General features: G+C 67.5%; 48 protein-coding genes (2 of these 48 cut by a window edge). 31 read left to right on the forward strand and 17 right to left on the reverse strand.

The genetic code is table 11. From position 1 onward, the window contains the following. On the reverse strand, positions 1-754 hold the 5' portion of the coding sequence (locus OJF58_RS21445) for a transcription antitermination factor NusB (protein WP_300779798.1). The gene continues 542 nt to the left of window position 1, outside the view; only the first 754 of its 1,296 coding nucleotides appear in the window; the start codon lies at positions 752-754; the stop codon falls past the left edge of the window. An 81-nt stretch (positions 755-835) separates the two neighbouring features. Between OJF58_RS21445 and OJF58_RS21450 the strand changes: the two genes are divergently transcribed. The 3 genes from OJF58_RS21450 (at position 836) to OJF58_RS21460 (ending at position 3,803) form a co-directional block, all read left to right on the forward strand. Then, positions 836-1,855, forward strand: coding sequence for a TRAP transporter substrate-binding protein (locus OJF58_RS21450; RefSeq protein ID WP_300779799.1), 1,020 nt, complete (start codon positions 836-838; stop codon positions 1,853-1,855). 146 nt (positions 1,856-2,001) lie between these two features. Beyond that, on the forward strand, positions 2,002-2,508 hold the full coding sequence (locus tag OJF58_RS21455) for a TRAP transporter small permease (protein ID WP_300779800.1): 507 nt from the start codon (positions 2,002-2,004) through the stop codon (positions 2,506-2,508). After that, the gene (locus OJF58_RS21460; protein WP_300779801.1) at positions 2,505-3,803 is read left to right on the forward strand and encodes a TRAP transporter large permease; all 1,299 of its coding nucleotides are present in this window, start codon (positions 2,505-2,507) and stop codon (positions 3,801-3,803) included. Before OJF58_RS21455 ends, OJF58_RS21460 begins: the two co-directional genes overlap by 4 nt. Positions 3,804-3,810: 7 nt before the next feature. Here OJF58_RS21460 and OJF58_RS21465 read toward each other — a convergent pair whose 3' ends face one another. Further along, the gene (locus OJF58_RS21465; protein WP_300779802.1) at positions 3,811-5,295 is read right to left on the reverse strand and encodes a flippase; all 1,485 of its coding nucleotides are present in this window, start codon (positions 5,293-5,295) and stop codon (positions 3,811-3,813) included. Positions 5,296-5,416: 121 nt separating this feature from the next. On the opposite strand from OJF58_RS21465, the gene OJF58_RS21470 reads away from it, so the two are divergent. The 6 genes from OJF58_RS21470 to OJF58_RS21495 all read left to right on the forward strand — a co-directional run bounded on the left by OJF58_RS21470 (position 5,417) and on the right by OJF58_RS21495 (position 12,248). After that, the gene (locus OJF58_RS21470; protein WP_300779803.1) at positions 5,417-6,751 is read left to right on the forward strand and encodes an SAF domain-containing protein; all 1,335 of its coding nucleotides are present in this window, start codon (positions 5,417-5,419) and stop codon (positions 6,749-6,751) included. A gap of 256 nt (positions 6,752-7,007) precedes the next feature. Further along, a complete protein-coding gene (locus OJF58_RS21475; protein ID WP_300785347.1) occupies positions 7,008-7,916 on the forward strand; it encodes a glycosyltransferase in 909 nt (302 codons plus the stop codon). 46 nt (positions 7,917-7,962) lie between these two features. Continuing rightward, positions 7,963-8,736 (forward strand): glucose-1-phosphate cytidylyltransferase, encoded by a 774-nt coding sequence (gene rfbF / locus OJF58_RS21480; protein ID WP_300779804.1) that lies wholly within the window; start codon positions 7,963-7,965, stop codon positions 8,734-8,736. Then, on the forward strand, positions 8,733-9,824 hold the full coding sequence (locus OJF58_RS21485) for an SDR family oxidoreductase (RefSeq protein WP_300779805.1): 1,092 nt from the start codon (positions 8,733-8,735) through the stop codon (positions 9,822-9,824). The genes rfbF and OJF58_RS21485 overlap by 4 nt, the downstream gene beginning before the upstream one ends. Before the next feature lie 148 nt (positions 9,825-9,972). Then, positions 9,973-11,691, forward strand: coding sequence for an ABC transporter ATP-binding protein/permease (locus OJF58_RS21490; RefSeq protein ID WP_300779806.1), 1,719 nt, complete (start codon positions 9,973-9,975; stop codon positions 11,689-11,691). A 71-nt stretch (positions 11,692-11,762) separates the two neighbouring features. Next, positions 11,763-12,248: a hypothetical protein gene (locus tag OJF58_RS21495; RefSeq protein WP_300779807.1), complete on the forward strand. Its 486-nt coding sequence runs from the start codon at positions 11,763-11,765 to the stop codon at positions 12,246-12,248. Between the two features lie 75 nt (positions 12,249-12,323). On the opposite strand, the gene OJF58_RS21500 is transcribed toward OJF58_RS21495, so the two are convergent. From OJF58_RS21500 to OJF58_RS21515, 4 genes are all read right to left on the reverse strand, one after another. Next, entirely contained in the window at positions 12,324-13,379 is a 1,056-nt protein-coding gene (locus tag OJF58_RS21500; protein WP_300779808.1) for a 2-oxoacid:ferredoxin oxidoreductase subunit beta, read from the reverse strand. Further along, a complete protein-coding gene (locus OJF58_RS21505) occupies positions 13,376-15,220 on the reverse strand; it encodes a 2-oxoacid:acceptor oxidoreductase subunit alpha (protein ID WP_300779809.1) in 1,845 nt (614 codons plus the stop codon). The genes OJF58_RS21500 and OJF58_RS21505 overlap by 4 nt, the downstream gene beginning before the upstream one ends. Then, positions 15,205-17,016 (reverse strand): FAD-dependent oxidoreductase, encoded by a 1,812-nt coding sequence (locus tag OJF58_RS21510; RefSeq protein ID WP_366526839.1) that lies wholly within the window; start codon positions 17,014-17,016, stop codon positions 15,205-15,207. Before OJF58_RS21510 ends, OJF58_RS21505 begins: the two co-directional genes overlap by 16 nt. A gap of 169 nt (positions 17,017-17,185) precedes the next feature. Further along, a complete protein-coding gene (locus OJF58_RS21515) occupies positions 17,186-17,914 on the reverse strand; it encodes a helix-turn-helix transcriptional regulator (RefSeq protein ID WP_300779811.1) in 729 nt (242 codons plus the stop codon). A 146-nt stretch (positions 17,915-18,060) separates the two neighbouring features. Here OJF58_RS21515 and OJF58_RS21520 point away from each other — a divergent pair, with 146 nt between their 5' ends. The 7 genes from OJF58_RS21520 to OJF58_RS21550 all read left to right on the forward strand — a co-directional run bounded on the left by OJF58_RS21520 (position 18,061) and on the right by OJF58_RS21550 (position 26,203). Next, on the forward strand, positions 18,061-19,248 hold the full coding sequence (locus OJF58_RS21520; RefSeq protein WP_300779812.1) for an MFS transporter: 1,188 nt from the start codon (positions 18,061-18,063) through the stop codon (positions 19,246-19,248). Positions 19,249-19,342: 94 nt separating this feature from the next. Then, on the forward strand, positions 19,343-21,295 hold the full coding sequence (locus tag OJF58_RS21525) for an alkyl sulfatase dimerization domain-containing protein (protein ID WP_300779813.1): 1,953 nt from the start codon (positions 19,343-19,345) through the stop codon (positions 21,293-21,295). Positions 21,296-21,384: 89 nt separating this feature from the next. Then, positions 21,385-22,695: an ABC transporter substrate-binding protein gene (locus tag OJF58_RS21530; RefSeq protein WP_300779814.1), complete on the forward strand. Its 1,311-nt coding sequence runs from the start codon at positions 21,385-21,387 to the stop codon at positions 22,693-22,695. Between the two features lie 30 nt (positions 22,696-22,725). Further along, positions 22,726-23,481: an ABC transporter ATP-binding protein gene (locus tag OJF58_RS21535; RefSeq protein WP_300779815.1), complete on the forward strand. Its 756-nt coding sequence runs from the start codon at positions 22,726-22,728 to the stop codon at positions 23,479-23,481. Positions 23,482-23,492: 11 nt separating this feature from the next. Further along, complete coding sequence (locus OJF58_RS21540) at positions 23,493-24,197, forward strand: ABC transporter ATP-binding protein (RefSeq protein ID WP_300785348.1); 705 nt, start codon at positions 23,493-23,495, stop codon at positions 24,195-24,197. Between the two features lie 117 nt (positions 24,198-24,314). Beyond that, positions 24,315-25,196, forward strand: coding sequence for a branched-chain amino acid ABC transporter permease (locus OJF58_RS21545; protein ID WP_300785349.1), 882 nt, complete (start codon positions 24,315-24,317; stop codon positions 25,194-25,196). 86 nt (positions 25,197-25,282) lie between these two features. Further along, positions 25,283-26,203 (forward strand): branched-chain amino acid ABC transporter permease, encoded by a 921-nt coding sequence (locus tag OJF58_RS21550; protein ID WP_300785350.1) that lies wholly within the window; start codon positions 25,283-25,285, stop codon positions 26,201-26,203. On the opposite strand, the gene OJF58_RS21555 is transcribed toward OJF58_RS21550, so the two are convergent. From OJF58_RS21555 to OJF58_RS21565, 3 genes are read right to left on the reverse strand one after another with little or no spacing between them, the layout of a single operon-like run. Next, positions 26,136-27,161 (reverse strand): adenylate/guanylate cyclase domain-containing protein, encoded by a 1,026-nt coding sequence (locus OJF58_RS21555; protein WP_300779816.1) that lies wholly within the window; start codon positions 27,159-27,161, stop codon positions 26,136-26,138. The genes OJF58_RS21550 and OJF58_RS21555 overlap by 68 nt on opposite strands. Beyond that, on the reverse strand, positions 27,158-28,147 hold the full coding sequence (locus OJF58_RS21560) for a threonine/serine dehydratase (protein WP_300779817.1): 990 nt from the start codon (positions 28,145-28,147) through the stop codon (positions 27,158-27,160). Before OJF58_RS21560 ends, OJF58_RS21555 begins: the two co-directional genes overlap by 4 nt. After that, complete coding sequence (locus tag OJF58_RS21565; RefSeq protein WP_300779818.1) at positions 28,147-28,833, reverse strand: haloacid dehalogenase type II; 687 nt, start codon at positions 28,831-28,833, stop codon at positions 28,147-28,149. The genes OJF58_RS21560 and OJF58_RS21565 overlap by 1 nt, the downstream gene beginning before the upstream one ends. Before the next feature lie 39 nt (positions 28,834-28,872). Here OJF58_RS21565 and OJF58_RS21570 point away from each other — a divergent pair, with 39 nt between their 5' ends. Next, positions 28,873-29,190, forward strand: coding sequence for a monooxygenase (locus OJF58_RS21570; RefSeq protein WP_300779819.1), 318 nt, complete (start codon positions 28,873-28,875; stop codon positions 29,188-29,190). Beyond that, on the forward strand, positions 29,190-30,155 hold the full coding sequence (locus tag OJF58_RS21575; protein ID WP_300779820.1) for an aldo/keto reductase: 966 nt from the start codon (positions 29,190-29,192) through the stop codon (positions 30,153-30,155). Before OJF58_RS21570 ends, OJF58_RS21575 begins: the two co-directional genes overlap by 1 nt. Positions 30,156-30,259: 104 nt before the next feature. On the opposite strand, the gene OJF58_RS21580 is transcribed toward OJF58_RS21575, so the two are convergent. Next, positions 30,260-32,425: a lytic transglycosylase domain-containing protein gene (locus OJF58_RS21580; RefSeq protein ID WP_300779821.1), complete on the reverse strand. Its 2,166-nt coding sequence runs from the start codon at positions 32,423-32,425 to the stop codon at positions 30,260-30,262. 111 nt (positions 32,426-32,536) lie between these two features. Here OJF58_RS21580 and dapA point away from each other — a divergent pair, with 111 nt between their 5' ends. The 8 genes from dapA (at position 32,537) to OJF58_RS21620 (ending at position 41,475) form a co-directional block, all read left to right on the forward strand. Further along, the gene (gene dapA, locus OJF58_RS21585) at positions 32,537-33,415 is read left to right on the forward strand and encodes a 4-hydroxy-tetrahydrodipicolinate synthase (RefSeq protein ID WP_300779822.1); all 879 of its coding nucleotides are present in this window, start codon (positions 32,537-32,539) and stop codon (positions 33,413-33,415) included. 31 nt (positions 33,416-33,446) lie between these two features. Continuing rightward, positions 33,447-33,917 carry an SsrA-binding protein SmpB gene (gene smpB, locus OJF58_RS21590; RefSeq protein WP_300779823.1) on the forward strand — a complete coding sequence of 157 codons (471 nt, stop codon included), beginning with the start codon at positions 33,447-33,449 and terminating at the stop codon, positions 33,915-33,917. Between the two features lie 10 nt (positions 33,918-33,927). Then, positions 33,928-34,608: an SDR family oxidoreductase gene (locus OJF58_RS21595; protein WP_300779825.1), complete on the forward strand. Its 681-nt coding sequence runs from the start codon at positions 33,928-33,930 to the stop codon at positions 34,606-34,608. 93 nt (positions 34,609-34,701) lie between these two features. Next, on the forward strand, positions 34,702-35,838 hold the full coding sequence (locus tag OJF58_RS21600; protein WP_300779826.1) for an acyl-CoA dehydrogenase family protein: 1,137 nt from the start codon (positions 34,702-34,704) through the stop codon (positions 35,836-35,838). Positions 35,839-35,991: 153 nt separating this feature from the next. Further along, on the forward strand, positions 35,992-37,011 hold the full coding sequence (gene dctP / locus OJF58_RS21605; RefSeq protein ID WP_300779827.1) for a TRAP transporter substrate-binding protein DctP: 1,020 nt from the start codon (positions 35,992-35,994) through the stop codon (positions 37,009-37,011). A gap of 57 nt (positions 37,012-37,068) precedes the next feature. Further along, positions 37,069-38,676 carry a carboxyl transferase domain-containing protein gene (locus OJF58_RS21610; protein WP_300779828.1) on the forward strand — a complete coding sequence of 536 codons (1,608 nt, stop codon included), beginning with the start codon at positions 37,069-37,071 and terminating at the stop codon, positions 38,674-38,676. Positions 38,677-38,683: 7 nt separating this feature from the next. Continuing rightward, a complete protein-coding gene (locus tag OJF58_RS21615) occupies positions 38,684-39,463 on the forward strand; it encodes an enoyl-CoA hydratase-related protein (RefSeq protein ID WP_300779829.1) in 780 nt (259 codons plus the stop codon). Further along, the gene (locus OJF58_RS21620) at positions 39,463-41,475 is read left to right on the forward strand and encodes an acetyl/propionyl/methylcrotonyl-CoA carboxylase subunit alpha (RefSeq protein ID WP_300779831.1); all 2,013 of its coding nucleotides are present in this window, start codon (positions 39,463-39,465) and stop codon (positions 41,473-41,475) included. The genes OJF58_RS21615 and OJF58_RS21620 overlap by 1 nt, the downstream gene beginning before the upstream one ends. A gap of 196 nt (positions 41,476-41,671) precedes the next feature. Here the strand turns inward: OJF58_RS21620 and OJF58_RS21625 are convergent, their stop codons facing one another. Continuing rightward, a complete protein-coding gene (locus OJF58_RS21625; RefSeq protein ID WP_300779832.1) occupies positions 41,672-42,601 on the reverse strand; it encodes a LysR family transcriptional regulator in 930 nt (309 codons plus the stop codon). A gap of 88 nt (positions 42,602-42,689) precedes the next feature. Between OJF58_RS21625 and OJF58_RS21630 the strand changes: the two genes are divergently transcribed. Then, positions 42,690-43,568, forward strand: a complete 879-nt coding sequence (locus OJF58_RS21630; RefSeq protein WP_300779833.1) for a hypothetical protein — start codon at positions 42,690-42,692, stop codon at positions 43,566-43,568. Positions 43,569-43,664: 96 nt separating this feature from the next. On the opposite strand, the gene OJF58_RS21635 is transcribed toward OJF58_RS21630, so the two are convergent. Next, complete coding sequence (locus OJF58_RS21635; protein WP_300779834.1) at positions 43,665-44,594, reverse strand: aminotransferase class IV; 930 nt, start codon at positions 44,592-44,594, stop codon at positions 43,665-43,667. 23 nt (positions 44,595-44,617) lie between these two features. Next, positions 44,618-45,550 (reverse strand): LysR family transcriptional regulator, encoded by a 933-nt coding sequence (locus tag OJF58_RS21640; protein ID WP_300779835.1) that lies wholly within the window; start codon positions 45,548-45,550, stop codon positions 44,618-44,620. A gap of 106 nt (positions 45,551-45,656) precedes the next feature. Between OJF58_RS21640 and OJF58_RS21645 the strand changes: the two genes are divergently transcribed. From OJF58_RS21645 to OJF58_RS21655, 3 genes are all read left to right on the forward strand, one after another. Continuing rightward, positions 45,657-46,397: a sulfite exporter TauE/SafE family protein gene (locus OJF58_RS21645; RefSeq protein ID WP_300779836.1), complete on the forward strand. Its 741-nt coding sequence runs from the start codon at positions 45,657-45,659 to the stop codon at positions 46,395-46,397. A gap of 26 nt (positions 46,398-46,423) precedes the next feature. Continuing rightward, positions 46,424-47,332, forward strand: a complete 909-nt coding sequence (locus OJF58_RS21650) for a hydroxymethylglutaryl-CoA lyase (protein WP_300779837.1) — start codon at positions 46,424-46,426, stop codon at positions 47,330-47,332. A gap of 368 nt (positions 47,333-47,700) precedes the next feature. Further along, a complete protein-coding gene (locus OJF58_RS21655; RefSeq protein ID WP_300779838.1) occupies positions 47,701-48,294 on the forward strand; it encodes a LysE family transporter in 594 nt (197 codons plus the stop codon). A gap of 1 nt (position 48,295) precedes the next feature. Here the strand turns inward: OJF58_RS21655 and pbpC are convergent, their stop codons facing one another. Together pbpC and OJF58_RS21665 are read right to left on the reverse strand one after the other, a co-directional pair. Then, positions 48,296-50,293, reverse strand: a complete 1,998-nt coding sequence (pbpC, locus tag OJF58_RS21660; protein ID WP_300779839.1) for a penicillin-binding protein 1C — start codon at positions 50,291-50,293, stop codon at positions 48,296-48,298. A gap of 152 nt (positions 50,294-50,445) precedes the next feature. Beyond that, positions 50,446-55,404 (reverse strand): alpha-2-macroglobulin, encoded by a 4,959-nt coding sequence (locus tag OJF58_RS21665; protein ID WP_300779840.1) that lies wholly within the window; start codon positions 55,402-55,404, stop codon positions 50,446-50,448. Positions 55,405-55,533: 129 nt separating this feature from the next. On the opposite strand from OJF58_RS21665, the gene OJF58_RS21670 reads away from it, so the two are divergent. Further along, on the forward strand, positions 55,534-55,965 hold the full coding sequence (locus OJF58_RS21670; protein WP_300779841.1) for a DUF1489 domain-containing protein: 432 nt from the start codon (positions 55,534-55,536) through the stop codon (positions 55,963-55,965). Positions 55,966-56,186: 221 nt separating this feature from the next. Here the strand turns inward: OJF58_RS21670 and OJF58_RS21675 are convergent, their stop codons facing one another. Next, positions 56,187-57,287: a peptidoglycan -binding protein gene (locus OJF58_RS21675; protein ID WP_300779842.1), complete on the reverse strand. Its 1,101-nt coding sequence runs from the start codon at positions 57,285-57,287 to the stop codon at positions 56,187-56,189. 6 nt (positions 57,288-57,293) lie between these two features. Further along, on the reverse strand, positions 57,294-57,399 hold the end of the coding sequence (locus tag OJF58_RS21680) for a hypothetical protein (RefSeq protein WP_300779844.1). It continues 1,256 nt past the right edge of the window; only the last 106 of its 1,362 coding nucleotides appear in the window; its start codon lies off the right edge, out of view — the gene reads right to left on this strand; the stop codon is at positions 57,294-57,296.

A 57,399-nucleotide genomic window follows, 5' to 3' on the forward strand; every position in this document is an offset into this window, starting at 1 on the left:
TCTTGCCGCCCGGCGCGGCGCAAAGATCGGCGACCCGCTTGCCTGCAATGTCGCCCAGCAGCCGCGCGGGCAGGGCGGCCGCCGCGTCCTGGACCCACCACGCGCCTTCGGCGAAGCCCGGCAAATCGGTAACGATCCCGCCGGCCGCGCGCCGGATCGTCCCCGTGGGCAGCACCTCCGCATCGAGGCGGCCGGCCCAGAAAGCGGCGTCGGCCCTTGCCGTGAGATCGAGCGGTGCTTCGATCAGGTGGGCGGCGGCGATGGCACGGGTCGTTTGCTCGCCGTAACTCGCCGACCAGCTCTCCCACAGCCAGCGCGGCGTGTTGAGACGCGCCGGATCGCGGTCGCCCAGCAACGCCACGCCCTCGCGCGCCACGCGGCGCAGCACGGCGTTGGTCAGTCCCTTGAGATGCGCCAGGCGCAGGCTTTCGACCAGCCGGACCGAGGTATCGACCGCGGCGTGCGCGGGTGTGCCGAGGAAAAGGAGCTGGGCCGCGCCGAGTCGCAGGACGTGACGGGCCGGCGCATTCGCGCCTCCCAGCGGCCGCTCGATCAGGCTGCCCAGGACCTCGTCGACCTCGCCCAGCCGCCTGAGCGTGGTGGCGAGCAGCAGGCGCACGAAGGCCCGGTCGCGAGGATCGAGCGCGGTGAACCCCTCGTGTCGGGCGAGCGCATCGTCGAGCGGCTGGGCCTTGTCCAGGCAGGCGATCAGGACCTCGAGCGTGACGCGCCGGGAGGCGAGGGCGGCATCCATCGCCCCGCGCTATAAACGCGGTTGGCGCACTTGTCATGGCCCGGTATGTTGGCGGTACAAACAAATAGGAGGAAACGGCCAATGAGAAAAGCAACCGTCGCCTTGGCCCTCGGCCTGGTCGCGGCTGCCGGCTTGCCGGCCGCCGCCCAGGACAAGACGGTGAACCTCAAGATCTCGATCTGGCTGCCGCCGGCCCATCCGCTGGTGCCGGCGACGAAGGCCTGGGCCGACGACATCGAGAAGCAGTCGGGCGGCACCATCAAGAGCACGATCTTTCCATCGCAGCAGCTCGGCAAGGCGTTCGACCATTACGACATGGCGCGCGACGGCATCGCCGACATCACCTACGTCAACCCGGGCTACCAGCCGGGCCGCTTCCCGGTGATCGCGGCCGGCCAGCTTCCCTTCATGTTCGCCGACGCCAAGAAGGGGACGGCGGCGCTCGACGCCTGGTATCGCAAGTACGCGCCGCAGGAGATGAAGGACACACATCTATGCTTCGCCTTCATCCACGACCCGGGCGCCTATCACGGCCGCAAGAAGGTGGTGCTGCCCGAGGACATCAAGGGCATGAAGATCCGCCCGCCCCAGAGCACGATCGCGCAGATGGTGACCATGCTGGGCGGCACCAACGTGCAGGCCTCGGCGCCCGAGGCGCGCGACGTGCTGGAGCGCGGCGTGGCCGACGCGATCTTCTTCCCGTGGGGCTCCATGTTCCTGTTCGGCCTGGACAAGGTCACCAAGTACCACATGGACGTGCCGCTCTACACGACGACCTTCACTTACTCGATGAACAAGGCGAAGTACGATTCCCTGTCGCCGGCGCAGAAGAAGGTGATCGACGACCACTGCACCACCGAGTGGGCGGTGAAGCTCTCCTCGCCCTGGCACGACTTCGAGGCGGCGGGCCGCGATAAGATGAAGAAGGCGGCAGGCCACGAGGTCTACGAGCTCACGCCCGACCAGCTCAAGGCCTGGAAGACGGCCGTCCAGCCGCTGCAGAAGCAGTGGGCCGACGCCGTCACCAAGGCCGGCGGCGACGCCAACGCGATCTACAAATCACTCGAGGATTCGATCGCGCAGTACAAGGCGGGATTCTGACCAGACCCGAACGGCCATTCGTGTCGTCCGAGCGTAGCGAAGGATCCTTTGCGGTGCCGATCGAAGATCCCTCACTGCGTTCGGGATGACACCGCTCATGCGATAGCCTTGTCCGGAGGAAAAAGGGCAAGGGAAGGGAGTACGCCGTGAAGCGCAGCGTGATGGACCGCATCATCGACACGATCGAGGCGATCGCGGCGGTGTTCGTGGGGCTGGTCGCGGCCGACATCTTCATCTCGGTGATGCTGCGCCGCTTCTTCAGCGCGCAGATCCCCGATTCCTACGACTTCGGCCGCATGCTGCTCGGCATCCTGATCTTCTGGGGCATCGCCGCCACGTCCTACCGCGGCACGCACATCACGGTCGATCTCGTGTGGGCGCAGGCCAATCCGCGCTGGAAGCGCATCATCGACGTCTTCGCGACCCTGGTGCTGCTGTTCGTGGTGACGGTGCAGACCTACACGCTGTTCGACAAGGTGCATGCGACCTACGTCGACCACGTGCTGACCTTCGATCTGCGCCTGCCGACCTGGCCGTTCTTCGCCGTCGCCTGGATCGGCGACGTCTCGGCCGTGGTTCTGATTGCCATCCGCACCTTCCAGCTGGTGTTCCATCCCGAAGACATCCACGACACCCGCTCGGCCGTCGAATGAGCGCCGACGCCGTCGCCATCGTGGGCTTCGTCGTCCTGTTCGCGCTGATGCTGCTGCGCGTGCCGGTCGGCATGGCGATGGGGCTGGTGGGCGTGAGCGGCTACGCCTATCTCAGCGGCGGCGGGCCGGCGCTGAAGCTGGTCGGGCTCACCTCGATGCGCACCGTCACCGACTACCAGTTCGGCGTCATCCCCATGTTCCTGCTGATGGGGGCGTTCGTGTCGCACTCCGGCGTGAGCCGCGAGCTGTTCCGCGCCGCCAACACCTTCATCGGCCATCGGCGCGGCGGCCTGGGGCTTGCGACCATTCTCTCGTGCGGCGGCTTCGCGGCGATCTCGGGCTCGTCGGTCGCGACGGCGGCGACCTTCTCGACCGTCGCCTATCCCGAAATGCGGCGCTACGGCTACCCGCAGAGCTTCGCGACCGGCGTGATCGCCGCGGGCGGCACGCTCGGCGCCATGCTGCCGCCCTCGACGGTGCTCGCCGTCTACGGGCTCATCACCCAGCAGGATATCGGCAAGCTCTTCATGGCCGGAATACTGCCCGGCATGCTGGCCATGTCGATGTATCTCCTCACCATCGGCACGATCTGTCGCGTGAGGCCCGACTTCCTGCCGATCGCGCCGCGCTCGTCGTGGAAGGAGAGGATGGCGGGCCTGCGCGACGTCTGGGCGCCGCTCGTGCTGTTCGTGTTCGTGATCGGCGGCCTCTATGGCGGCGTCTTCACGCCGACCGAGGCCGGCGGCGTGGGAGCCGGCGGCGCGTTTCTGCTCGGCGTGCTGCGCCGGCGCCTGGGGCGGACGGAGATCCGCGCCTCGCTGCTGCAGGCGACACGCACCGCCGCGGCCGTCTTCACCGTGCTGATCGGCGCGCTGCTGTTCGGCTACTTCCTCACCATCACCCAGGTGCCGCAGAAGGTGACGGAGTTCCTGACCAGCCTCGGCATCGGCAGCTACGGCGTGCTGGTCCTGATCATGCTGATGTATCTGCTGCTGGGCTGCCTGATGGACGCCATGGCCATGATCATCCTGACCGTGCCCATCATCTTCCCCGTGGTGACGCATCTCGGCTTCGACCCGATCTGGTTCGGCGTCATCATCGTCATGACCGTCGAGCTGGGGCTGATCCATCCTCCGGTGGGCATGAACGTGTTCGTGATCAAGAGCGTGATCCAGGACGTCACGTTCTCGTCGATCTTCAAGGGCGTGCTGCCCTTCATCGCCACCGACATCCTGCGACTCGTCATCCTGATCGTGTTTCCAGTCATCGCCCTCTGGCTGCCCGGTCACATGTAGGACCGCATCATCGACGGCTCAGCTTCGTCAGCAGCGTGGCCAGGGCCTTGCGCTCGAACGCCCACAAGCAGCCGGCAAGGACCATGCTGCCGACGAGCAGCTCGAGCCACCAATATCGGTCGAGTGCTGCCGGCAGGGCGGCGATCGCCAGCGCCACGACGCTCGAGCTCAGGATAGGCGGCAGCACGATCGGCAGCACCGGATGCCAGAAGATGGCGGCCTTTTTCCTGGCGATCAGCCCGAGGACCAGGATGAGGGCCTCGGTCGCCAGGGTGATCGCCACGGCGCCCCATGGACCAAATCGCGGAATCGCGATGGCGTTGAGCGCCAGATTGGCGATGGCCCCTGCGGCGACGATCTTGAACTGGAGCTTCCCATAGCCCCACGGCACGAAGTTCGCGGAAATGCCGTAGTTCAGGAACTGGAAGCCGATGCCGACGCAGAGCCACTCGAACAGCGGACCGGCTTCGTCGAACGACGGTCCGTACATGAGGGACACGACATGCCGGCCGACCGCCCAGCCAAGGGCCGCGATGGGCAGCCCCATCCAGGCCAGCAGGCCGAGATACTCGCGCGACAGCTTGCGTGACTCTTCGGCGGACGTGCGGCTGCGTGAGAAGACCGGAAAGTAGGCGTTCCACAGCGCGGCGGTCACGACCGACGAGACCATCATCAGCCGGTAGGCGGTGGCATATTGGCCGACCGTCTCGTCACCGTGCGTGACGCCCAGGATAAGGGTGCTGCTGTTGAAGTAGATCAGCACCGCTCCCTGCGCCAGAGCGAGCGGCCAGGCCTCTCGAAGCAGCGACCGCATACCAGCGAGGCGCGGACGCGGGCGCATCGGCATGAGGCCGCGGCGCGCGGCGTACCAGAAATTGAACGCGGCGCCGAGCAGTGGCGCGGGCAGGCAGAGTGCCGCGTAGAGATAGACGTCGCCCGGGCGGTGGATGAACAGCAGGAGAGCGGGGAGCTGCAGGGCATTGAAGACGAGGTTGGCGATGCTCGGGGCCACCATCCTTTCGTGCGCCTGCAGGACCCAGCCGACATTCCACGCGGTCACGAAGAGGCTGACGCCCTGGATGACCAGCAGAAGGTCGATCTCGGGCCCTCTGAAATCGAGCGCGGCGATGACCAACACCAAGCCATACACCGCGACCGCGAGGATCGTCTGCAATGTCAGGATCAGGGAAAGCAGGTCCTGCGCCTGGGCCGGCGATCTCGCGAGCTCGCGCTGGCCGACGGTCGTCAGACCCGGATTGACCAGGATGCCGAGATAGCTCAGGGCCGCGAGCGTCCAGCTCACCTGGCCGATCGGCGTCGGCCCGAGCACCCGGCGGACGTAGATGTTGACCAGGATGGTGATGAGCAGGCCGAGGACGCTCGTTCCGGCCAGAGTCAGGAAGTTCGTCGCTATGCGCCGCCGATCGGGCGCGACGTGAGGGGAGGCCTCCGCTTCGACCGTCGCGTCAATCTCTTCGCTGATCGCGTTCATCTTCCATCTGCGCAAGGGGCGGGCATCGTTGCAGGCGACGAATTTGAGACAAGTGTTCAAGCTGTGGCTGGATCACCAATAGGTCACGCCCGCCAAATCCATCGACGGCCACTATGGCGACATGATTATCGTGGACTCGGCGCTGCAGGAACGCGCGCGCTCTGGCCGGCCAATTCGGGTCGGCATGGTCGGAGCGGGATTTATGGGCCGCGGCGTGGCTCTGCAAATCCACACGGCGGTGCCGGGCATGACGCTTGTCGCGATCGCCAATCGACGGCTCGAACCGGCGAGGCGCGCCTATGTGGAAGCAGGTCAAGACGCGCCTCGAACCGTCGAGACCGGCAAGGCGTTGAGCGAGGCCATTGCCGCGGGCCAGCCCGCGATCACCGAGGACTGGCGCCTTCTTTGCGCGGCCGACGAGATCGACGCCGTTCTCGAGGTCACGGGCTCGATCGAGCATGCCGCCCACGTCGTGACCGGGACGATATCCAACGGCAAGCACGCGATCCTGATGAATGCCGAGCTCGACGGCACGGTCGGACCGCTGCTCAAGCGCCGGGCCGATGCCGCCGGCGTGATCTACACCAATGTCGACGGCGATCAGCCCGGCGTGACGCTCAATCTCTTTCGCTTCGTGCGCGGGATCGGCGTCCGGCCCGTCCTCTGCGGCAACATCAAGGGGCTGCAGGATCCCTATCGGACACCCATCACCCAGGAAGGCTTCGCGCGCAAGTGGGGGCAAAAAGCCCATATGGTTACCTCGTTTGCCGATGGATCGAAGATTTCCTTCGAGCAGGCGATCATCGCCAATGCCACCGGGATGACCGTGGGCCGGCGCGGCATGTACGGCCCAACTGTCCCGGACGGCACGCCACTCGAGGAGGCGGTCCGCCAGTTCCACGCCGAGCGCTTCATCGACGGACCGGGCATCGTGGACTATGTCGTCGGCGCCTCACCCGGTCCGGGAGTCTTCGTGCTGGGCACCATCGAAAATCCGCTCCAGCGCCATTACCTCAACCTCTACAAGCTGGGCGAGGGGCCGCTCTACTGCTTCTACACGCCCTATCATCTCTGCCACTTCGAGGTTCCGACAACCGTCGCGCGAGCGGTGCTGTTCCGGGATGCGACGATCGCGCCGGCGGGCCCGCCTCGCGTCGACGTCGTGGCGACGGCCAAGACCGACCTGAGAGCGGGCGACGTGCTGGACGATATCGGTCATTTCATGACTTATGGCCAGTGCGAGAAGGCGGACATCGCGCGGAGCGAGCAGCTATTGCCGCTCGGTATCGCCGTCGGCTGCAGGCTGCTGCGAGACGTCGCGAAAGACGAAGTCCTGGGCTATCGAGACGTGGAATTGCCGCGAGACCGTCTTGTCGACCGGCTGCGAGCCGAGCAGGACGCCCTGTTCGCGCCGGCGGGTAAAAGCCTTGGACGACACGATTCAGTCACAGCTTAGTCACCGTCGTTCGTGCAGTCAAACTGCGACCAATAAGATATGACATTGGCTCGCGATGACTAGTCGGTCCGAAGAGCTGGACGCCACGACATCGGGCGCGCAACTCTTGATTGAGACACCGATCGCGGGCGGGCGCCGGATCGGCGCGGGCGTCATTCCGCCGGAATCGGTCGAGGCGAAGCGTTCCTGCACGGCGGGCGGTGCGCCGCCGCGCATCTTACCGGTGGATGACGGGCCCCGCCCGTTCTGGTCGGTAATGATCCCCGTCTATAATTGTCCGGACCGCTACCTGCGGGCGACCCTGCTCAGCGTGCTGTCGCAGGACCCCGGCCCATCCGAGATGCAGATCGAGGTCATCGACAATTGCTCGACGGAGGGCGATGTCGAGAAGCTCGTGCAGGAGATCGGCGGCGGCCGCATCGCCTTCTTCCGCCAACCCATGAACCTGGGGATCGTCGGAAACTTCAATTCGTGCGTGCAGCGCAGCCGCGGCCAGTGGGTTCAGATCCTGCATGGCGACGACGTCGTCCGTCCGGGTTTCTACGCGCGCACGCGGGAGGGCATCGAGCAACATCCGGAGGTCGCCGCCGCCTTCTGTCGGCTGATCTACATCGATCAGGACGGCCACTGGCTCGGAATCTCCGACCTCGAGATTCCGGCGCGAGGCGTGCTCGACCCCGGCTTCGCCGACCGGGAGCTCATCGATCAGCGCATCCAGTTCGTGAGCATCGTCGTGCGCCGCTCGACCTACGAGGAGCTCGGCGGGTTTCGGGCGTCGCTCGCGCATTGCCTCGATTGGGACATGTGGAAACGGATAGCCGTACGCAAGCCGATCTTTTTCGACCCCGAGCCATTGGCCTGCTTTCGTCTGCACGCCGGTGCCGACACGAGCCAACTGGTGACCTCGGGAGAGAACGTGGCCGACGAGCGGCGTTCGATCGACATATCCTGCGCGTGCGACGTGCCGGCCACGCGGCGCAGCCAGATCAAGCGCGTCGCGCGGCGGGCGGCCGGTGTCCGGGCCGCGCGTCTCGCGCGCCGCCTGTGGAAGGCCGGGCATGCGGCCGCGAGTCTTCGCCAGGCCATCGAGGCGGTCCGCTGCAGCCGCTCGCCGGCTGTGCTCGCCCGGGTCGCGTACTTCATGGCATCGGCGATCGTCCACTAGTCGAGTTGAGGGGCAGGGTGTTCGGGTACGACTTCGGAGGGGCTCGATGAAGGTCGTCATATTGGCTGGCGGGTATGGGACCCGTATCAGCGAGGAGAGCGCGATACGGCCCAAGCCGCTGGTCGAGATCGGCGGGCAGCCGATCCTTTGGCACATCATGAAGATCTATTCGGCCTACGGCCTCAACGAGTTCGTGATCTGCGGCGGCTACAAGGTCAACCTGATCAAGCAGTATTTTCGGGACTACGCGCTGGCCCGCTCGGACGTCACGTTCGATTTGCACCAGGGCAAGGTCCATACGCATCGCAGCGAAGGCGAGCCCTGGCGGGTGACGGTAGTCGACACGGGCGAGAAGACGATGACCGGCGGGCGCATCAAGCGGATCCGGCCTTATCTGAACGAGGAGACTTTCTGCCTCACCTACGGCGACGGAGTGGCCGATATCGACATCAGGGAGCTGGTCGCGTTCCACCGCAAGGCGGGCGTGCTCGCCACAGTGGCGGCGGTCAAGCAGCCGGGTCGCTTCGGCTCGCTTCACCTGTCGTCGGGAGAGGACCGGGTACGGGGCTTTCGCGAGAAGGCGCACGAGGACGGCGACTTCATCAACGGCGGTTTCTTCGTCCTTGAGCCGCGGGCCATCGACTACATCGAGGGCGACGACAGCGTGTGGGAGCGCGAGCCTCTCGAAACGCTCGTGGCCGAGGGCCAGGTGGCCGCCTACCGTCACCGCGGCTTCTGGCAGAACATGGATACCCTGCGAGACCGCAACGTCCTCGAGGCGTTCTGGGCCAGCGAGAAACCGCAATGGAAAGTCTGGTGAGCACGGCCCCGATGCCGACCCCCGGCCGCGAGCGGCAGGCGGCGCCCGGCAGGATCCTGGTGACCGGCGCGGACGGCTTCATCGGCTCGGTCCTGACGCCGCTTCTGTTGCGCCGAGGGTACGATGTGGTCGGCCTGGACACCGGCTTCTATCGCGCCGGCCTGCTTTACCACGACGGCGAGAACCGGCCGGCCACGCTCAGTCGCGATATCCGGACCCTGACCCCGGCCGACCTGGAAGGCTTTGACGCGGTGGTGCACCTGGCCGAGCTGTCCAACGATCCGCTTTGCCAGCACAATCCGAAGAAGACGTTCGAGATCAATCACCTCGGATCCGTCGCACTGGCCAGGGCGGCCAGGGAGGCCGGCGTTTCCCGCTTCGTCTATGCCTCCTCCTGCAGCATATACGGTGCGGCATCGGAGGACGGCCTGAAGACCGAGGATTCCCCGCCCAATCCGCAGACCGCCTACGCCGAATGCAAGATGCTCGTCGAGCGTGATGTCGGGCGTCTCGCCGACGACCGTTTCAGCCCGACGTTCCTGCGCAACGCGACTGCCTTCGGCGCATCGCCGCGCATTCGCTTCGACATCGTCCTGAACAATCTCGCCGGGCTCGCCTGGACGACGGGGCGCATCACGATGACCAGCGACGGCATGCCCTGGCGCCCGCTCGTCCACGTGCAGGATATCTGCGCCGCCATCGTCGCGACGCTGACGGCCGAGCGTGAAGCGGTATCCGGCCAGATCATCAATGTCGGCGACAACGACCACAACTACCGCGTTCGCGAGATCGCCGAAGCCGTCGGCGAGGCTTTCCCCAACTGCAGGATCGAGTTCGGCGCCAATGGCGGCGACAACCGCAGCTACCGCGTCTCGTTCGACAAGATCGGCCGGCTGCTGCCCGATTTCCGTTGCCGCTGGAACGCACAGCGGGGCGCGCGGCAGATGCGCAAGCTGTTCGAGCACATCGCAATGGAGGCGGCGGTCTTCAAGGCCTCGCCGTTCACCAGGCTCAGCGAGCTGCAGCGGCTGCTCGACACGCGACAGATCGATGCCGACTTCTTCTGGCGGCCTGTCGATCTTTCATGAGAGCCGGACGGGAAAGGGGCCTTCGATCGCGCGGTGCGCGCGAAATCCTTGAAGTGCGCCCCCTCGAATAGTGATGCGGCCGCCCTCCATCTCCGTGGATGAATACGGCCGGTCGTGAGGCTACTGTGCGGCCCGAAAGGATCCCCGCATGAAACGAGTAGGCTCTTTCCTCGGCGACTGGTGGCGCCTCGTCATTCCCTATTTCAAGTCCGAGGAGTGGCCGATCGCGATCACGCTGCTGGTGGGGGCGATCGCGCTCACCTTCGCCGGCGTGGGCCTCGAGGTCCTGTTCAACGACTGGAACCGTCGCTTCTACGACAGCATCCAGAACAAGAACGAGGCGGTGTTCTGGAAGGAGATCATCTTCTTCTCCTGGCTGGCTGCCCTCTACATCATGGTGTTCGTCGCCCGCGCCATCGTGAGTCCCTACCTCAGGCTGCGCTGGCGGAAGTGGCTGACGCGCCATTACCTCGCCCACTGGCTCGACGACCGCGGCTATTACCGAATCGAGCTCATGCGCTCGGTCGACAACGTCGACCAGCGCATCTCGGAGGACCTGAACCAGCTCGGCCAGTACACGATGACGCTGCTGCTCGGGCTGTTGAGTGCGGTCGCGACACTGGTCTCGTTCCTGTTCATCCTCTGGGAGCTGTCGGGGCCGCTGTCGCTGGCGCCGATCGGCATCGACTTCACGATCCCCGGCTACATGGCCTGGGTCTGCCTGATCTATGCCGTGGTGGGCAGCTACCTCGCGAACCTCGTGGGCCGGCGCCTTATCCCGCTCAACTTCATGCGGCAGCGCTATGAAGCCAACTTCCGCTTTTCCCTGGTGCGGGTGCGCGAGAATGCCGAGGGCATCGCCCTCTATCACGGCGAGCAGCGCGAGGACGATGCACTGAACGCGCGGTTCATCGACGTGTTCAACAACGGCTTCCGCGTACTGATGACCCAGGCGCAGCTCGCCTTCTACCAGTCGGGCTATGCCCAGCTCGCGATCGTCTTCCCCTATGTCGTCACCGCACCGCGCTTCTTCGCCGGCGCGATCACCTTTGGTGTGATGACCCAGACGGCCTCCGCCTTCGGACAGGTGCAATCGGCGCTTTCCTTCTTCATCGACAACTACACCTCGCTCGCCGAACTGCGCGCGGTGATGGACCGCCTCAAGGGATTCCAGATCGCGGCGGACGAGAAGCCCGCGACCGCGATCGACGTCACGCCCCAGGCGGGCCGTTCGGACGTGGCGGCCGAGAAGCTGACGCTGGCGCTGCCGACCGGGCAGGCGCTGCTCGAGGACCTCGACCTGCCGCTCAGGAAGGGCCAGTCGGTGCTGGTGCGCGGCGCCAGCGGCACGGGCAAGAGCACGCTCTTCCGCGCGCTCGCCGGCATCTGGCCATTCGGCAGTGGACAGGTGCGCGTGCCCGAGGGAGCGCGCGTGCTCTTCCTGCCGCAGAAGCCCTACATCCCGATCGGGACCTTGCGCGACGCCATAAAATATCCCGACGAGCATTCCCGCGCCTCCGACACGGACATCGCCGAGGCCCTGCGCGCGACCGGGCTCGGCCATCTCGTCGACCGGCTCGACGAGGTGGCCCACTGGAACAACGTCCTGTCGGGCGGCGAGCAGCAGCGCCTGGCCGCCGCCCGGGCGATCGTCTTCAAGCCGGACTGGCTCTTCATGGACGAGGCGACCGCGTCTCTGGACGAGGCGGCCGAAGCAATGGTCTACAGCGAGCTGAAGAGACGGCTGCCCGACACGACCATGGTCTCGATCGGCCACCGCCCGACGCTCAGGAAGTGGCACGACCGCCTGCTCGAGCTGAAGCGTGAGCCGGGCCAGGTCGGCACGCTGGTCGAGGTACCGGCATAGCGAAATGCCCACGACCTTCGTCCTTCGTGGTGGCATCCTTGCCTTTCCACAGCCCAGAAGGAGCCCGGACGATGAGCAAGCATGTTCCCGACACGGCGGCCGCCAATGCCGCGCTCGCGACCACACGCGAGGCCTCGCGCAAGGACCATCTGCCCTATGACATCCGGCACGTCGACGATGTCGAGTGGGAGACGATCCGCTGGCCGGGCGAGACCGGCAAGATGCTGTTCCATCCCAGGCCCGAGCGGCCGACCGAGCCCAATGCCGGCATCCTGCGGCTCGAGCCGGGCGCGTACCATCCCGAGCACTATCACGGCTTCGCGCAGGTCTGGTACGTGCTCGAGGGCGAGTTCACCATCGGCGGCACGCTCTGTCGGCCGGGCTCGATGCTGTTCCATCCCGATCCGCACTTCGAGGGCGAGTTCCGCACCGAGACGGGCGGCGAGATCCTGATCGTGCAGTATCCCGGCCCGACGACCGGGGAACGGCCGATCTATGCCGGCCGCTTCAACATGGCAGAGCGCAAGACGGTCGCGGAGGAACGAGTCGACCTCTGATCATCGATCCTTCTTCCGGACCGCGCGCATCTTGCCCGCTCATGAGCGGGCTGGAAGCCCGCGGTCCAATGATGATCAGCGAAGGCTGGCGTTGATACGGTCCAGCGCCTGCGGGCCAGGGCAGAGGTCGGCGGTCTGCAGCGAGTTCAGCGGGACGTCGACCGTGTTCAGGTTGGCGTGCAGATCGGTCGGGGTCGGGTCGACATAGAGGAGGCCGGTCACGACCTCGCCCGCGGCGAGACCTTCCTGGACGCGCTTCATGGCCGCGATCTTGTCCGAGGGGTCGTAGTCCTCGCCGAGCTTGCGCAGCCGGAGAAGCGAGCCGTCGTGCTGCTGCACGGTGGTCGCGGTGCCGGGCGCATAGTCGGCGATGATCTCCGCCCGCCCCTCGATGAAATCGAGCCGGTTCAGCGCCTCGTTGTGCTCGCGCACGTACTCGTAGCTCTTGGTCGAGCCGGCGTGGTTGTTGAAGGCGACGCAGGGGCTGATGACGTCGAGGAACGCCGCGCCCTTGTGCATCATCGCCGCCTTGATGAGCGGCACGAGCTGGTGCTTGTCGCCGGAGAAGGAACGGCCGACAAAGGTGGCGCCCATCAGGATCGCCATCGACACGAGATCGATCGAGGAGTCGGAGTTGGCCACGCCCTTCTTGCTGATCGAGCCTTTGTCGGCGGTGGCGGAGAACTGGCCCTTGGTGAGGCCATAGACGCCGTTGTTCATGACGATGTAGGTCATGTTCACGCCACGCCGCATGATGTGGGCGAACTGGCCGAGCCCGATCGAGGCCGAATCGCCGTCGCCCGATACGCCCATGTAGATCAGGTCGCGGTTGGCGAGATTGGCGCCCGTCATCACCGATGGCATGCGGCCGTGCACGGTGTTGAAGCCGTGGCTCGCGCCGACGAAGTAGGTCGGCGCCTTGGAAGAGCAGCCGATGCCCGAGAGCTTGGCCACCTGATGCGGCAGGATATCGAGCTCGTAGCAGGCCTGGATGATGGCGGCGCTGATCGAATCATGACCGCAGCCTGCGCACAGCGTCGAGACGGCGCCTTCGTAGTCGCGCCGGGTGAAGCCGGCCTTGTTCTTGACCAGCGAGGGATGATGGAGCCTGGGCTTGGCGATGAAGGTCATGACGCAGCCTTGTCGAACGATACCACCTTGAACTGGCCGAGCTTCTTGGCGATGTCGGCCGCGATGAAGCGCGCCGTGATCGGCGTGCCGTCGTAGTGAAGGACGGAGACGAGCTTGCGCGCATCGAGCGTGAACTCGCTCATCAGCATCGAGCGCAGTTGGCCGTCGCGGTTCTGCTCGACGACGAACACCTTGTCGTGCTCGTGGATGAAGTCCTCGACCGCTTGCGAGAACGGGAAGGAGCGCACGCGCAGCGCATTGACGTGGTGGCCATCGGCCTCGAGATGGTCGAGCGCCTCCGCCATGGCGGGGCTCGTCGAGCCGAAATAGATCACGCCGTAGCGCGTGGCCTTGGGCGAGGAGTAGCGCAGCGGCTGCGGCGCGATCCGGGCGGCCGTCGCGAACTTGCGCTGCAGCCGTTCCATGTTGCGCACATAGACCGGTCCCTCCTCGGAGTAGCGCGCGTACTCGTTCTTGGTCGTGCCGCGGGTGAAGAACGAGCCCTTGGTCGGATGCGTGCCGGGATAGGTGCGGAAGGGAATGCCGTCGCCGTCGACGTCGAGATAGCGGCCGAAGGTCTTGCCGGCTTCCAGCTCCTCGGCCGTCATCACCTTGCCGCGGTCGAACACCCGCTGCTCGTCCCATCGGAAGGGCCGACAGAGCCGGTGGTTCATGCCGATATCGAGGTCGGTCATGACGAAGATCGGCGTCTGCAGCCGGTCGGCGAGATCGAGCGCCTCGGCGGTGAACTCGAAGCACTCCCTCGGATCCTCCGGGAACAGCAGCACGTGCTTGGTGTCGCCGTTGGAGGCATAGGCGCAGGAGAACAGGTCCGACTGCTGCGTGCGTGTCGGCATGCCGGTCGAGGGCCCGCCGCGCTGCACGTTCACGATCACCGCCGGCACTTCGGCAAAATAGGCGAGGCCGATGAACTCGGTCATCAGCGAGATGCCGGGGCCCGAGGTCGCCGTGAAGGCGCGGGCGCCGTTCCAGGCCGCCCCGATCACCATGCCGATCGAGGCGAGCTCGTCCTCGGCCTGCACGATCGCGTACTTCGCCTTGCCGGTCTCCTTGTCGTGCCTGAGCCGCTTGCAATGGTTGCTGAAGGCCTCGGCCAGCGAGGAGGAGGGGGTGATGGGATACCAGGCGCAGACCGTGGCGCCGCCATAGACCGCGCCCAGCGCCGCCGCGTTGTTGCCCTCGACGAAGATGCGATCGCCGACCGCGTCGGCGCGGCGGACCTTGAGCCTCACCGCATCGGCGTCCAGATGCTGCGCCGCCCAGTCGCGGCCGAGCTGCAGCGCCTTGACGTTGGAATCGAGCAGCTTCTCCTTGCCCTTGTACTGCTCGCTGAACAGCCGCTCGATCTCCTTGGGATCGATGTCGAGCAGGACCGAGAGGGCGCCGACATAGATGATGTTCTTGAAGAGCTGGCGCTGACGGGCGTCGGTGTAGGTGGCGTTGCAGATCGCCGTCAGCGGCACGCCGATCACGTTGACGTCGTCGCGGAAGGCGGAGGACGGCATCGGCTTGGTGCTGTCGTAGAACAGGTAGCCGCCGGGCTCGATCTCCTTCACGTCCTCGGCCCAGGTCTGCGGGTTCATCGCCACCATCAGGTCGACGCCGCCGCGTCGGCCGAGATAGCCCTTCTCGGTGATCCGCACCTCGTACCAGGTCGGCAGGCCCTGGATGTTCGAGGGGAAGATGTTGCGCGGGCTGACGGGCACGCCCATGCGCAGGATCGCCCGCGCGAACAGCTCGTTGGCCGAGGCCGATCCGGAGCCGTTGACGTTCGCGAACTTGACGACGAAGTCGTTAACGGCGGTTATTGCCTGCGGCATGCCTGCTCCGCGTGAGTCATCTCGATATAGTACTTGCGCATGTCCCATGCGCCGGTCGGGCAGCGCTCGGCGCACAGCCCGCAATGCAGGCAGACGTCCTCGTCCTTGACCATGACACGGCCGGTCTTGAGGTCGTTGCCGACATAGAGATCCTGGGTCGGGTTCAGCGCCGGCGCGTTGAGCCTCGAGCGCAGGTCCTTTTCGTCACCGTTGTCGGTGAAGGTGATGCAGTCCATCGGACAGATGTCGACGCAGGCGTCGCACTCGATGCAGAGCGTGCCGGTGAAGACGGTCTGCACGTCGCAGTTCAGGCAGCGCTGGGCTTCCTGGAAGGCGAGCTCGGGATCGAAGCCCAGCTCGACCTCGGCCATGATGTTCTTCAGCGCCTCCTGCTTGGCGCGGTGCGGGACCTTGAAGCGACGGTCGATGGTGGGCGCGTTGTCGTAGCTCCACTCGTGGATGCCCATCTTCTGGCTGACGATGTTGACGCCGGGCGGCGGCCGCTCCTCGACCTTCTCGCCCGTAAGCAGCTTGTCGATCGAGATCGCCGCGTCGTGGCCGTGCGCCGCCGCCCAGATGATGTTTTTCGGCCCGAATGCGGCGTCGCCGCCGAAGAACACGTTCTTCACCGTGCTCTGCAGCGTCGCCTCGTCCAGCCTGGGCAAGCCCCACCTGTCGAACTCGATGCCGGCGTCCTTCTCGATCCAGGGGAAGGCGTTCTCCTGGCCGATCGCGACCAGCACGTCGTCGCATTCGAAGAACTGGTCGGGTTCGCCGGTCGGGACGAGGCTGCGGCGGCCCTTGGCGTCGTACTCGGCCTTCACCTTCTCGAACAGAACGCCCTTGATCCTGCCGTTGTCGTGCCGGACCTCCTTGGGGACGAGGAAGTTCAGGATGGGGATGTCCTCGCCCATCGCGTCCTCCTTCTCCCACGGCGAGGCCTTCATCTCCTCGAAGCCGGAGCGGACGATCACCTTCACGTCCTCGCCGCCGAGGCGCCGCGCGGTGCGGCAGCAGTCCATCGCGGTGTTGCCGCCGCCCAGCACGATCACGCGCTTGCCGACGCTGGTCGTGTGGCCGAACGAGACCGAGGACAGCCAGTCGATGCCGATATGGATGTTGGCGGCGGCTTCCCTGCGGCCTGGCACGTCGAGCTCGCGGCCACGCGGCGCACCGCAGCCGACGAATACCGCATCGTAGCCGTCGGCCAGCAGCTTCTTCATCGACTCGACGCGCTGATGGCGGAACTCGATGTTGCCGATGTCGGTGATGTAGCCCACTTCCTCGTCGATCACCGATTCGGGCAGCCGGAAGTGCGGGATCTGCGTGCGGATGAAGCCGCCGAGCTTGGGGTCCTGGTCATAGATCACGATCTCGTAGCCCATCACGGCGAGATCGCGGGCCACGGTGAGCGAGGCCGGCCCGCCGCCGACGCAGGCGATGCGCTTGCCGTTTCGGGCCGGCGCCTTGGGCATCAGCTTGGCGATGTCGTCGTCCTTGTAGTCGGCCGCGACGCGCTTCAGGCGGCAGATCGCGACCGGCTCCTTCTTGCCCTTGACGAGGGTCTCGTCCTCGACCCGGCTACGCCGGCAGGCCGGCTCGCACGGACGGTCGCAGGTACGGCCGAGGATGCCGGGGAAGACGTTCGACTTCCAATTGATCATGTAGGCGTCGGAGTATCGTCCGTGGGCGATCAGTCGGATGTACTCCGGAACCGGCGTATGCGCCGGGCACGCCCACTGGCAGTCCACCACCTTGTGGAAGTAGTCGGGATTCGTGATGTCGGTCGGCTTCAAAACTGAACTCACTTCGGGCTGCCCACGGCAGCGGCCGAGCTTGGATGAACGACGATTTACTCTAACGCAAACAGGGTGGGCATTGGGGAGATTCACACACCGTACGTCAAGAATTCTATATGGGATCCGGTTGTCTGAAAAACGGCAATTCCCCAGAAAGCAAAAGGACTTATGACGTATTCGGTTGGCGGTGGCGGAACCGGCCGGGCGAAGCGCCGGCTGCGCGGCGAAACATCGCGCTGAAGGCGCTGACACTTTCGTAACCGAGGTCGAGAGCGACCCGGGTGACGGGCTCGCCGGCGCCGAGACGGCCCATCGCCTCGAGCACCCGCGCCTGCTGGCGCCACGCACCGAAGCTCATGCCGGTCTCGCTCTGGAAGCGGCGGGCGAGGGTCCGCGGGCTGACATTGGCGACCGGCGCCCAGTCCTCGAGCGGGCGCGAGTCCCCTGGGCTTTCGAGCAGCGCCTGGCAAACGGCGCGCAGGCGCGGATCGCGCGGCATGGGAAGCTGCAGCGGCAGGAACTGCAGGCCGCGCAATTCCTCCAGGATCAGGGCCACGACATGGCCGGCCGGCCCGCTCTCGTCGTACTGAACCGGCAGCTCGGTGGCGCGCACGATCAGCTCGCGCAGGAGCGGCGACACCGGCAGCACGTGGCAGCTCTTCGGCATGGCGACCGCCACGTCGGCGCGCAGGTAGAGCGTGCGCATGGTGACGTCCGCCAACATCTCGATGCCATGCTGGACACCCGCCGGCATCCAGAGCGCGCGCTGCGGCGGCACCATCCATACGCCGTCGTCGGTCGCCACCCGCATCGTGCCCGTGGTCGCGTAGATGAGCTGCGCGCGCTCGTGCCGATGCGGCATGATCCTGAACCCCGCCACGAAATCTTTCGGCATCGCCACGACCGCCCGCGGCACGTGTTGATAGTCGGCGGGGTTGGTGGAGCGGATCGGTCGTGTTTGGCCATCTTTCGACATAAGTTGGCATTTTAGCGCAAGACAGCCACAGGCGCTCTTCCTAATCTCTCGTCGGGAGACCCCTGATGAAGTTCAGCAGTCCGACCTCGCTTCTGCTCAATCTCGGCCATGCCCTGGACCACTGGGTGCTGGTGATCTTTCTCTATACGGTGAGCGTGATCGCCGGCGTCTGGGGAGCCGACTGGCACGAGCTCACGCCCTACGCCTTCGGCGCCTCGTTCATGTTCGGCGCGGGCTCCATCGTCTCGGGCAAGCTCGGCGACCAATGGGGCCGGCGCGCCATGATGATCATCTTCTTCGCCGGCATGGGGCTCTCCTGCCTGCTGATCGCGCTCTGCAACAACAAATGGCAGATCGGGCTCGCCATGACGCTGATGGGCGCGTTCGCCTCGATCTATCACCCGGTCGGCATCCCGATGCTGGTGCAGCGGGCGGAAAAGCCGGGTCTGGTGATCGGCGTAAACGGTCTTGTCGGCAATCTCGGCATCGCGATCGGCTCCAGCCTGTCGGTCATCCTGGCCACCCACTACGGCTGGCAGATGGCCTATATCGTGCCGGGCATCGTCGGGATCGCCGCCGCGGTCCTGTTCGCCGCCTTCGTGCCGCAGGAGCAAGAGGCGCCGGCCAAGCGCAAGTCCAAGATCCTCGACATGCCGCCCAACATGATGGCCCGCGTCTTTTTCATCATGACCTGCGCGGCCGTGTCAGGCAGCATCGTCTTCAACTTCACCACCAACTCGAACGGGGAGATGCTGAAGGCGCGGATTGAGGAGCTGGCGGCCAATCCGTGGCTGCTGAGCATCGTGCTGGTCGGCGTGTTCACCATCGCCTCGATCGCCCAGATCGCTGTCGGCATGCTGATCGACCGCTTCCCCCTGAAGACGGTCTATCTGCCGATCCTGGTGACCCAGATCCCGTTGTTCGTGCTGGCGGCCTACGCCGAGGGCTGGGCGCTGGTCGCCGTGACCACGCTCTTCATGGTGTTCGTGTTCGGGGCCATTCCGTTCACCGACGCCATGATCGTGCGCTACGTCGACGACCGCTTGCGCAGCCGCGTGACGGGCATGCGGCTGGCGATCGGCTTCGGTGTCAGCTCCCTCGTGGTGGCGGCGATCGGTCCGTCGGTGAAAGCGGCGGGCTTCCCGACCCTGCTGATGGCGCTCGCCGCCGTCGCCGCCTGCACCGTGCTCGCGATCTCCTTCCTGCCCGACGAACGGCAGGTCGCCGCCGCCGCGCTCAAGCCGGCGGAATAGGGGCCGCCACTTCCTGCGATGGTTGCGGCTGCACTTGCGTCGCCCCACGGCCGACACGCAGAGTGGCGGTCCTCGGGCAGGGAGGAAAAGCGAAATGACCGCAGGCTCCGCCGTTCCCGTGCCGGCGACGCATCTCGACACGGCGCGCGATGCCGAGGCGGCGACGCGCAAGGCCAACGAGGCGATGGCCGCCCGTCTGCCGTTCGCCGACCAGCGTGACTTCGAGGCGGCGAGGCGGGGGCTGATCGCCGAGGTGCCGGACGGCGTGGTGCAGACACCGAATGGCACCGTGCTCTGGAACCTCAACGAATACGCTTTCATCGACGGCGAGCCGGCGCCTGCGACGGTGAACCCGAGCCTGTGGCGCATGGCACGGCTCAATCTCGGCAATGGCCTTTTCAAGGTGACGGAGCGCGTCTACCAGCTCCGCGGCTTCGACATCTCGAACATGACCGTGCTCGAAGGCGACGACGGCCTGATCCTGATCGACCCGCTGACCACCGCCGAGGTCGCGCGCGCGGCGCTGGCGCTCTATTTCGCCCACCGTCCGAAGCGGGCGGTGGTTGCGGTGATCTACACCCACAGCCACGTCGATCACTATGGCGGCGTGCGCGGCGTGATCGAGGAAGCGGAGGTGAAGGCGGGCCGGGTCGAGGTGATCGCGCCGGCGGGCTTCATGGAGGCGATCTCGGGCGAGAATGTGCTCGCCGGCCTGCCGATGATGCGCCGGGCGCAGTTCCAGTTCGGCCATCTGCTGCCGCGCGGGCCGCGCGGCCAGGTCGATGCCGGTCTCGGCAAGGCGATCGCGCGCGGCACGCCGGGCCTGATCGCGCCCACGCGGACGATCGAGCATGCGGTCGAGGAGCACACGATCGCGGGCCTCCGGATCGTCTTCCAGCTCGCGCCCGAAACCGAGGCGCCGGCCGAGATGCATATGTTCTATCCCGATCTCGGCGTGCTCAACATGGCCGAGAACGCCTGTCCGCTCCTGCACAACTTCATTCCCTTGCGCGGCGCGGTCGCGCGCGACCCGCGCATCTGGGCGAAGTACATCGCCGACGCGATCGAGATGTATGCGCCGCATGCCGACGTGCTGATCGGCCAGCATCACTGGCCGACCTGGGGTCGCGATGCGATCCTCGACCACCTCGAAGCGCAGCGCGACCTCTACAAGCACATCCACGACCAGACGCTGCGCCTGATGAACAGGGGCTGGCGACCGGCCGAGATCGCCGAGGCGATCGACCTGCCGGCGGGCCTCGCCGAACGCTGGTCGGCGCGCGGCTATTACGGCACCGTCAATCACAACGTGAAGGCGGTCTATCAGCGCTATCTCTCCTGGTACGACGGCAATCCGTGCAACCTCCATCCGCTGCCGCCGGCGCCGGCGGCGAGAAAGCTGGTCGAGTACATGGGCGGCGCGGCGGCGGTGATCGCGCGCGCCCGCGAGGACTTCGCCAGGGGCGAGTTCCGATGGGTCGCCCAGGTGATGAAGGAGGTCGTGTATGCCGAGCCCCACAACCGCGAGGCGCGCGCGCTGTGCGCCGACGCGCTGGAGCAGATGGGATACCAGGCCGAGTCGGCGACGTGGCGCAATGCCTTCCTCTATGGTGCGCAGGAACTGCGGCACGATCCGGTGCGCATGCCGCCGCGCGCGCTCCCGGCCGACACGCTGGCCGGCCTCAGCACCGACATCTTCTTCGACATGCTCGCCATCCGGCTCGATCCAGCCAAGGCCGCCGGCCGGACGATGGTCCTGAACTGGCATTTCACCGACCGCGCCGAGCAATTGGCGCTGACGCTTCGCCACGGCACGCTCACCCATCGCCTGGGCTCCAGTGCCAGGAACGCGACGGCCTCGATCACGACGACGCGCGCCACGCTCGACGCGATCATTCTCGGCCGGCTGACGCCGGCGGACGCGCTGGCTTCCGGCGCCTTGCGGGTCGAAGGGGAGGCCGGGCAGGCGGCGGCGCTGCTCGCCATGCTCGATCCGCCGTCGCCGATGATGTTCGACATCCTTACCCCCGGCGAGGGCCGTCCCTAGTTCCGGCCGGCGCTTGACATTCCGGCAGGCGGCCCCTGTGATGCCGGCCAACAAGAAGCGAACAAGCGCTGACTACAGGGAGAAACGCCATGTCCAAGGGCAACGTGGGGCGTCTCGTAAGCGTAGTGGTTGCGGCTCTCGCGGCGTTGGGTCTGGCGGCATCCTCCCAGGCTCAGCAGAAGAAGATCAAGATCGGCGTCGTCTATGACCTGACCGGTCCGTTTGCCGGCGGCGGGTCGGAACTCCAGTACGACGGCGCCAAGATCATGATCGACTACTTCGTCAAGCGGGGTGGCGTCGAGGGCTATCAGATCGAGCCGATCTATGCCGACGCCCAGAGCAAGCCCGACGTGGCGATCAACGAGGCAGTGCGGCTGGTCGAGCAGGAGAAGGTCGACATGCTGCTCGGCTTCTACTCCTCCGCGCAGTGCGTACCGACGGCGGCGAAGGTGGAGCAGCTCAAGAAGTTCATGTGGATCACCACGTGCATCTCGAGCGCCGTGCTGGAGAATCGGCATCTGCACTATGTCTTCCGGCCCCAGGTCAGCGGCAATCTCTACGGCGTGGCCGCGACGGACATGATCGCCCACTACTCGAAATCGAAGCTCGGCAAGGATCCCAAGGATCTGCGCGTGGCGATCGTCCACGAGGACGGCGCCTACGGCGTCGACGTCGGCAAGGGCGATGCCGCCGGTTCCAAGAAGCACGGATTCAAAATCGTGCTGAACGAAGGCTATTCGATCACCGCTCCCGACCTGTCGTCCCTGGTCACCAAGCTCAAGCGGGCCAAGCCGGACGTGATCTTCCATACCGGCTACAACCCCGACATCACGCTGCTGCTGCGCCAGGCGCGGGAGCAGGGGCTGAAGGTCGGTGCCATCGTCGGCCAGGGTGCGGGCTACAGCGTCTACGACAAGCTCAAGGAAGGTCTGGGCAAGGACGCCAACTATCTCTTCACCATCGATCCGATCTCGATCTGGCTCACCAATCCCAAGAGCCTGGACCCGAAGCTGCCGCCGATCATCAAGCTGATCGGCGACGAGTTCGAGAAGATGAAGCCGGGAGCCTCCAAATCCGCTCATATCGGCATGGCCGCCAGCAACACCTATCTCTTCTTCACGGAAGTGCTGCCGCGCGCGATCAAGAAATACGGCGGCATCGACGGCGAGGCGCTGCGCAAGGCGGCGCTCGACGTCGATCTTCCGGAGGGGGGCACGATGCTGGGCTTCGGCGTGAAGTTCGCGCCGCAGGACGATGTCCTGGCCGGCCAGAACATGCGCGCCTTTCCGGTTGTCACCCAGTACATCGACGACAAGGCCTACGTGGTGTGGCCGGAGAGCCAGCAGCAGCGCGAACCGGTGCTGCCGCTGCCGTCCGGCACGACCTACAGCTACAAGTAGGCGGGACGGCATCCTGCGCGCGGGCGGGCCGTGCTCGTCGTCAGCAATCTGGTCAAGCGTTTCGGCGGCTTCACGGCCGTCGGCAACGTCTCGTTCAAGGTCGATCAGGGCGAGATTGTCGGCCTGATCGGCCCGAACGGCTCTGGCAAGAGCACGATCTTCAACATGCTGTCGGGCACCTTTCCGCCGTCGGCGGGCTCGATCCGCTTCGAGGGGCACGAGCTTTCCGGCCTGGCACCGCACACCATCATCAACCGCGGCATCGGACGGACCTTCCAGATCCCGCGGCCCTTTCGCCGGCTGTCGATCTTCGACAATGTCGAGCTGGCCGGCTACTTCGGCCAGAACCGGCACAGCCGGGCCAAGGCGACGGAAGCGGCCGAGCGTGCGCTGGCGCTGGTCGGCCTGCCGACCGACCGTCGCGCCGCCGTCGACGGCCTGGGCGCCGCCGGCCTGAAGAAGCTGGAGCTCGCCAAGGCGCTGGCGACCGGCCCCAAGCTGCTGCTGGCCGACGAAAGCCTGGGCGGTCTCGACGAGAAGGAGATGGACCAGGCGGCCGACATGCTGCGCCGGATCCGCGACGAGCTCGGCATCACCATCATCTGGGTCGAGCACATCATGGGCGTCCTGATGCGCGTAGTCGACCGCGTCATGGTGCTCGATCACGGTGAGAAGATCGCCGAGGGACTGCCGGGCGCGGTGGCGAGCGACCCGCGGGTAATCGAAGTCTATCTCGGCACGGATGCCGAGGCGACCCAGGCCGCGGCGGCCACGAGGCATCGCTGATGGGATCGCCGATGCTCGAGCTGAAGCGGATCGATGCGGGTTACGGCAGCTTCCAGGCGCTGTTCGGGATCGATCTCGAGGTCAAGGCGGGGGAGGCGGTCGGCGTTGTCGGCCCCAACGGCGCCGGCAAGACCACCTTGATGCGGGTGATCTCGGGCCTGATCCGCCCGCGCGGCGGGTCGATCGCCATGCAAGGGGCCGATGTGCTCGCCACCGCGCCGCACCGCATCGTCGGTCTCGGCATCGCCCATGTGCCCGAGAACCGCCGCCTCTTCCCCGGCCTCACCGTCGAGGACAACCTCAGGATGGGCGCCTTCATGCGCGAGGCGCGCGCCAAGCACGACCGGCGGCTGGAGTTCGTGTTCGACCTGTTCCCGCGCATGAAGGAGCGCCGCCATCAGCTCGCCGGCACGATGTCGGGCGGCGAGCAGCAGATGTGTGCCATCGGCCGCGCGTTGATGAGCGACCCCAAGCTCCTGCTGCTCGACGAGCCGTCGGCCGGCCTCGCGCCGGTCGTGGTGCAGCAGGTGTTCGAGCTGGTGAAGCGCATCCGCGCGAGCGGGCTCACCGTGCTGATCGTCGAGCAAAACGTGCAGCAGGTGCTGAAGGTCGTCGACCGGGCCTACCTGCTGGAGGCGGGCACGATCCGGATCTCCGGCAGCGCCGCCGACCTGCTGCGAAGCGACACCATCAAGCAGGCGTATCTCGGTGTGTAGCTCGACCCACATTCCCGCCCGGAATGGGTGTCATCCCGAGCGACAGCGAGGGATCTTTGATCGACGCCACGAAAGATCCCTCACTTCGTTCGGGATGACACGAATGGGTGCCTGGTGATGCAGGACTTCCTCGATATCTTCGACATCTACCTGCTCGAGGCGGTGCTGAACGGCATCCTGCTGGGCGGTGTTCTGGCGCTGCTGGCGCTCGGTCTGAACCTGGTGTTCGGCGTGATCGACGTCATCTGGATCTGCTACGCCGAGCTGATCATGATCGGCATGTACGGCATGTACTATCTCGTCGCCGCTTTCGACGTGTCCTACTGGCTTGCCGCGCCCTTGTGCATCCTGCTGGTCGCCGCGCTGGGGGCAGCCCTGCACCTCCTGGTGATCGAGCCGCTGCTCTCGGCGCCGCCGATCAACCAGTTGCTGGCCACCGGCGGCGTGCTGTTCTTCCTGCAGAGCTTCGCCACCGTCGCCTTCGGCATCGACTTCCGCAACATCGGCATCCAGCTTCCGGTGCTGGGCATCGGCGAGATGCATTTCAGCTACGCCCGGCTGCTCGCCTTCGTCGCCGCCCTGGTCGGCATGGTCGCCGTCTACGTCTTCATGAAGAAGAGCTACGTCGGCACCGCGATCCGCGCCATCGCCCAGGATCGCCAGATCATGATCCTGATGGGCGTGGACACGCGCCGCATCTACCTGATCACCTCGGCGCTCGGCGGCGCGCTGGCCGGCCTCGCGGCCTGTCTCCTGGTTCTACTCTATGACGTGCATCCCTTCATCGGCCTCTCGATCGGGCCGATCACCTTCCTGATCTGCGTCCTGGGCGGCCTCGGCAATTTCATCGGCGGCTTCGTCGCGGCCTTCGTGTTCGCCGAGATCATCTCGCTGGGCGGGCTCTTCTCCGACCTGGAGTGGGGCTACGTGCTGGCCTTCGGCTTCTTCATCCTGATGATGTTCGTCAGGCCGCGCGGCCTGCTGGCGAGGCGGTCGTGAGCGCCCGGTACGGCGCCTGGCCGGCGGCGGCCGTGATCCTCGCGGCCCTGCCGTTCGTCCATCGCGATCCCTATCACCTCCACATCATGGTGCTGATCCTGATCTGGTCGTTCGCCTACACGTCGTGGTCGATGATGGGCCGGTTCGGTCTCACGTCGCTCGGCCACGGCGGCTTCATGGGCGTCGGCGCCTATGTGACGGCCCTGCTGTGGAACCATCTCGGCGTCTCGCCCTGGCTCGGCATTCCGATCGCCCTCGTGTGCGCCGGGGTGCTCGCGCTGGTCGTCGCCTATCCCTGCTTCCGCTTCCGCATCACCGGCCACTATTTCGCACTGGTGACCTTGGCGCTGTCGGGCATCGTCCTGCAGGTGATCACCGCCGCGCGCGACTATACCGGCGGGTCGCTGGGCTACACGCCGCAGGCCGCGACCGGCAGCAAGCTCGTCGCCCTGCAGTCGAGCGACAAGACGGTCTGGTACTTCGCCGCGCTGGCGGTCTGGGCAGCCGGCCTGCTGATCTGGTTCTGGGTCGACCGCAGCATGGCGCGCCACGCCCTGGAGGCGATCTCCGAGGACGAGGACGCCGCCGCCGCCGCGGGCGTCAACGTCACGGCCGAGAAGCTCAAGATCACCGTGCTGAGCGCGCTGATGACGGCGCTCGCCGGCGCCGTCTACTGTCAATATCAGATGTTCATCTCGCCCGACACGGTGAGTGGCATCGCGGTATCGCTGCAGATGGTGTTCGCGGCCGTGGTGGGTGGGCTCTATGTGGCGCTCGGGCCGACGGTCGGCGCCGTCATCACGATCCTGCTGGCGGAGGTGCTGCGGATCGGCTTCGGCACCAAGGCGGTCGGCTGGGACAACCTGATCTACGGCGCCCTGCTGGTGGCGTTCATCATCTTCCTGCCCAAGGGCATCTTGGGGAGCCTCCTCGAGCGGTTCAGGGCGCGGCCGGGCGGCGCCGCAGCGTCGCGATCGCAAGCGGCGCCGCTCGGCCGCGCACCGTGAGCGTCGGCAGCGGCTCGGCCGCGAGATCGGTCGGCACCGTCGCGCGTTCCAGCAGATCGGCCGACGCCAGGACGTCGTGGCCCAGCGCCTTGGTCGCGTCGAGCAGCCGAGCGGCGACATTCAGCGTGTCGCCGACATAGGCGATCTCGCGCCGTACATCGCCGATTTCGCCGGCGACGATCTCGCCCCAATGCAGGGAGGCGCGGAACTGGGGCACGACGCCGAACCGCTTCCTGTACTGCTCGCCGTTGGCGGCAATCATGTCCTGGGCGATGAAAGGGCAGGCCACACAGTCGCCGCCGGCGATGGCGTCGTTGCCCGACCACGTCAGGATCGCCTCGTCGCCGACATACTTGTGGATCTCCGCGCTGCATTCGAGAGCGGCATCCGCGACATCGCGAAAGAAGGCATTGAGCAGTTCATGGAAGCGGATCGGCCCCAACCGTTCGGCCAGGCCGGTGGAATCCTTCATGTCGATCAGGACGAAGGCGCGCTGCTCGCGGCGCGGATGCACGTAGCGACCGGTCAACAGATTCTTGAGCGTGCCGAAGCCCAAAAGGCTGCCCATTTCGAACACGAGATTGGCGAGAATGGCCATTGCGATGGAGAACACCACCGAGGATCGGAAGGTGTCGTTGAAGACCTCGGGTATGTCGTCGACCAGCAGTCGTACGATCACGAGCCCGCCGATGATCACGACGATGTAGAAGAGGACCCTGAAGCCGAAATAGACCAGCAGCGGCTGACGTCGCAGGCGTCGCAGCAGGCGAAGGCGCTGGCCCTTGACCTCGAAAAGCAGGATTGGCGTCGCAATGACCAGCGAGTTGACGACGCCCATGATGGCGGAATGTGGCGTCGGATCGCCGACGGAATAACCGAAATAGGCGCTGATCGCGGCAAATGCGACGCTGAGCCAGAGAATGATCCGCCATTCGCGACGGCTGCGGCCGGATCTCATGCGTCAGGGCGGCGCTCCAGGGCCCGCCGAAAAGTGTCGTGATCGACATTGCCGCCTGAGCAGACAACCGCGACGGCGCGGCCGCTCACCGGCAGCTTCCCGGCAAGCGCGGCCGCCAGCGCCACCGCGCCGCCCGGCTCGACGACGAGCTTGAATTCGCGAAAGGCGACCTCCATGGCGTCGAGCACCTCGTCGTCGGTGACCACCAGGCCCGGTCCCAGCAGCTTCCGCGCCAGGGGGAAGGTGACATCGCCCGGTTCGGGGGCGAGCAGGGCATCGCAGATCGAGCCCGAGAGCCTGGCGTTGCGCTGCTTGCGGCCGACGGCCAGCGAGCGCGCCATGTCGTCGAAGCCCGCCGGCTCGCCCGCATGGACCGTGGTCGAGGGGCTGAGGCCCTTGACGCCGAGCGCCACGCCGGTGGCGAGCCCGCCGCCGGAACAGGGGGCGGCAACGGCGTCGAGCGTGACGCCCAGCTTCTTGGCCTGCTCGGCGAGTTCCAGACCCGCCGTGCCCTGACCGACGAGGATCCAGGGATGATCGTAGGGCGGCACGACCGTGGCGCCGGCTTTCCGGGCGATGCCGAGCCCGATCTCCTCGCGGCTCTCTTTCACGCGGTCGTAGAGCACGATCTCGGCACCGCTCGCGCGGGTGTTCGCGACCTTGAGCGCCGGTGCGTCGGCTGGCATGACGATGGTCGCCTTGACGCCCATCAGCCGCGCCGCCTCGGCCAGGCCCTGCGCGTGGTTACCCGACGACCAGCCGACCACGCCCTTCCTGCGATCGGAGTCGCTCATGCAGGCCAGGAAATTGTAGGCCCCCCTGATCTTGAAGGAGCCGGTCCGCTGCAGGCACTCGGCCTTGACGAACAGCCGCCCTCCCAGTCGTGCATTGACGCGCTGGCTCTCGAGAAGCGGGGTGCGGACGACGATGCCCTCCAGACGCCGCCCGGCGGCCTGGACATCGGCGAAGGTCGGGGACGAGGACATCAGGCGATACCGAGAAGGGAAGGGAGCCGGGAGAGATCCTTGATCTGCGCCGCCAGCCGGCCCGGCAGGCCGTCGTCGGGGGCGTTCATGCGATTCACCCACACCGTGCGGAAGCCGAAGTGGGCGGCGCCATGCGCGTCCCAGCAATTCGACGAAAGGAAGCAGACCTTGTCGGGCGCGACGCCGAGCCGCGCCTCGACCAGTCGATAGACCCGGGGATCGGGCTTGAAGACACCGACGGCGTCCACGCTCAGGACCACCTCGAACCGGTCGGCGAGACCCGATGCCCGCACCATCGGATCGAGCATCTCGGGATTGCCGTTGGACAGGATCGCCAGCCGCCTTCCCGCGCCCTTCAGCCTGTCGAGCGCGGCCGGCACCTCGGGAAAGGGCGCCAGCGCCAGATAGGCCGACAGGAGCTTTTCGCGCACGTCCGATGCAGCGATCCCCTGCGCCACCAGGCAATGATCCAGGGCCTCGCCCGTCACCTGCCAGAACTTGTCGTAGGCGCCCATGCTGTTGCGCAGCCAGGTGTACTGGATCTGCTTGTCGCGCCACATTCCAGTCAGCGCCTCCGCCTTGGCGCCGATCGCAGCGCGGTGACGGGCGACCGCCGAGTTGAAGTCGTAGAGCGTGCCGTAGGCGTCGAATACGCAGAGTTCGATGCCGTTCATATCCGTGCCCATGAATTGCTCCCGGCCGTCGATGCCCGTAGGCTGTCCGGCATGTTCGTCGCCATCGTTCAGATCCCCATGACCAAGCGTTCGCGCGAGGCCGCGGTCGAAGCGGCGCGCAAATCGGCGCCGACCTATAGCGCGCTCGGCGCCAAGGGGCTTCTGCGAAAATACTACATCAATGGCGAGGCCGGCGGCGGCGGGGTCTATCTCTGGGAGTCCGAGGCCGCCGCGCGCGCCTGGTACACGCCGGACTGGGAGAAGCGGATGGAGGCCCGGTTCGGCGCGAAACCCACCGTCACCTACTACGACAGCCATGTCGTGGTGGACAACGAAGCGGGAAAGGTCCGGGTCGAAGGAGAGCGCTGATGCAACGCCGCCGGCTGGGACGCACGAACCTCGACATATCCCTGCTGGGCTTCGGCGCAGGCGCGGTCGGCGGCCTGATGACCAAAGGCGCGGCGCTGGATCAGGAGCGGGCCATCACGCGTGCCGTCGAGCTCGGCATCAACTACGTCGACACCGCACCGCTCTACGGCAACGGCGAGTCCGAGCGCAATCTGGGGCGCGTGCTGAACGCTCTGAAGCCGGACATCGTGCTCGGCACCAAGGTACGGCTGAAGGCGGCGGATCGCACGCGGATCGGCGACTTCATCGTGCAATCCATGGATGAGAGCCTGCAGCGGCTGGGCCGCGACCATGTCGACCTGTTCCAGCTTCACAACCCGCTTGTGGCGGCCGACGGCGACGATCGGCTGGCGGTCGACGTCGCGCTTGCCGAGGTGGTGCCGGCGATGCAGCGCGTGCAGAAGGCGGGCAAGACGCGCTTCATCGGCCTGAGCGGCGTCGGCGAGACGCCTGCGCTGCTGAGGGCCATCGAGTCGGGCGCCTTCGACACGATGCAGGTCGTCTACAATGTCCTCAATCCCAGCGCCGGCGGGCCGATGCCGCGCGGCGCGCCCGGCCAGGACTATGCGCACCTGCTGGATCGCAGCCGTGCGATGGACATGGGAACGATCGTGATCCGCGCCCTGGCGGGTGGGGCGCTGGCGGGAACAACCGAGCGGCATCCGCTCGCCATGCAGGACGTGGCGCCGATCGGGTCGGCGCCGAGCTTCGTCGCCGACGTCGCCCGTGCCAAGGCGCTCGAGCCTCTCGTGAAGCAGGGCGTTGCCAGCAGCCTGACGGAACTCGCGCTCCGCTTCGTGATCGCCAACCCCGACGTGACGACGATGCTGGTCGGCTACTCGACCCTCGATCAGCTCGAGCAGGCCGCCGCCGCGGTGAACAAGGGCCCGCTGCCGGAGGAGACCCTGTTGCGACTCCGGACGTAGCAACGCACTCAATGATCCCTCGCTACGCTCGGGATAGACATGGAATCTCGGGATAGACATGGAATCTGGTGTCCTCCCGAGCCGAAGGCGAGGGATCCCTCGTGTCAGGACCGGCCCATCGCCGGCTCGAGCATCTTGAAGGAGCCGCTCAGCCGGTCGCGATAGACGCCCACGCTCTCCATGATGCGCTGCACGTAGTTGCGGGTCTCGCGCAGCGGGATCATCTCGATCCAGTCGACCATGTCGATCTTGCCGCCGCGCGGATCGCCGATGGTCTGCAGCCAGCGCGCCACGCGGTTGGGCCCGGCATTGTAAGCGGCAAGCGCCAGTTCGTAGGAGCCGCCGAAGCGCTGCAGCATCTCGGCAAGATACTGGCTGCCGAGCGCGACATTGTAGGCCGGATCGGCTGTCAGCTTGGATTGCACGAAGGGCAGGCCGAGGCGGCCGGCGACATCGCGCGCCGTGCCGGGCATGAGCTGCATCAGGCCGAGCGCGCCGGACGGCGAGACCGCGGCCGAATTGAAGGCGCTCTCCTGTCGGGTCACCGCGAGCGCCAGCGCCCGCTCGATCGAACCCGTGGCGCCGAGATCGACGACGGGGAACGAGGTGTCGAACAACGTGACGCCGCTTGCCGTGGCGTGACGCGCGATCGTGAGCGCGACATCCGGCCGCTTCAGCTCGACCGCCAGGTTGGCCAGCAGCAGCGTCTCGCCCGGGCCTCTGACGGCCTGTGCGAGCTTCAGCAGGAAGGGTCGCGTGCGCTCCGAGTAGCCGGACTGCCCGATGTAGCGCGCCACCGTCACCAGCTCGCGCCCGGACAGGGCCTGCAGGTCGGTCTGCGACGCCACGGGGTCGGTCGGCAGGCGCGCGGCGCCGCCGGGCAGCTTGCGGGCGGCGAGCTGGCCGTAGAACGTCTGGCCGTAGTCGGCGGCGCGCGCGTACCACTGGCGCGCCTCCCTGCCGCGGCCGGAGGCCTCGTAGGCCCGGCCGAGCCAGTAGGCGGCGCGGCTCTTGGAGATGTCCGTCGACACGCCGTCGTAAAGCGTCTGGAAATGCTTCAGCGCCTCGGCCGGCTTCCTGAGATGGCGTAGCGCAATCCAGCCGGCGAGGAACTCCGCCTCGGCGAAGGCCACACCCTTCGCCTGGCCGTGCTGACTCGCGATCGCATAGGCATCGGCTGCCCGGCCGGCCGCCAGGAGATCGCGCGCGATCTGCTGACGCTCGTTCCACCAGGCATCGCTCTGGTTCGAGTCCTGGGCCAGCAGCGCCCGAGCCTGGTCGAGCTTGCCGGTGCGTCGCAGCCAGGAGAGCTGCTCGAGGCGGATGGTCGGATCGGCGAGCTTGGCCGCTGGCACGCCGCGCAGGATGGTGACGGCGTCGGCGGCGCGCGTGGCCATCGCCAGCCGAGCCTCCGCCACGGGCCGATAGTCCGGCGGCAGCTTCGACAGGAGATCACGCGCGATCTGCGGCCGGTTCTCGCGCAGGATGCGGTCGAAGCGCGCGATCTGGTCCTCGCCCGACAGATACTGGCCGTAGCGATCGAGGAACTCGGTCTCGTCCGAAGGCTTGAAGGTCGCCGTTCGCCAGCTCTCGCGTGCGAGGCGCGGCACGTCCTGGGGGCTGACGGCGCTCGCTGCCTCGAGCCGACGCAGGGTGCCGGCGCTGGTGAGCGGCGGGAAGGCGGTGAAATAGCGCCAGACGTCGTCGGGCGGCGTCTCGGCCGTGATGCGGTCCTCCGCGCGGCGGCGCAGCACTTCGGGCTCGGGCCAGTCCGGGTGGTCGCGCAGGAAGCGCCAGGTGGAGGCGAAATCGGCCTCGGTCTTGGGCGCGGCCCGCAACACCGACCAGTCGACGATCTCCGCGAGAAGGGCGTTCTTGAAATTGGCGACGGCAGGACGCGCATCGGCATAGCGTCCCTCGTCGATGGCCTTGAAGGCGACGGCCAGCGCGGCCGCCTCGGCTTCGGTGAGCGGCTTGCTGGGAGCGATCGCCTGGGCCATCTCGCTGGATGCTGCCGGCGGCAGGACGCTATGGCCGGCGCCGCCGCTGACAATCGGGATTTCCGCTGTCTTCGGGGCGGTCGGCCGCGCCGGTCGGCTCGCACCGCCGCCAGTCGAGGGAACGTAGCGGACGCCTGTGTCGGACGATCCCGATCCCGTGGAATTCCCGCTCTCGCCGCGCAAGATGGTGACGCCGGCGTGCTGGGCGTAGACGGAACCGCCGGCGAGGCCCGCCAGCACCAGGAGAATGGAAGATCGGGGAACTTTCACGCTAGGAATCGTAGGCAGGTCGTTGCGGCATCACAATGGCAAGTTGCTCACCTTGCCGCGTCCCACAGTGAAGCATAGACTAGAGACTTCCCTGAAATTCGGAGGAAAGCCATGTTCGCCGGATCGCTCGTCGCGTTGATCACCCCGTTCAAGAACGGGTCGGTCGACGAAAAGGGATTCGAGAAGTTCGTGACCTGGCAGATCAAGGAAGGCACGGATGGACTGGTACCGTGCGGCACGACGGGCGAATCGCCGACCCTTTCCTATGACGAGCACAAGCGCGTCATCGACATCTGCATCCAGACCGCCAGGGGCAGCGGCGTGCCGGTGATCGCCGGTACCGGATCGAACTCGACCGAGGAGGCGATCGATCTCACCAGGCATGCCAAGGAGGCCGGCGCCGATGCCGCCATGCTGGTCGTGCCGTACTACAACAAGCCGACCCAGGAGGGCATGTACCAGCACTTCAAGGCGGTGGCTGAGGCGGTCGACATCCCGATCCTCCTCTACAACGTGCCGCCGCGCACCGGCTGCGACCTGCAGGTCGACACGGTCGTGCGCCTGTCGCAGATACGGAACATCGTCGGCATCAAGGATGCGAGCTACGACATGGCCCGCCCGACGCTTACCCGGTTGCGCGCCCGGAAGGGCTTCGTCCAGCTATCCGGAGAGGACGCGAGCGCCATGGGCTTCATGGCCCAGGGTGGCGATGGCTGCATCTCCGTCACGGCGAATGTCGCGCCGCGCCTCTGCGGCGACATGCACGACGCCTGGAAGGCGCGCGACCTCGACAAAGTGTTCGAGATCCAGGACCGGCTGATGCCCCTGCACAAGGCGCTGTTCGTGGAGACGAGCCCGGCTCCGGTGAAATACGCCTGCGAGCTGATCGGCCAGGCCAGCGCCCGGCTTCGGCTGCCGCTGGTCGAATGCACCGACGCCACCAAGAAGCAGGTGCGCGACGCGATGGTGCATGCCGGCCTGATCAACTAGTCGCGCCCAACCAGGCGACGGGCGGGTTCCCTTGGCGAAGAAACCGGAGCTGGGTCACACCGTGGTGGCCCAGAACCGCAAGGCGCGGCACAACTACTTCATCGAGGAGACGATGGAGGCAGGGTTGGCGCTGACCGGGACCGAGGTCAAGTCGCTGCGCGGCGGCCGCTCGAACATCGCCGAGTCCTACGTCACCGAGCGCGGCGGCGAGGCCTGGCTCGTCAACGCCCACATCCCCGAGTACACCGCCGGGAACCGCTTCAATCACGAGCCGCGCCGGCCGCGCAAGCTGTTGCTGCATCGCAAGCAGATCAACCGTCTGATCGGCGCCATCCAGCGCGAGGGCCGGACGGTCGTGCCGCTGCAGGTCTATTTCAACCCGCGCGGCCGGGCCAAGATCGAGATCGCGCTGGTCACCGGCAAGCAGGCGCACGACAAGCGCCAGGCGATCAAGGAGCGCGACTGGAAGCGCCAGCGGGCGCGGCTCTTGAGCCGCGGCTAGGAGGATCATCATGAGCACCGTCCTGATCACCGGCGCCGCGCGCGGCCTCGGCCTCGACTTCACCAGACGATATGCCGCCAAGGGTTGGAAGGTGCTGGCTTGCGCGCGCAAGCCGGAAGCGCTCGAGGCCGTCAAAGGGGATATCCATCATCACCCGCTCGACGTCACGGACTACAAGGCGGTGAAGACCCTGGCGAAGAGGCTGTCGGGCGAGGCGATCGACGTGCTGATCTGCAATGCCGGCATCAGCGGCGAGCGCGGCGATGCCGCCCAGACGCTGGGCTCGCTGGATCCCGAGCTGTGGCGCAAGGTCTTCGAGGTAAACGCGCTCGCGCCGCTGATGATGGCGGAGGCCTTCGCCGACCATGTGGCGCGCTCGCAGCAGCGCAAGCTGATCGCCATCACCAGCATCCTGGGCAGCATCGCGAAGAACGACGGCGGTCGCTACATCTATCGCGCCAGCAAGACGGCCCTGAACATGGAATGGAGCTGCCTCGCCAGGGATCTCGCCGGCAGGGGCGTGATCTGCGTCGCCCTGCATCCCGGCTGGGTGCAGACCGACATGGGCGGGCCGAGCGCGACGCTCACCATCGAGCAGAGCGTGCCCGGCATGATCAAGGTGATCGACGGCCTGAGGCCGGCCGACAACGGCCGCTACCTGCAGTACGACGGCACGGAGCTGCCATGGTGAGAGGATCTCCGTCATCCCGCTTGTCTCGCCGTGTCATCTCGAGCGACAGCGAGGGCTGACACTGGTATTGCGTGAACGGACGGCTGGGGACCAATGCTGCTGACGGAAGAACAGATCCTGATCCGCGACACCGCCCGCGCCTTCGCGCAGGAGCAGGTGCTGCCGCACGTACGCGCATGGGAGACGGCAGGGGAAATCCCGCGCGGCCTCCTCGCCGAGATGGGCCGGCTGGGCTTCATGGGCATGTGTGTGCCGACGGAATGGGGCGGGGCGGGAGCGGGCATGGTCTCCTACGTGCTGGCGCTGGAGGAGATCGCGGCGGCCGACGGCGGTCTTTCCACGGTGATGAGCGTCAACAATTCGCCCGATTGCGCGGCGTTGCTCGCCTATGGGTCGCCCGAGCAGAAGGAGAAGTGGCTGAAGCCCATCGCGCGCGGCGAGATGCTGGGCGCCTTCTGCCTCACCGAGCCGCAGGCGGGCTCGGACGCCTCCAATTTGCGGACTCGCGCCGAGCGTCGCGGCAACGGCTGGGTGTTGAACGGGGTGAAACAGTTCATCACTTCTGGCCGCACCGCCGACGTGGGGCTGGTCTTCGCGGTCACCGATCCGGCCAACACCAAGCGCGGCATCTCCTGCTTCATCGTGCCCACCCGCACGCCGGGCTATCGCGTCGCATCGGTCGAGAAGAAGCTCGGCCAGAAATCGTCCGACACCTGCCAGATCGCGTTCGAGAACTGCGAAGTGGGCGCCGATGCGATGCTGGGAGCGGAAGGCGAGGGTTATCGCATCGCGCTCGCCAATCTCGAGGTCGGCCGCATCGGCATCGCGGCGCAGGCGGTCGGCATGGCGCGGGCCTCGTTCGAGCTTGCGCGTGCCTATGCCGGCGAGCGCGAGGCGTTCGGCACCAGGATCGTGAACCATCAGGCTGTGCAGTTCCGCCTCGCCGACATGGCGACCAAGGTCACGGTCGCCCGCCAGATGGTGCTGCATGCAGCGTCCCTGCGCGAAGCCGGCCGTCCCTGCCTCACCGAAGCCGCAATGGCCAAGCTCTATGCATCGGAGATGGCGGAGGCGGTCTGCTCGGCCGCGATCCAGATCCACGGCGGCTATGGCTATGTCTCCGACTATCTGGTCGAGAAGATCTGGCGCGATGTCCGGGTCTGCCAGATCTACGAAGGCACCAGTGATGTGCAGCGGATGCTCATCGGGCGCGGCTTGGCGGCCATCTGATTGCGCACGGCTTGTGCATTTATCGGTCGCATGCAAAGCTCAGTCCAGGTGAAATAAACGGCAACGGGGTTGGTTGGGAAGGAGAGACGCCGCGGATGATGGGCCGTGCGCATTAATCTTCGGGCAATTGGTTGGACAACGATCGCCGCCGTCATGACGGCAGCGACACTGGCCTGGGCCGACGATGGGAAGCCCGTCGCACCCGGCGGCCGCACGTTGCAGATGCAGACGGCGTTCAATCCCAACCTGCCGGGGGCGGGCGAGGGGGTGCGGGTCTTCGCCCGCACTTTGAAGCACATCTCCGGCGGCGCCCTCGGCATCAAGATCATCGAGCCAGGCCGCGTGGCCCCGACGAAGGACATGCTCGACGCGATCGTGAGCGGCGACCTCGAGGCCGCCTTCACCTGGTCGGGCTATGCCGCCGCCAAGGCGCCGGTGCTGGCGCTGTTCGCCACCGTGCCGTTCGGACCGGGGCCGGAGGAGATGACGACCTGGATCCTGGAAGGCGACGGCGGCCGGCTGCATCACTACGCCTATGACAAGCTGGGTGTGGCCGGCATCCCCTGCGGCATGCAGGGTCCAAAGGGCGGCGGCTGGTTTCGCGGCGACCTCGACACCGCGCAGGACTTCAAGGGGGAGCGTCTGCGCTATGGCCACATCGCCGCATCGGTGATCGAGCGCATGGGGGCGACGGTGGTTCCGGTTCCGGCTGGGGACTTCTTCTATCAGCTCCAGCAGGGCCACGTGGACGGCGGCGAGATGTCGACGCCCGCCATGGATGCAGCGCTCGGCTTCGACAAGCTCGGCTTGCCCTACTACCTGCCGGGCTGGCAGCAGCCCTCCGCGGTGCTCGACTTCCTGATGCGCAAGGACAAGTGGGATGCGCTGCCCAAGGCCGAGCGCGCCCAGATCGAGACTTCATGCCGGGCCAACATCACCTGGATGCTGAGCCGCTCCGCCCACACCCAGGCGCTGGCGCTGGAGAAGCTGCGCGCGTCGGGCGTGACCATCAAGCAATGGTCGCCGGAACTGCTCGACGCCTTCCGCAGGAACACCGAGGCCGTGCTGAAGGAGAAAGCCGCCGCCGATCCCGAGTTCGCGGCCGCCTGGGAGAACCAGAAGAAGTTCGTCGCGCGCGGCGCCGACTGGCGCAACCTGTCGCGCCTGCCATAGCCGCTGGCGCGGGCGGCCTTGCACCGGACGTTGCGTCCGGGCAGGTTGGCTTTTGCCATGACCGTCCTTTCGTCCGGGGTCGATCCCCGTTCCGACAGCTTCAAACGCAATGCCGATGCGATGGGAGCGCTCGTCGCCGACCTCAGGAGCCGCACGGGGAAGGTGCAACTGGGCGGCGGCGAGGCCTCGCGCAAGCGTCATGTGGCCCGCGGCAAGCTCCTGCCGCGCGAGCGGGTGCGGGCGCTGCTCGATCCGGGCTCGCCATTTCTCGAACTGTCGCCGCTTGCCGCCCTGGACATGTACGGCAACGAGGCGCCGGGCGCGGGCGTCATCACCGGCATCGGCCGGGTGAGCGGCGTCGAGTGCGTGATCGTCTGCAACGACGCCACGGTGAAGGGCGGCACCTACTATCCGATGACGGTGAAGAAGCACCTGCGGGCGCAGGAAGTGGCGATGGAGAACCGCCTGCCGTGCCTCTACCTCGTCGATTCGGGCGGCGCCAACCTGCCGCAATGGCCGGAAGTGTTTCCCGACAAGTCGCACTTCGGCCGGATCTTCTACAACCAGGCCAACATGTCGGCGCAGGGCATTCCGCAGATCGCCATCGTCATGGGCTCCTGCACCGCCGGCGGCGCGTACGTGCCGGCGATGAGCGACGACACCATCATCGTACGCAGGCAGGGCACGATCTTTCTCGCCGGGCCGCCGCTCGTGAAGGCGGCGATCGGCGAGATCGTGAGCGCGGAGGATCTGGGCGGCGCCGATGTTCATGCCCGCACCTCCGGCGTCGCCGATCACTATGCCCACAACGACAGCCATGCGCTCGGCATGGCGCGGCGCATCGTGGCCAACCTCAACTGGAAGAAGCAGCCCTCGGTCGCGCTGCTGCCGCCGGTCGAGCCGCGCTTCGCCGCCGAGGAGCTCTACGGCGTGGTGCCGCCCGACGGGCGCACGCCGTTCGACATGCGCGAGGTGATCGCGCGCCTGGTCGACGGCAGCGAGCTCGACGAGTTCAAGCATCTGTACGGGACAACCATCGTCACCGGGTTCGCCCGCATCTGGGGCTATCCCGTGGGCATCGTCGCCAACAACGGCATCCTGTTCAACGAATCGGCGCTGAAGGCCGCGCATTTCATCGAGCTCTGCGGCCAGCGCGGCATTCCGCTGCTCTTCCTGCAGAACATCACCGGCTTCATGGTCGGCCGCAAGTACGAGGCCGGCGGCATCGCCCGCGACGGCGCCAAGATGGTGACCGCCGTCTCGACCGTGGCGGTGCCGAAGTTCACGGTGATCGTGGGCGGCAGCTACGGCGCCGGCAACTACGGCATGTGTGGCCGCGCCTACAGCCCGCGCTTCCTCTGGATGTGGCCGTCGGCGCGCATCTCGGTGATGGGCGGCGAGCAGGCGGCGAGCGTGCTGGCCACCGTGCGGCGCGACAACATCGAGGCCAAGGGCGGCCAGTGGTCGAAGGACGAGGAGGAGGCCTTCAAGAAGCCGATCCGCGAGCAGTACGACCGCGAGGGCCATCCCTACTACGCGACAGCACGGCTGTGGGACGACGGCATCCTCGATCCGGTCGACACACGCATGGCGCTGGCGCTCGGCCTGTCCGCGGCGATGAACCAGCCGATCGGGCCGAGCAAATTCGGCGTCTTCCGGATGTGACCGGCCAATGGGCGCCTCCATTCACACGGCCGTCGAAGACGGCATCGCCATCCTGACGCTGAAGCGCGACAAGGAGATGAATTCCCTCGATGCCGCCACGGCACGGGCGGTTTGCGACGCGATCGCGGCGTTCGCGTCCGATCCGGCGGTGCGGGTGCTGGTGCTGGCCGGCGAGGGACCGGCCTTCTCGGCCGGCGGCGACTTCAACTGGGTGCTGCAATGGCCAGGCCTCGCGGAGAGCGAGCGGCGGATCGGCGCCGAGGCGATGATGGGCGCGGTCCAGGCCGTCTACGACTTCCCCAAGCCGTCGATCGCGCGCGTCCACGGCGCGGCGGTGGGCGGCGGCATCGGCCTGATGCTGGCCTGCGACTATGCGATCGTCGCTTCGACCGCGCGGTTCGGTCTCACCTCGGCGCGCAACGGGCTGCTGGCTGCGATCGCGATCCCGGTGCTGATCGAGGCGGTGGGGCCGCGCGTGGCGCGCCAGCTCCTGATCCATGGCGGCACCTTCGACGCGGTCGAGGCCGAGCGTCTCGGTCTGGTCGATCGCGTGGTGGAGCCCGAGGCGCTCGAGGCCGTGAACACATTGGCGCGGGAGCTGAAGCTCGGCGCGCCTTCGGTGCAGGCCCTGGTCAAGAAGCTCGTGCCGGCGATCGACGCATTGCCGCACGACTCCCGGTCGGCGGCGGTGCTCAGCCGGCATGTCGCCGAGCAGTGCGTCACGGCGGAAGCACTCGAAGGCATGCAAGCGTTCCTGGACAAGCGCAAGCCGAGGTGGGCCGTCTGATGTTCTCCAAGATCCTGATCGCCAATCGCGGCGAGATCGCGTGCCGCGTCATCAAGACGGCGCGCCGCCTCGGCATCAAGACGGTGGCGGTCTTCTCCGATGCCGACGCCGATGCGCGGCATGTCGCCATGGCGGACGAGGCTGTCCATATCGGGCCGTCGCCGGCGCGCGAAAGCTATCTCGTGGCCAACCGGATCATCGACGCCGCAAAGCGCACCGGCGCGCAGGCAATCCATCCCGGCTACGGCTTCCTGTCGGAGAATGCGGCCTTTGCCGAGGCCTGCGCCGAGGCGGGCATCGTCTTCATCGGTCCGCCGCCCGCCGCGGTTCGGGCCATGGGCTCCAAGAGCGAAGCCAAGAAGATCATGGAGAAGGCGGGCGTGCCGCTGGTGCCGGGCTACCACGGCGACGACCAGGCGCCGGAGCTCCTGGCGAGGGAAGCGGCGCGCATCGGCTTCCCGGTGCTGATCAAGGCCTCGGCCGGCGGCGGCGGCAAGGGCATGCGCGTGGTCGAGGGCGCGGGCAAGTTCGCCGACGCGCTGGCCGGCGCCAAGCGCGAAGCCAAGGCGTCGTTCGCCGGCGACCATGTGCTGATCGAGAAGTATCTCACGCGGCCCCGCCATATCGAGATCCAGGTCTTCGCCGACACGCACGGCAACTGCCTCTATCTCTTCGAGCGCGACTGCTCGATCCAACGGCGGCACCAGAAGGTGATCGAGGAGGCGCCAGCGCCCGATATGGAGCCGGCGCGCCGCAAGGCGATGGGCGAGGCTGCCGTCGCGGCGGCGAAGGCGATCGGCTATGTCGGCGCGGGCACGGTCGAGTTCATCGCCGACCAGGACGGCACCTTCTACTTCATGGAGATGAACACCCGCCTGCAGGTCGAGCATCCCGTGACCGAGGCCATCACCGGGCAGGATCTCGTCGAGTGGCAGCTCCTCGTCGCGGCCGGCGGGAAGATGCCGCGCACGCAGGATCAGCTCCGCATCGATGGCCATGCAGTCGAGGTGCGACTCTATGCCGAGGATCCGGCGCGCAACTTCCTGCCCTCGACCGGCACGCTCGTCCATCTGCGTCTGCCGCCTGAAGGCCCGCACGTGCGCGTCGATACGGGCGTGCGCGAGGGCGATACGGTGACGCCGTTCTACGATCCCATGATCGCCAAGGTGATCGTGCACGACCGCGACCGGACCTCGGCGCTTCGCCGCATGGCGGCGCTGATGGGCGAGACCGAGGTCGTGGGCGTGACCACCAACGCGGCGCTCCTGAAGACGCTCTGCGCCCATCCGGCATTCGTGGGCGGCGAAGTCGATACCGGCTTCATCGAGCGCCATCGCGAGGAACTGTTCGCGAAGACCGCACCGGCCAGCGATCGCACCTTTGCCATCGCGACGCTCGCGCGTCTCGCCGAGTGGCGTGAGGAGGCGCCGCCCTCCGCCGGCGATCCCTACTCGCCGTGGAGTGCCCAGAACGGCTTTCGCTTGCTCGGCGAGGGCTACGACGAGGTGCGCTGGAAGGACGGCGAGCGAGAAGTGACCGTGAGGGCGCATCGCCGTCGCGACGGCGGCATCGGCCTCGAATTGCCGGATGGCACGATGGAGGCGCGGGTGCGGCGGGCGGAGGATGGGCGGCTCGCGATCTGGCTCGCGGGCGAGACCTTCACCGCCGCCGTGGTGCGGCGGCGGGCCAACGATGGCGGCATCGACTACACGCTGTTCGCCGACGGCGGCCTGCGCCGTCTGCGCCTGGTCGATCCGCTCGACGTCACTCAGTACGAGGCAGCCGGCGTCGCCGAGGGCTCGGTGCGCTCGCCGCTGCCGGGCAAGATCATCGACTTGCGCGTGAAGGCCGGCGATACGGTGAGCAAGGGCCAGCCGCTCCTCGTGCTCGAAGCCATGAAGATGGAGCACACGCTTTCCGCACCCGCCGACGGCAAGGTCAAGGCCGTCCGTTACGCAATCGGCGAGCAGGTCGCCGAGGGGGCCGAGCTGGTCGAATTCGAGGCCGACTGAGCCCATCGGCGCGCGCCACTAACAAGAAGCAAGCGCAGGCCCCCATCAGTGTCGTGTCATCCCGAGCACGGCTGGGGATCTTTCGCAGCACCGACAGTGGCTCTTATGGACCGCCAGCCTCCGGCTCGCATTCATGAGCGCGCAGGATGCCGCGGTCTCGAAGATTGGCACGGGAATGGCGCGCGCCGATGACGTGTCAACGGCTCTTGCGGGCGAACAGGTCGAAGGTCAGCGACCGCAGCCAACAGTGGCCTTCGTCGCGGTGATAGCGTTCGTGCCAGTACTGCGCGATCTCGATGCGTGGCAGGCTGATCGGGCAGTCGAAGGCGACGAGGCCGAGCGGGCCGGCAAGGCGCCGGACGAGGTTGGCTGGCAGGGTGGCGACGCCGTCGGTCTCCGCCGCGACGATGGCGGCGGCGACGAAGCTCGGCACCCGCAGCAGAACGTTGGCGGACGGCACTTCGCCGGCGAGCGCGATCTGCTCGGCGCGATGCGCGGCGTGGCCGGTCTCCGAGGCCGTCACGAGAATGTGCGGCTCGGCCAGGAAGCCGCCGCGTGTCCGCATCCTCGCCAGGCGCTTGTGGGATTTGCGTGCGACGCTCAGATAACCGTCGAAGTAGAGCCTCTGACGCCGCAGGTGCCGGGCCGCGCCGGGGAAGGCGCCGAGCGCCAGGTCGGCGTCGCCGGCCTGCAATCTGGCCTCGAGCTGGTGCGCCTGCAGCGGCACCGCGCGGATGCCGATGCCGGGCGCGATGGCCGCGATCCGGCCGACGACCGGCGGCAGGAAGTGGATCATGCCGACGTCGGTCAGCAGCAGGCCGAACAGGCGCTCCGACCGCGCCGGATCGAAAGTGGCCACTCCACGATGCAGGTTGTCGGCCGCCGCCAGCAGCGCCTGCAGCCGCGGGGCGAGCTCCAGCATGCGACTGGTCGGCTGCATGGCCGGGCCCTCGCGAACGAACAGGGGATCGGAGAACCGCTCGCGCAGGCGCCGCAGCACCTTGCTGGCCGCAGGCTGGGTCGTGCCGACGAGCTCGGCCGTGCGGGTGAGGCTGCGCTCGTGCAGCAGCGTCGCGAGGAGGTGCAGCTCGGTCAGATCGAAATCGGTATATGCCATAGTAGACATGTCGATCATTCCCAGTGGATCATGGCGGAAGTGACGCCCCGGGCATACCCTCCTGTCAAATGCCGGAAGGCCGGCCGAGGAGGAAGCCATGGGCAAGTTCATCGTCGAGCCGCATTTCCGTCTCCAGGAGTGGGTCGCCGAGGAGAAGGGCTATTTCCGCACCGAGGGTCTCGACTACGAGTTCCGTGAGCTGATCCGCTCCACCGGCGGCCAGCATCACAACAAGGGTGCGCAGGGCGCGTTCCAGAGCATCGAAAAGGGCCGCGAGGCCGATGTGAGCTGCGCCTGTCACTGGACGGTGAACGTGGCGGCCTCCAACGGTCACGCCAGGCTCTATGCCGATGCCTATTCGGTGGCGCCGGCGGGGATCTTCGTGCCCGCCGACTCGTCGATCCGGTCGCCGGCCGACCTCGCCGACGTGCCGATCTCGGTCGGCTTCCAGTCGGGCAGCCACTATTCGACCATCCAGGCGCTGGAGCAGTACCTCGACCGCCGGCAGATCGCGCTGACTTTCGAGGACGGCATGCTGTTCCGCCGCCTCGAGCAGTTGCTCGACGGAGGGAGCCGGGCGGCGGCGTTGTTCAGTGGCCCGTACTATCTCGCCGAGCAGCTCGGCTACCGCAAGGTGATCGACACCACCTTCATGATCGCGGCCATGATCAACGGCTCACCCGATCCCGAGGATGTGCGGCGCTATTTCCGCGCGCTGAAGCGCGCGCAGCGCGACATCGACCTGCGGCCGGAGCGCTACACGCACTACTACGTCAAGGAGTTTCCCGAGCGCTATCACGCGCTCATGGATACGCGGCGCTGGGGGCCGGGCGAACGGATCGTGTTCGAAACCTACACCAAAGAGGTCTACGAGGAGTCCTTCGAGTGGATCGCCCGGCACGAGATCTTCGCCGAGGGCCGCATGGGCTCCGGCGACTACGACAAGGCGACGGTGTCGTTCGCCTCGGCACAGTAGCGAAAGATCCCTCACTGTCGTTCGGGACGACACGTTCCTTGTTGCGGAAGATCGTGTCATCCCGAGGCGAGGGCGGGGGATCTTTCCAGCCGCTCGCTACTGCAGGAACTTGAGATACTGGCCGACGAAGTCGCAGCCGACATCCTTCGAATAGGCGTCGATCAGCTTCTTCGTGATCGTGCCCGGCGTCTTGCCGTCGCCTACCGGCGCGCCGTTGAAGCTCTTGACGGGCAGGATGCAGAGGCTGGTCGAGGTGAGGAACATCTCGTCGGCGTTGGCGGCGTCGAACAGGTCGATGTCGCCCTGCGTGCAGGCGATGCCGAGCCGCTTCGCCATGTCCATCGTCATCTGGCGCGAGACGCCCGGCAGGACATAGCGCTCCGACGGCGTCAGGAGCTGGCCCTCGCGCACGATGAAGATGTTGGAGCCCAGCCCCTCGGCGAGATTGCCGTGCTCGTCGAGCAGGATCGCCCAGGCGTCGGCGTTCAGCGCCTTCACCGGCTTCTCGGCCATGATCATGTTGAGGTAGTTGTGTGTCTTGGCGCGCGGCGAGAGCATCGAGGGCGCGGTGCGCCGCACCGTCGTCGTGATGACCTCGGCGCCGTCGCGATAGAGCCGGGCGCGCCGGGCCAGCGGCAGCGGCAGGACCTCGATCACGACATTGGGGCCCGTGTGCTCCCAGCCTTCGTCTCCCACCGCATCGACGCCGCGGCTGACCCGCTGGCCGACCCACCAGTCGCCGATCGCTGGCCGCAGATGCTCGTTCCTGGCCACGACCTCCTCGCTGTGCGTCACCATCTCCCTGGGCGACAGGCCAGGATCGATCTGCAGGTAGCGCAGCGAACGGTAGAAGCGGTCGATGTGCTCCTTCAACCGGAAGGGACGACCCTCGAAGGTGCGGGTCATGTCGAACGCACCGTCGCCGTATTTCCAGCTCCGGTCGCGGAACGGAATCATCACCTGGCCTTCCGGCATGAACACGCCGTTGAACCAGGCGATGCGTTGGTTGCTGAGCTGCTGTGCCATGACCGCCTCCTCGGGGCCGAACGCTAGCACGCCGCGCGCGGACGTCGATATGCGTCTGTCGGCTGGCTCGCCTGCGCGCGCAGGTGGCCGAGCAGCCACTGCGCATGGGCGGGCAGGGCGCGGGCGTCCTTCACGCACAGACGCAGACGACGCAGCGCCCAGGGATCGGTGAGAGGCACGATACGAATCGACATCGAGCGGCGGCAGCGAACGGCGGCCGCCTTGGGGACGACCGCGATGCCGATGCCGCCTTCGACCAGCCGGCACACGGCGTCGAAGCCGGGAAGACGCACGCGCAGCCTGAGCCGGCTGCCGGCGCGCGCCGCGTGGCCGTCGATGTGGTCCTGCAGGGCGGCACCCTCCGGCAGGCCGACATAGTCGTGGGCCAGCGTATCGGCGAAGGCAATGCGACGGCGGCGGGCCAGCGGATGCCTCGTCGGCGCCACGAGGACGAGCCGGTCCTCGGCGAAGGGGAAGGTCTCGAGCTCCGAGGCCGGGTCGACGGCGTCGGCGACGATGCCGATATCGGCGGCGCCGCGGGCGATGCTGCGCACGATCTCCGGGCTCGACCGTTCCTCGATCGCGAGATCGACGGTCGGATGGGCCGACAGGAAGGGTCCGAGCAGCGCCGGCAGGAATTCCTGCAGCGCCGCGGTGTTGGACAGCAGCCGGACGCGGCCGCGCAGGCCCTTGGCGAAGGCACCGAGCTCGCCGCGCATCAGCTCCAGTTGCCGAGTCACGATGCGGGCGTGATGGACGAGCGCGACGCCGGCCGGCGTTGGGTTGACGCCGCGCCGCTTGCGCTCGAACAGGGGGGCGCCCAGCACCTGCTCCATGTCGCGGATCCGTTCGCTCGCGGACGCCAGCGCGAGGCCGCTGCGCGCCGCGCCGTGGGTGATGCTTGCCGCCTCGGCCACGTTCAGGACCAGGCGCAGGTCGGTCAGGTCGAATCGCATGCGCGGTAGCTACGCTACGCCGATCGTCTGCCTTCGGCCAGACCGAAGGCAGATCTCGCACCTTCCGCATTGTGCCGCGCGCGAGCAGAAGCGACGGTCCGCGCCCATGACGGCGGGTGTCTGGTTTCTCTTCGGCTCGATCTTCCTGCTGGCCGGCCTGGTCAAGGGCGTGATCGGCATGGGGCTGCCGACGGTGGCCATGGGTCTGCTGGCGCTGGCCCTGCCGCCGGCCGAGGCGGCGGCGATCGTCGTCGTGCCGTCGCTGGCGACGAACGTCTGGCAACTCGCGGCAGGGCCGCGCTTCGCCATCCTTGCGCGGCGGCTCTGGCCGATGATGCTGGCGGTGACCGTGGGCACGATCGCGGGAGCGGGCGTCATCGCCGGCGATGCATCGGGGCTGGCGGAAGCTTGTCTCGGCGCGGCGCTGGCGCTCTATGCCGCGGTCGGGCTGTCCGGCGTCAAGCTCGCTGTGGCGTGCGGGCGGGAGGCGTGGCTCGGGCCTGTGGTCGGCGCAACGACCGGTCTCGTCACCGGAGCGACCGGCGTTTTCGTGATCCCGGCGGTGCCCTATCTCCAGGCGATCGGGCTGGAGAGGGACGAGCTGATCCAGGCGCTGGGCCTCTCCTTCACCGTTTCGACGATCGCGCTCGCTCTTGGCCTGCTGCGCGTGGACGCCTGGCAGACCCACTCGATCGGCCTCTCGGCGCTGGCGCTCGTTCCGGCGCTCGCCGGCATGCAGTTGGGCCGGGCGCTGCGGCGGCGCATCGCTCCGGCGCGGTTTCGCACTGTGTTCTTCGCCGGCCTGCTGCTGCTCGGCCTGTATCTCGCGCTCCGGGGATTGGCGTAGAATGACGCCAACCCGGAGTGAGAACGATGAGTTACCCCAAGCAGGTGCGGCTGGTCGAGGTCGGTCCGCGCGACGGCCTGCAGAACGAGGCCAAGCCCGTGTCGGTCGAGGCGAAGGTGGCGCTGATCGACGCGCTGTCGGCGGCCGGCCACACCGCGGTCGAGGCGGGGAGCTTCGTGTCGCCCAAATGGGTGCCGCAGATGGCCGACACTGACCGGGTGATGGCGGAGATCGAGCGCAAGCCCGGCGTCAGCTATCCGGTGCTGGTGCCCAACAAGCAGGGCATGAACGGCGCGGTCGAGGCGCGCTGTGCGGAGATCGCGGTCTTCACCGCCGCCTCCGAGGCCTTCTGCCGCAAGAACACCAACTGCTCGATCGACGAGAGCTTCGAACGCTTCGCGCCGGTGATGGAAGCCGCGCAAAGGCACGGCATGAAGGTGCGCGGATACGTCTCGACCGTCATCGCCTGCCCTTATGACGGCAAGGTGTCGCCCGCCGAGGTCGCCGAGGTCTCCGAGCGGCTGTTCCGGATGGGCTGCTACGAGGTGTCGCTCGGCGACACGATCGGCGTCGGCACGCCCGCAGAGTGCGTCGCCATGGTCGAGGCGGTGGCGCAGAAGGTGCCGCGGGAGAAGCTGGCGGCGCATTTCCACGACACCTACGGCCAGTCGCTGGCCAACATCATGGCGGTGATGGAACGCGGCATCGCCGTGTTCGACACTGCCGTCGCAGGGCTCGGCGGATGCCCCTACGCCAGGGGCGCGTCGGGCAATGTCGGTACCGAGGACGTGATCTATCTCCTCAACGGGCTCGGCATCGCGCACGGCGTCGATCTCGAGACGGTCGCGAAAGCCGGCCGCGCCATCTGCGCCGAGCTCGGCCGCGAACCCGCCTCCAAGGTCGCGCAGGCCCTGAAAGCGAAGGCGGCGGTCTAGCTTAGCTAGCCGAGCAACGTGCCCGCGCCGGGGCGCTTTGGCCCTGACACCGTATGAGCTCAACTGGAGTTGCGCGCCCCGATGAGCGTTCGGAGGAGCGCGCCACGAACGAGAAACAAGATCAGGCGCCGACCAGTGTCGTGTCATCCCGAGCGAAGCAAGGGATCGTTTATCGATGCAGCCAAAGATTCCTCGCTGCGCTCGGGATGACACAGCCTGTTGCGATCTTGGGCACCCGTTTCAATTCCGAAGGGTCGACGCTGCCAGTGACCAACTCCAGTGGCGCAATCTTCGGATGAGGTGGCCCAAGACGAGCGGCTGCACGAACGTTCAAGACCGCCCGACTTGCCGGTGCCACATCGGCAGCCATGGAGAGTCTACCCGGCTTCCTGGTGGCGGCGCTTGCACTCGCCGGCAGTCCCGGCCCGGCGACGCTCAGCCTCGCCGCGGCCGGCGCCGCCTTCGGAGCGCGCCGGGCGGCAGGCTATCTCGTCGGGGTCGTGCTGGGCATGGTGGCGGTGATGATCGTCACCGCAGCGGGCCTCGTCGGGTTGCTCCTGGCCGTGCCGGGCGCGACACTCCTCGTCACGGCCGCGGCAGCGGCTTACTTCCTCTGGCTTGCCTGGCACATTGCGGTCGCCCCGCCCTTGACCGACACGGGCAGCGAGCGGCGGCCACCGCACTTCGCCGGCGGGTTCGGCCTGTCGCTGATCAATCCCAAGGGCTATGCGGCGATGGCGGCGCTGCTCTCGGGCTTCGTGCTGGTGCGCGAGCGATTCGAGCTCGATGTCATGCTCAAGATCGCCGTGCTCACGTCTCTGATCGCGGCGGTGAACGTGGCGTGGCTGCTGGCCGGAGCCCTTTTGACGCGCTCCTTCCGCGATGCGCGCACCAATCGGATCGTCAACGTCGCCTTCGCTGTCGCCTTGCTGGCATCCGTGGCGCTGGCGCTGCTGGCGTAGCTCACGGTCGGCGCAGGACCTGCACGGTGACGGCGCTCGAGCGCCCCGCCTGGTCGACCACGGCGATGCGCGCCTGACCGCTGCCGTCGGGAGTCCAGGTCGCACCGTCGAGCGGCCGGCCGTCGATCAGCCAGCGCAGTCGGCCATCGCCGCCGTGAGCCGAAAGCGAGACCGCCTCGTGCACGTGCAGCTCGAGGCGGGCGCCGGCTGGCGGATAGGCGATGCGCGGGCCGCCGGCCATGTCGGCGGTCGGCCCCAGCCTCTGTAGGCGCGGCGGCAGGTCGTGCCAGCTCGCGACGCGCAGGACATCGTCCGGCGGAGGAATTGCGCGATTGTCCTCCGCGGGCAGGCGATCGAAGGCCTTGAGCACGATCGGCAGAGCGGCGAGGCGTCCGATCTGCCCCGGACGTGTCGTGCCGTCGGCGTGTCCCACCCAGACCACCACCGTCCAGTTGGCCGTGAAGCCCACCGCCCAGGCGTCGCGGAAGCCGGCCGAGGTGCCGGTCTTGTAGGCGATGCGCCGCTCGCGCAAGGCCACGGGCAGCGAGGCGAAGCCGTCGGGCAACGGCGCGTCGACGAGGATGTCGGCGACGTACCAGGCCGCCGCCGGGCCGAGCAGGCGGACCGGCGCGGCAGGCGGTGCGTCGCGCCGCACACGAGGTGGCGCGAACAGGCCGCCATTCGCCAGTCCGGAATAGAGGCCGGCCATTTCCAATGGCGATATCGCGAGGCTGCCCAACGCCATGCCGAGCGAATCGCCGGGATCGCCGCGCGGCAGAATCGGATTCGCGCCGGCCGCGCGCAGGGTGGCGAGGAAACGCTCGGGTCCGACGCGCTCGAGCGCCAGCACGGCCGGCACGTTCAGCGACTGCTGCAACGCCCGGCGCACCGTCACGGCGCCCATGTGGCCGTGATCGAAATTGCGCGGCTGCCAGGCCTTGAAGCGCACCGGCACGTCCTCGATCAGCGATTCGGGATGCAGCCGGCGATCGTCGAAGGCGAGGGCATAGATCAGGGGCTTCAGTGCCGACCCGGGCGAGCGATGGGCGCGCACCAGATCGACCTGGCCGGCGCGACCGAAGTAGTTGGCCCCGCTCACCCAGGCGACCACGCCGCCGGTGCGATTGTCGACGGCGACCAGTGCGATGTCGGCGTCGTCGGGCGTCTGATGACGCTCCTCGCGCACCAGCCGGGCGAAGGTCTCCTGCAGGTCGAAGCGCAGGGTGGTGGGAACGACCGTGCCGGGCGACGAGGCGGCGAGCCGCGCCGCGAGATGCGGCGCGGCCATCGGCAGGGCGAGCCGGCGATCTGGTACCGCCTCGCTTTCGGCGCGCTCGAAGGAGGCGCGATCGATCGCACCATGTTCGAGTCCACGTACCAGAACCCGGTTACGGCCGAGATGCGCGGAATTGGGGGCGCGATCGGGCCGGCGCCGCTCGGGCGATTGCGGGAGCGCCACCAGCAGCGCCGCCTGCGCCGCGATGAGCTGCCGCGGCTCCTTGCCGAAATAGGCGAACGAGGCGGCGCGCACGCCTTCGAGGTTGCCGCCCATCGGCGCCAGCGTGAGATAGATCGCCAGGATCTCGCGCTTGGAATAGCGCCATTCGAGTTGCAGGGCGCGCGCCGACTGGATCGCCTTGGCGAGCAGGCTGCGCCGGCGCGGCTCGAGGAGCCGTGCGGCCTGCATCGACAGCGTCGAGGCGCCCGAGACGATATGTCCGCGCCCGATCCACTGTCCGGCGGCGCGGACCATCGCTATCGGGTCGACGCCCCAATGCTCGTCGAAGCGGCGATCCTCGTAGGCCTTGAGCAGCGCGAGATAGACCGGATCGACGTCGTCGACGGTGGTCCTGAGCCGCCACTTGCCGTCCGCCGTGAGAAAGGCGCGCAGCAGGCGCCCGTTGGCATCGACGATTTCGGTCGATCGCATGCGATAGCGCGAGAGATCGGGCGGGAACAGCCGGTCGAGGACAAGCGCCGACGTCGCCGTGAGCGCCATGGCCAGTGACAGCCCGATCGCGGTTCGCTTTGCTGCCGTACAAGCTTTCGGCGTCATCCCGAGCGCAGCGAGGGATCCTTGTTTCAGGCGGCGAAGAAAGATCCCTCGCTTCGCTCGGGATGACACGGCTGAAAGAAGATCGCCAATGTGGCTCATCGCGGCGCGATCGTCACACGGCCCATCGCGGTGCGGCCGTAGAAGCGCGGCGCATACATGTCGGAGACCTGCGCGGCGGGAAGGGCGAAGCTGCCCGGCGTGACGGCGCGCGCGATGTAGGCGACGTGGAAGCCGTAGCCGGGCATTTCGCCCGGATAGTCCCACCAGTTGCGGTAGGGCCGCTTGCCGAGGTCGAAGGCGGCGAAGAAGCGGTCGTCGCGCGCCTCGGTGATGCGCGTCGGCGTGAGCTCCGACAGGAACGGGAAGGATTTGACCGTGTCGTCGTTCAGCACCGATTCGATCTCCAGTCCCGCCGGCAGGAGGTCGAGCAGCACCGCCTCGTGGTAGCCGCCCTCGAGGTTGCGGCCGTCGAGCGAGACGATGACGCGGTCGTTCTGCCGAAGATGCGCGAGGTCGGCCGGCTGGCCGTCGAGCGTGTAGTAGCTGCGCTCGACCGAGAGACCTTGCGCCGCGGCCGGCTGCGGATCCTTCGGCACGCCGCGGGCCGTGACCTGCAGCCAGACCGGCTTGTCGCCGTCGTTCCGTATGTGCAGGCCGCGCGCCAGTGACGCGGCATCCGGGTTGAGCACCGCCGGCTCGCTGGTCGACTTCTTCGACTGGCCGTCGACCGAATAGGCAAGCTCGCCGCCACCGCCCAGCGCCCTGGCGGCCAGCACAAGCCAGGCCTGCTCCTGGGTCGTGGTCTGGTCGACACGCGCCGCGAGACGCTCGCGTACCGAGCCCACGACCGCGGCCAGACCCTCGCGGCCGGCCGCCTCCGAGGCGAGCGCCAGCAGGCCGGCCCGGTCGCGCAGCGACGAGCCGTAGTAGTCGTGCGGATCGCGGTCGTTGAGGTGGCTCTGCGCCATGCCGAAGGCGAGCCGCGCACGGCCGGGCTCTCCCACGAGATTGAGCGCGGCGGCGAGTTGGGCCCAGGCCAGGCCGCCGCGGATGTCCTTCGCGTGCGTGTCCTGGAAGTAGCGGACTCGGCCGGGATCGGCGAGACCTGCCTTGGCCAGCACGTACCAGGCATAGGCCTGCGCGTTGGCCGACATCTTCTCGGCCGAGCGGTTGAGCCAGGTGAGGCCGCGTTGCAGCGAGGCGGCCGGCACCGCCATCTGATGCTCGCGCGCCCGCACCAGGAAATCGAACGCATAGACCTGCAGCCATTCCGCCGCCGGCGTCGAGAAGGGGCCCCACATGCCGAACGAGCCATCGCTCATCTGCATGTCGACGATGCGATAGATCGCATCCTGCACGCGATCGGCGATCCTGGGATCGGCCGGTCCGTAACCGAGCAGGGCGACGTCGTTGTAATAAAGCAGCGGCAGGGCGCGGCTGGTCGTCTGCTCGATGCAGCCGAAGGGATACTTGTCGAGCGCGCGCAACAGCGCCGCCACGTCGATTCCCGGCACGCGCGACAGCGCCACGCTGACCACCGGCGTTCCGGCGGCGAACCCCGATGTCAGCTCGCGATCGACGACGAGCTCGCGCCCGGGATCGAGCTGCGTCACGGTGTCGACCGCGCTCGGCGTCTGCGCCGCCCGCACCTGGATGTCCCAGTCGCGGCGGACCGAGAAGCCGTTCGGCCCGGAAACGGCAACGGCGACCTTCCCCAGCCCCGTCTCGCCCGCATGCAGGGGCCAGGTGGCGAGAACGCGCTGGTTGGCCTCGAGATGGCGCGTCTGTGCAATCTGTCCATCGAACGACACCGAGCCGCTCGCTTCGAGCGTGACCTTGTAGTCGCCGGGCGCGCCCTCGACATTGTGCAGCGACAGCGCGAGCCGCCCCCGGTCGCCCGGTGCGAGGAAGCGCGGCAGGACGACGTCGGCGGTGACGGCATCGCGCACGATCAGCTTCGCCTCGCCCGAGCCGACCTTGTCCTTGTCGTAGGCCACGGCCATCAGCCGGAGCTGGCCGACGAAGTCGGGAATATCGAGCGCGATCTTGGCGTCGCCCTTGTCGTCCAGCTTCACCGGCCCGCTGAACAGGGCCACGGTGCGCGTCGGCACGATGTCGAGGCCGCCGATGTCGCCCGAGTCGCCGCCGCTGCGGATGCGTCCCAGGTCGTCGGCGCGCGTGTCGAGCAGGCGGCCATAGTCGTCGCGCATGTCGAGGCCGAGACGGCGCTTGCCGAAGTAGTATCCGGCCGGATCGGGCGTGCGATAGCGCGTGAGCTGCAGGATGCCTTCGTCGACCGCGGCCAGGGTCACGAAGGCTGCCGGTCCCTGTGCATTGGCGACATGGATCGGCACCTCGATCCTCTGCCGCGGCTCGACCTTCTCGGGGGCGTCGAGCCGGACCGCGAGCGTGCGCGGCGCCGGGTCGAGGCCGAGCCAGACCGCACCGACGGCACGTGTCGGCGTGTGGTTGGACGGCGTGGCCAGCGGGCGCCAGGCTGTCACCAGCGCGTAGACGCCGGCGCCCCATTCGGCCTTCACCGGCACCTCGACGGTCGTTCCTCCCGGCGCAACCTTTGCCATGATGGTGTCGACGATGCGGTCGGTGGCGATGGCGATCAGCGCCTCGCCGGCGAACGGCGCTTCCAGCCGGACCTTCGCCGTATCGCCCGGCTTGTAGCTCTGCCGGTCGCTCGCGACCTTGAGCATGTCGGGGGCGGGCTCGCTGTCGTCGCTGCCGCCGTACCAGCCGACATAGAAGCTCATGCTGCTCGCCGCCTGGCTCTCGCGGTCGCCGACCGTGAGCTTGTACGAGCCCCAGGGCAGCCGCCGCGACAGGCGCACCGGCTTCCCAGCGTCAAGGGCCAGCGTGTCGGCGGCGACGGTCCGCTCGCTCACGATGGTCTGCCAGTGCCATCGCCCCTCGCTCTGGTACCATTGGTAGGAATAGGTGATGCGCTCGATCTTGTAGTCGACCGCGGCGCGCGGGATCTGTTTGCCCTCGGCGTCGACCGCGACGAGGTCGAACTCGGTGTCGGCGCCTTCCGTGGCATAGCGGCCGTCGAAGGTCGGGCGGATGCCGATATAGACGTCGCGCGTGCGCAGCGGCAGGGTCTTGTCGGTCTTGGTGGCGCGACCGTTGCCGGGCTCGAACACCCGCACCTCGACCTGTGCCTTGAGCGGCAGCGCCGTGTCGGGAACCTTCTCGCCCGACCATTCGAGCGTCGACTTGCCCTTGTCGTCGGTGTCGGGCGCGGTGAGAGTGATGAGCGGCGGCTCGAACTTGCGCTTCGCATTCTCGAGACCGAACGTATAGGGGATGAAAGCAGGGAAAGGCTGATCGTCGATGCTGACGCGCAGGTCGCTTTCGACCGTGAGGCCCGCGGCCGGCGCACCATAGAGGAAGTCGGCGGCGATCCTGAAACTGTTGGTCCTGCCCGTACGCAGCAGCGGCGCGTCGGTGTCCAACTCGACCTTGAGCTTCTCGGGCACGAAATCCTCGACCGAGAACTCGACCCGGCCGACCGGCGGCGCCTTGGGATCGATGCTGGCGGTCACCGACCAGCGGCCGCGGCGCGAGGATTTGGGCAGCGGGATTGCCTGGTAGAGCGCGCCCGAGGCGCCGAGGGCGAGCGTGTATTTGGTGAACTCGGTGCCATCGGGCCGCTTCACCGACAGCGTCACCGGGATGTCCTTCAGGGCGTGCGCCGCCTCGTCACGCAGCATCGCCATGAGCTGGACCGTCTCGCCCGGCCGATAGACGCCGCGCTCGGTATAGAGGAAGGCATCGACCGGCCCAGGCTGGGCGCGGCCGTCGACGCCGCGGTCTGAAAGGTCGAAGGCCGCCTTGGTGAGTTCGAGGCGCGAGAATTCCTGTTTCGCCGGATCGGTCACCATGACGGCGACCGGCTCGGCGGCGCCGCGACCCTTCAGGAGACCGGCGGCGAAGGTCGCGCGCCCGTCGGCGGCGGTGACGGCCCTGGCAATGGGCTCGTTGCCGCGCGAGAGCAGGGTGACGTCGAGGCCGGGCAGCGGCGTGGCGCTCTGCAGCGAGCGCGCGAACACGTCGAGGCCGTCGCGGCCATCGAAGGTGGTGAGCGCGATGTCGGTATCGACCACCCACATGCCGGCCAGGGCGCCCCTGGGCATGTCGTCGTCATAGTCGCTGCCTGCTTTCGGCGGCGGCTGGGCGGCGTCCCACACCACGACGAAATAGGCACCGGGCTTCCAGCCCTCGATCGTCTCACGGATCGGGAAGGCGGTGACCGAGGCCTGGTTCAGGACGTTGCGCACCTCCATGGTTCCGCGCCATTGCAGGGTGCCGTTGTCGCCGTTCAGCCACGAGCGCAGCGTCCAGCCTTGCGTCGTCGGCTTGCCGCCGGGGAAGTTCGAATCGGCATACTCGCTGATGAAACGGTCGAGGCCGCGCTCGTTCACGCGATAGACCGCGATGCCCACTTTGCTGACGTTGACGGTGGTGACCGGCAGGCCGACGGCAGCGCCGCGCGGCAGGATGAAGCCGCGGCCGGGCAGCGACACCACCGCGGGGCGGGCGCCGAGCGCCACATCGACCTTCTGCTCGGCGTCGAGCTTGCCGCCGTCCCTGGCCGGCAATCCCGCGAGCAGCCGCACCGCGTAGTCCCGGCCATAATCCAGGCCGCCGATGCAGAGCTTGTCGTCCACGACGTGCAGCGCCGTCTTCGCCTCGGGCGCGATGCGGACATAGTCCTCGTACCGGACCGAGCCGGTGCCGGCGAGCGGCTTGTTGAAGAAGAGGCAGGCCTCGCCCTCGACCTTGGAGCCGTCGATGCCGAGACGCCGGTAGGCAAAGGGCTCGTCCGGCGCGGCGGCGGGCTTGGGCAGGGCCACGGGCGCCGTGTCTGCGCTGTTCGTCGCGGTCGGCGGCGTCGACGCCTTGGCAGGCGCCTCGGTGGACGCGACGACCGGCGGGGAGGGACGATCGATCGAGTCGCCAGGTCGGCCGATCAAATAGCCCGCGATGCCCGAGCCCAGCATCAGGACGACCACCAGGGCGACAAGGGTCGATCGCGACATGAATATACTCCCCTACAATATGACTCGAAACTTTATCGCGTCGATTGTGGAAGCGCTGTGGGTGGGAGCAAGCCCGCTGTGAATAAAGTCGCGCTGTGGCGCGGAGGACACGCCTGCTAATCAGCGGCCATGGTCCTGCACCTCATCAAGCTCGCGGTCGGCGTCGACGATCTGGCCCACATGAAGAAGCTCCAGGCTGCCCGCCGCAAGCAGCGCCGGCAGGGGCCGCGCTCGCCGCACTGGGTCTATACGCGTCACATGCCGCGCCGGACCGAGGAGCTGCTGGCCGGCGGCTCGCTCTACTGGGTCGTGCGCGGCGTCATCCGCTGCCGCCAGGAGCTGGTGGGCTTCGACGAGGACTTCGACAAGGAGGAGGCGCACAAATACTGCCGCATCAAGGTGAGGCGTGCGCTGATCCCGACTGCGCCGCAGGCCTGCAAGGCGTTCCAGGGCTGGCGCTACCTCGATCCCGACCGCGCCCCGCCCGATCTCGCCGAGGGCGATACCGGCGACATGCCGATCGAGATGGCGGCCGAGCTGAAGCGATTGGGGCTGCTGTAGGCTTATCGGAGCGCCACTGGAACAAGAGACAAGAGCAGGCGCTCAGCCAGTGTCGTGTCATCCCGAGCGCAGCGAGGGATCTTTTGCAGCGCCGGCAAAGGATCCCTCGCTTCGCTCGGGATGACACGGCCTTGCCAAAAGTACTTCTTCATCCACGAGGGTCCGCTCCTGGCCGGTGACGAACTGCATGAGCGCCGCGGGAGCGCGCCACTCCCTCGAGGTCACCGGTTGGTGAGCTTGAGCTCGATGCGCCGGTTGCGGGCGTTGTCGGTGGCCGAGATCGGCTGGTACTGGCCATAGCCCGCGGCCACGAGGTGGTCGTAGGGGATGCCCTGCTTGTGCAGGAACTTCACGACCGCGATCGCGCGCGCCGCCGACAGCTCCCAGTTGGAGGGAAACTCGGCCGTGTTGATCGGCTTGGTGTCGGTGTGGCCGTCCACCTGCAGCACCCACTGGATGTCCTTCGGGATCTTGGCGCCGATCTCGAGCAGGCGCTGGGCGACGCTGGCGAGCTGCTTCTCGCCGCCGGGCTGCAGGTCGGCGGAGCCCGAGGGGAACAGCACTTCCGACTGGAACACGAAGCGGTCGCCCACGATCTGCACGTCGCGCTGCCCCGCCAGCGCCTGGCGCAGCTTGCCGAAGAACTCGGAGCGGTAGCGCGCCAGCTCCTCGACCTTGCTGGCAAGCGCCCGATTGAGCTTCTGGCCGAGATCGACGATCTGCGCCTGCTGGTCCTTGGCCTTGGCGTCGGCGGCGTCGAGCTGGGCGCTGAGCTTGGCGAGCTCGTCCTTCACCGACGCGAGCTCGGCGGCGAGCCGCACGATGTTGGCTTTCTGCTCGGCCGACAGCTTCTCCTGGTCGCTGAGATCGGAGAAGAGCTTGCCCTTCTCGTCGTTGGCGGCGGCGAGCGCCGCGGCGAGCCGCGTCATCTCGAGCTTCTGCCGCTCCGACTCCTTCTGGAGGTCGAGGCTCTTGTCTTCCGCCACCTTGGCCGCCTGCTGCAGCGCCACGTTCGAGGTGCTGAGCTTGTCGCGCTCGGCCTTGAGCTGGCTGATCTGCAGGGTGAGCGCCGCCACGTCCTTCTGCAGATCCTCGGCCGACTTCTTCTGGAAGGAGAGCTGGTCGGCGAGCGTGCTCACCTGGCGGTTCAGCGCATCGATCGCCGAGTCGCGGTTGGACACGGCGTTCGACAGGGTGAACTGCGCCACGCTGAAGACCGAGATCAGGAAGATCATCACCATCAGGAGCGTGGTGAGCGCGTCGACATAACCCGGCCAGGTATAGTCGGCGGCGCCGGCGCGGCGGGCGGAGATGGCGGCCATGGCCGATCAGTCCTCGCCCGGCCGGTCGGCCGGCACGGCGGCGAAGGAGTGGCCCGGCGAACGGGCGAGTGCCACGGTGCGGGCCAGCAGGCGCAGCTCGCCGCGCAGCTCC

The organism is Enhydrobacter sp., from assembly GCF_030246845.1.
Classification (GTDB): Bacteria; Pseudomonadota; Alphaproteobacteria; order Reyranellales; family Reyranellaceae; genus Reyranella.

Excerpts from the sequence above, each read along its gene's own strand:
- OJF58_RS21450 (WP_300779799.1), top strand. The coding sequence starts at position 836 with ATGAGAAAAGCAACCGTCGCCTTGGCCCTCGGCCTGGTCGCGGCTGCC.
- OJF58_RS21460 (WP_300779801.1), top strand. The coding sequence starts at position 2,505 with ATGAGCGCCGACGCCGTCGCCATCGTGGGCTTCGTCGTCCTGTTCGCG.
- OJF58_RS21465 (WP_300779802.1), bottom strand. The coding sequence starts at position 5,295 with ATGAACGCGATCAGCGAAGAGATTGACGCGACGGTCGAAGCGGAGGCC.
- OJF58_RS21470 (WP_300779803.1), top strand. The coding sequence starts at position 5,417 with ATGATTATCGTGGACTCGGCGCTGCAGGAACGCGCGCGCTCTGGCCGG.
- OJF58_RS21475 (WP_300785347.1), top strand. The coding sequence starts at position 7,008 with ATGATCCCCGTCTATAATTGTCCGGACCGCTACCTGCGGGCGACCCTG.
- rfbF (WP_300779804.1), top strand. The coding sequence starts at position 7,963 with ATGAAGGTCGTCATATTGGCTGGCGGGTATGGGACCCGTATCAGCGAG.
- OJF58_RS21490 (WP_300779806.1), top strand. The coding sequence starts at position 9,973 with ATGAAACGAGTAGGCTCTTTCCTCGGCGACTGGTGGCGCCTCGTCATT.
- OJF58_RS21495 (WP_300779807.1), top strand. The coding sequence starts at position 11,763 with ATGAGCAAGCATGTTCCCGACACGGCGGCCGCCAATGCCGCGCTCGCG.
- OJF58_RS21500 (WP_300779808.1), bottom strand. The coding sequence starts at position 13,379 with ATGACCTTCATCGCCAAGCCCAGGCTCCATCATCCCTCGCTGGTCAAG.
- OJF58_RS21505 (WP_300779809.1), bottom strand. The coding sequence starts at position 15,220 with ATGCCGCAGGCAATAACCGCCGTTAACGACTTCGTCGTCAAGTTCGCG.
- OJF58_RS21515 (WP_300779811.1), bottom strand. The coding sequence starts at position 17,914 with ATGCCGAAAGATTTCGTGGCGGGGTTCAGGATCATGCCGCATCGGCAC.
- OJF58_RS21520 (WP_300779812.1), top strand. The coding sequence starts at position 18,061 with ATGAAGTTCAGCAGTCCGACCTCGCTTCTGCTCAATCTCGGCCATGCC.
- OJF58_RS21525 (WP_300779813.1), top strand. The coding sequence starts at position 19,343 with ATGACCGCAGGCTCCGCCGTTCCCGTGCCGGCGACGCATCTCGACACG.
- OJF58_RS21530 (WP_300779814.1), top strand. The coding sequence starts at position 21,385 with ATGTCCAAGGGCAACGTGGGGCGTCTCGTAAGCGTAGTGGTTGCGGCT.
- OJF58_RS21540 (WP_300785348.1), top strand. The coding sequence starts at position 23,493 with ATGCTCGAGCTGAAGCGGATCGATGCGGGTTACGGCAGCTTCCAGGCG.
- OJF58_RS21545 (WP_300785349.1), top strand. The coding sequence starts at position 24,315 with ATGCAGGACTTCCTCGATATCTTCGACATCTACCTGCTCGAGGCGGTG.
- OJF58_RS21550 (WP_300785350.1), top strand. The coding sequence starts at position 25,283 with ATGGTGCTGATCCTGATCTGGTCGTTCGCCTACACGTCGTGGTCGATG.
- OJF58_RS21555 (WP_300779816.1), bottom strand. The coding sequence starts at position 27,161 with ATGAGATCCGGCCGCAGCCGTCGCGAATGGCGGATCATTCTCTGGCTC.
- OJF58_RS21560 (WP_300779817.1), bottom strand. The coding sequence starts at position 28,147 with ATGTCCTCGTCCCCGACCTTCGCCGATGTCCAGGCCGCCGGGCGGCGT.
- OJF58_RS21565 (WP_300779818.1), bottom strand. The coding sequence starts at position 28,833 with ATGGGCACGGATATGAACGGCATCGAACTCTGCGTATTCGACGCCTAC.
- OJF58_RS21570 (WP_300779819.1), top strand. The coding sequence starts at position 28,873 with ATGTTCGTCGCCATCGTTCAGATCCCCATGACCAAGCGTTCGCGCGAG.
- OJF58_RS21575 (WP_300779820.1), top strand. The coding sequence starts at position 29,190 with ATGCAACGCCGCCGGCTGGGACGCACGAACCTCGACATATCCCTGCTG.
- dapA (WP_300779822.1), top strand. The coding sequence starts at position 32,537 with ATGTTCGCCGGATCGCTCGTCGCGTTGATCACCCCGTTCAAGAACGGG.
- OJF58_RS21595 (WP_300779825.1), top strand. The coding sequence starts at position 33,928 with ATGAGCACCGTCCTGATCACCGGCGCCGCGCGCGGCCTCGGCCTCGAC.
- OJF58_RS21600 (WP_300779826.1), top strand. The coding sequence starts at position 34,702 with ATGCTGCTGACGGAAGAACAGATCCTGATCCGCGACACCGCCCGCGCC.
- dctP (WP_300779827.1), top strand. The coding sequence starts at position 35,992 with ATGACGGCAGCGACACTGGCCTGGGCCGACGATGGGAAGCCCGTCGCA.
- OJF58_RS21610 (WP_300779828.1), top strand. The coding sequence starts at position 37,069 with ATGACCGTCCTTTCGTCCGGGGTCGATCCCCGTTCCGACAGCTTCAAA.
- OJF58_RS21615 (WP_300779829.1), top strand. The coding sequence starts at position 38,684 with ATGGGCGCCTCCATTCACACGGCCGTCGAAGACGGCATCGCCATCCTG.
- OJF58_RS21620 (WP_300779831.1), top strand. The coding sequence starts at position 39,463 with ATGTTCTCCAAGATCCTGATCGCCAATCGCGGCGAGATCGCGTGCCGC.
- OJF58_RS21625 (WP_300779832.1), bottom strand. The coding sequence starts at position 42,601 with ATGTCTACTATGGCATATACCGATTTCGATCTGACCGAGCTGCACCTC.
- OJF58_RS21630 (WP_300779833.1), top strand. The coding sequence starts at position 42,690 with ATGGGCAAGTTCATCGTCGAGCCGCATTTCCGTCTCCAGGAGTGGGTC.
- OJF58_RS21635 (WP_300779834.1), bottom strand. The coding sequence starts at position 44,594 with ATGGCACAGCAGCTCAGCAACCAACGCATCGCCTGGTTCAACGGCGTG.
- OJF58_RS21640 (WP_300779835.1), bottom strand. The coding sequence starts at position 45,550 with ATGCGATTCGACCTGACCGACCTGCGCCTGGTCCTGAACGTGGCCGAG.
- OJF58_RS21645 (WP_300779836.1), top strand. The coding sequence starts at position 45,657 with ATGACGGCGGGTGTCTGGTTTCTCTTCGGCTCGATCTTCCTGCTGGCC.
- OJF58_RS21650 (WP_300779837.1), top strand. The coding sequence starts at position 46,424 with ATGAGTTACCCCAAGCAGGTGCGGCTGGTCGAGGTCGGTCCGCGCGAC.
- OJF58_RS21655 (WP_300779838.1), top strand. The coding sequence starts at position 47,701 with ATGGAGAGTCTACCCGGCTTCCTGGTGGCGGCGCTTGCACTCGCCGGC.
- pbpC (WP_300779839.1), bottom strand. The coding sequence starts at position 50,293 with ATGGCGCTCACGGCGACGTCGGCGCTTGTCCTCGACCGGCTGTTCCCG.
- OJF58_RS21665 (WP_300779840.1), bottom strand. The coding sequence starts at position 55,404 with ATGTCGCGATCGACCCTTGTCGCCCTGGTGGTCGTCCTGATGCTGGGC.
- OJF58_RS21670 (WP_300779841.1), top strand. The coding sequence starts at position 55,534 with ATGGTCCTGCACCTCATCAAGCTCGCGGTCGGCGTCGACGATCTGGCC.
- OJF58_RS21675 (WP_300779842.1), bottom strand. The coding sequence starts at position 57,287 with ATGGCCGCCATCTCCGCCCGCCGCGCCGGCGCCGCCGACTATACCTGG.